This is a genomic window from Thiohalocapsa halophila (assembly GCF_016583825.1).
Taxonomy (GTDB): domain Bacteria; phylum Pseudomonadota; class Gammaproteobacteria; order Chromatiales; family Chromatiaceae; genus Thiohalocapsa; species Thiohalocapsa halophila.
The window spans coordinates 1-46,374 of sequence record NZ_NRRV01000042.1 but is presented as its reverse complement, the minus strand read 5'-3'; the positions used below and the strand labels follow the sequence as shown (position 1 = coordinate 46,374).

39 protein-coding genes are annotated in these 46,374 nt (G+C 68.4%); 20 read left to right on the top strand and 19 right to left on the bottom strand.

Translation table 11 applies throughout. From position 1 onward, the window contains the following. Positions 1-520 precede the first annotated feature (520 nt). From CKO31_RS16385 to CKO31_RS16340, 10 genes are all read left to right on the top strand, one after another. The gene (locus tag CKO31_RS16385; protein WP_200239624.1) at positions 521-718 is read left to right on the top strand and encodes a DUF2283 domain-containing protein; all 198 of its coding nucleotides are present in this window, start codon (positions 521-523) and stop codon (positions 716-718) included. A 166-nt stretch (positions 719-884) separates the two neighbouring features. Next, a complete protein-coding gene (locus CKO31_RS16380) occupies positions 885-1,484 on the top strand; it encodes a plasmid pRiA4b ORF-3 family protein (RefSeq protein ID WP_242475427.1) in 600 nt (199 codons plus the stop codon). A 236-nt stretch (positions 1,485-1,720) separates the two neighbouring features. After that, positions 1,721-2,086 (top strand): hypothetical protein, encoded by a 366-nt coding sequence (locus CKO31_RS16375; protein WP_200239620.1) that lies wholly within the window; start codon positions 1,721-1,723, stop codon positions 2,084-2,086. Between the two features lie 24 nt (positions 2,087-2,110). Next, on the top strand, positions 2,111-2,530 hold the full coding sequence (locus CKO31_RS16370; protein WP_200239618.1) for a hypothetical protein: 420 nt from the start codon (positions 2,111-2,113) through the stop codon (positions 2,528-2,530). A 22-nt stretch (positions 2,531-2,552) separates the two neighbouring features. Beyond that, a complete protein-coding gene (locus CKO31_RS16365) occupies positions 2,553-2,912 on the top strand; it encodes a DUF1622 domain-containing protein (RefSeq protein WP_200239616.1) in 360 nt (119 codons plus the stop codon). 121 nt (positions 2,913-3,033) lie between these two features. Next, on the top strand, positions 3,034-4,062 hold the full coding sequence (locus tag CKO31_RS16360; protein WP_200239614.1) for a DUF3298 domain-containing protein: 1,029 nt from the start codon (positions 3,034-3,036) through the stop codon (positions 4,060-4,062). 170 nt (positions 4,063-4,232) lie between these two features. Further along, positions 4,233-4,922, top strand: a complete 690-nt coding sequence (locus CKO31_RS16355; RefSeq protein ID WP_242475426.1) for a phosphate-starvation-inducible PsiE family protein — start codon at positions 4,233-4,235, stop codon at positions 4,920-4,922. 45 nt (positions 4,923-4,967) lie between these two features. Next, a complete protein-coding gene (locus CKO31_RS16350; RefSeq protein WP_200239612.1) occupies positions 4,968-6,368 on the top strand; it encodes a ribonucleotide-diphosphate reductase subunit beta in 1,401 nt (466 codons plus the stop codon). Between the two features lie 226 nt (positions 6,369-6,594). Next, positions 6,595-9,744, top strand: coding sequence for a DEAD/DEAH box helicase (locus tag CKO31_RS16345; protein ID WP_200239610.1), 3,150 nt, complete (start codon positions 6,595-6,597; stop codon positions 9,742-9,744). 133 nt (positions 9,745-9,877) lie between these two features. After that, complete coding sequence (locus CKO31_RS16340; protein ID WP_200239609.1) at positions 9,878-10,456, top strand: Uma2 family endonuclease; 579 nt, start codon at positions 9,878-9,880, stop codon at positions 10,454-10,456. A gap of 608 nt (positions 10,457-11,064) precedes the next feature. Here CKO31_RS16340 and ubiV read toward each other — a convergent pair. The 3 genes from ubiV to mnmL form a co-directional block, all read right to left on the bottom strand. Then, positions 11,065-11,973 carry a ubiquinone anaerobic biosynthesis protein UbiV gene (gene ubiV, locus CKO31_RS16335; RefSeq protein WP_200239607.1) on the bottom strand — a complete coding sequence of 303 codons (909 nt, stop codon included), beginning with the start codon at positions 11,971-11,973 and terminating at the stop codon, positions 11,065-11,067. 118 nt (positions 11,974-12,091) lie between these two features. Next, positions 12,092-13,087, bottom strand: coding sequence for a ubiquinone anaerobic biosynthesis protein UbiU (gene ubiU, locus CKO31_RS16330; protein ID WP_200239605.1), 996 nt, complete (start codon positions 13,085-13,087; stop codon positions 12,092-12,094). Between the two features lie 157 nt (positions 13,088-13,244). Further along, positions 13,245-14,177, bottom strand: coding sequence for a tRNA modification radical SAM protein MnmL/YtqA (gene mnmL, locus CKO31_RS16325; RefSeq protein ID WP_200239604.1), 933 nt, complete (start codon positions 14,175-14,177; stop codon positions 13,245-13,247). A gap of 438 nt (positions 14,178-14,615) precedes the next feature. On the opposite strand from mnmL, the gene CKO31_RS16320 reads away from it, so the two are divergent. The 3 genes from CKO31_RS16320 to CKO31_RS16310 all read left to right on the top strand — a co-directional run bounded on the left by CKO31_RS16320 (position 14,616) and on the right by CKO31_RS16310 (position 16,681). Then, on the top strand, positions 14,616-14,852 hold the full coding sequence (locus CKO31_RS16320; RefSeq protein ID WP_200239602.1) for a hypothetical protein: 237 nt from the start codon (positions 14,616-14,618) through the stop codon (positions 14,850-14,852). A 104-nt stretch (positions 14,853-14,956) separates the two neighbouring features. Beyond that, complete coding sequence (locus CKO31_RS16315) at positions 14,957-15,385, top strand: secondary thiamine-phosphate synthase enzyme YjbQ (protein WP_200239600.1); 429 nt, start codon at positions 14,957-14,959, stop codon at positions 15,383-15,385. Positions 15,386-15,388: 3 nt separating this feature from the next. Continuing rightward, on the top strand, positions 15,389-16,681 hold the full coding sequence (locus CKO31_RS16310) for a RuBisCO large subunit C-terminal-like domain-containing protein (RefSeq protein WP_200239598.1): 1,293 nt from the start codon (positions 15,389-15,391) through the stop codon (positions 16,679-16,681). Positions 16,682-16,742: 61 nt separating this feature from the next. On the opposite strand, the gene CKO31_RS16305 is transcribed toward CKO31_RS16310, so the two are convergent. The 4 genes from CKO31_RS16305 to CKO31_RS16290 all read right to left on the bottom strand — a co-directional run bounded on the left by CKO31_RS16305 (position 16,743) and on the right by CKO31_RS16290 (position 21,914). Next, complete coding sequence (locus CKO31_RS16305) at positions 16,743-18,899, bottom strand: nitric oxide reductase activation protein NorD (protein WP_200239595.1); 2,157 nt, start codon at positions 18,897-18,899, stop codon at positions 16,743-16,745. Between the two features lie 121 nt (positions 18,900-19,020). Then, the gene (locus CKO31_RS16300; protein WP_438874016.1) at positions 19,021-19,851 is read right to left on the bottom strand and encodes a CbbQ/NirQ/NorQ/GpvN family protein; all 831 of its coding nucleotides are present in this window, start codon (positions 19,849-19,851) and stop codon (positions 19,021-19,023) included. 131 nt (positions 19,852-19,982) lie between these two features. Continuing rightward, positions 19,983-21,383 carry an FAD-dependent oxidoreductase gene (locus CKO31_RS16295; RefSeq protein ID WP_200239593.1) on the bottom strand — a complete coding sequence of 467 codons (1,401 nt, stop codon included), beginning with the start codon at positions 21,381-21,383 and terminating at the stop codon, positions 19,983-19,985. Positions 21,384-21,737: 354 nt separating this feature from the next. Beyond that, positions 21,738-21,914 carry a hypothetical protein gene (locus CKO31_RS16290; protein ID WP_200239590.1) on the bottom strand — a complete coding sequence of 59 codons (177 nt, stop codon included), beginning with the start codon at positions 21,912-21,914 and terminating at the stop codon, positions 21,738-21,740. A 232-nt stretch (positions 21,915-22,146) separates the two neighbouring features. Here CKO31_RS16290 and CKO31_RS16285 point away from each other — a divergent pair, with 232 nt between their 5' ends. Continuing rightward, positions 22,147-23,508: a sigma-54-dependent transcriptional regulator gene (locus CKO31_RS16285; RefSeq protein WP_200239588.1), complete on the top strand. Its 1,362-nt coding sequence runs from the start codon at positions 22,147-22,149 to the stop codon at positions 23,506-23,508. 58 nt (positions 23,509-23,566) lie between these two features. Here the strand turns inward: CKO31_RS16285 and CKO31_RS16280 are convergent, their stop codons facing one another. Both CKO31_RS16280 and CKO31_RS16275 read right to left on the bottom strand, forming a co-directional pair. Continuing rightward, positions 23,567-23,896, bottom strand: coding sequence for a tetratricopeptide repeat protein (locus CKO31_RS16280; protein ID WP_200239585.1), 330 nt, complete (start codon positions 23,894-23,896; stop codon positions 23,567-23,569). Between the two features lie 656 nt (positions 23,897-24,552). Continuing rightward, complete coding sequence (locus CKO31_RS16275; protein ID WP_200239582.1) at positions 24,553-25,002, bottom strand: ligand-binding protein SH3; 450 nt, start codon at positions 25,000-25,002, stop codon at positions 24,553-24,555. 236 nt (positions 25,003-25,238) lie between these two features. Here CKO31_RS16275 and CKO31_RS26900 point away from each other — a divergent pair, with 236 nt between their 5' ends. Continuing rightward, positions 25,239-25,844: an HAD hydrolase-like protein gene (locus tag CKO31_RS26900; protein ID WP_322789160.1), complete on the top strand. Its 606-nt coding sequence runs from the start codon at positions 25,239-25,241 to the stop codon at positions 25,842-25,844. Between the two features lie 629 nt (positions 25,845-26,473). Here CKO31_RS26900 and CKO31_RS16265 read toward each other — a convergent pair. From CKO31_RS16265 to def, 10 genes are all read right to left on the bottom strand, one after another. Then, positions 26,474-27,091: a peptidoglycan-binding domain-containing protein gene (locus tag CKO31_RS16265; RefSeq protein ID WP_200239579.1), complete on the bottom strand. Its 618-nt coding sequence runs from the start codon at positions 27,089-27,091 to the stop codon at positions 26,474-26,476. Positions 27,092-27,427: 336 nt separating this feature from the next. Then, a complete protein-coding gene (locus CKO31_RS16260; RefSeq protein WP_200239577.1) occupies positions 27,428-28,798 on the bottom strand; it encodes a PEP-CTERM sorting domain-containing protein in 1,371 nt (456 codons plus the stop codon). Between the two features lie 674 nt (positions 28,799-29,472). Continuing rightward, complete coding sequence (locus tag CKO31_RS16255; RefSeq protein ID WP_200239574.1) at positions 29,473-30,927, bottom strand: TrkH family potassium uptake protein; 1,455 nt, start codon at positions 30,925-30,927, stop codon at positions 29,473-29,475. A gap of 195 nt (positions 30,928-31,122) precedes the next feature. Continuing rightward, complete coding sequence (gene trkA, locus CKO31_RS16250; protein WP_200239572.1) at positions 31,123-32,496, bottom strand: Trk system potassium transporter TrkA; 1,374 nt, start codon at positions 32,494-32,496, stop codon at positions 31,123-31,125. Between the two features lie 134 nt (positions 32,497-32,630). Next, entirely contained in the window at positions 32,631-33,998 is a 1,368-nt protein-coding gene (locus CKO31_RS16245; protein WP_200239569.1) for a sigma-54-dependent transcriptional regulator, read from the bottom strand. Then, positions 33,995-36,301 (bottom strand): sensor histidine kinase, encoded by a 2,307-nt coding sequence (locus CKO31_RS16240; protein ID WP_200239568.1) that lies wholly within the window; start codon positions 36,299-36,301, stop codon positions 33,995-33,997. The genes CKO31_RS16245 and CKO31_RS16240 overlap by 4 nt, the downstream gene beginning before the upstream one ends. Continuing rightward, entirely contained in the window at positions 36,283-36,852 is a 570-nt protein-coding gene (locus CKO31_RS16235; RefSeq protein ID WP_200239565.1) for a DUF4390 domain-containing protein, read from the bottom strand. The genes CKO31_RS16240 and CKO31_RS16235 overlap by 19 nt, the downstream gene beginning before the upstream one ends. After that, on the bottom strand, positions 36,849-38,246 hold the full coding sequence (gene rsmB / locus CKO31_RS16230; RefSeq protein WP_200239563.1) for a 16S rRNA (cytosine(967)-C(5))-methyltransferase RsmB: 1,398 nt from the start codon (positions 38,244-38,246) through the stop codon (positions 36,849-36,851). Before rsmB ends, CKO31_RS16235 begins: the two co-directional genes overlap by 4 nt. Beyond that, positions 38,239-39,180: a methionyl-tRNA formyltransferase gene (fmt, locus tag CKO31_RS16225; RefSeq protein ID WP_200239560.1), complete on the bottom strand. Its 942-nt coding sequence runs from the start codon at positions 39,178-39,180 to the stop codon at positions 38,239-38,241. Before fmt ends, rsmB begins: the two co-directional genes overlap by 8 nt. Positions 39,181-39,405: 225 nt before the next feature. Continuing rightward, positions 39,406-39,942, bottom strand: coding sequence for a peptide deformylase (def, locus tag CKO31_RS16220; RefSeq protein WP_200239558.1), 537 nt, complete (start codon positions 39,940-39,942; stop codon positions 39,406-39,408). Positions 39,943-40,187: 245 nt separating this feature from the next. Here def and CKO31_RS16215 point away from each other — a divergent pair, with 245 nt between their 5' ends. The 5 genes from CKO31_RS16215 to CKO31_RS16195 form a co-directional block, all read left to right on the top strand. Next, positions 40,188-41,432 (top strand): LysM peptidoglycan-binding domain-containing protein, encoded by a 1,245-nt coding sequence (locus CKO31_RS16215; protein ID WP_200239555.1) that lies wholly within the window; start codon positions 40,188-40,190, stop codon positions 41,430-41,432. Positions 41,433-41,622: 190 nt separating this feature from the next. Beyond that, positions 41,623-42,777, top strand: a complete 1,155-nt coding sequence (gene dprA, locus CKO31_RS16210; RefSeq protein ID WP_200239553.1) for a DNA-processing protein DprA — start codon at positions 41,623-41,625, stop codon at positions 42,775-42,777. Between the two features lie 101 nt (positions 42,778-42,878). Then, positions 42,879-43,355, top strand: a complete 477-nt coding sequence (locus tag CKO31_RS16205; protein ID WP_200239550.1) for a Smg family protein — start codon at positions 42,879-42,881, stop codon at positions 43,353-43,355. 292 nt (positions 43,356-43,647) lie between these two features. Further along, positions 43,648-45,975, top strand: coding sequence for a type I DNA topoisomerase (gene topA / locus CKO31_RS16200; protein ID WP_200239547.1), 2,328 nt, complete (start codon positions 43,648-43,650; stop codon positions 45,973-45,975). 95 nt (positions 45,976-46,070) lie between these two features. Further along, the coding region (locus CKO31_RS16195) for an L-threonylcarbamoyladenylate synthase (RefSeq protein ID WP_200239626.1) at positions 46,071-46,374 on the top strand (304 nt) is incomplete at its 3' end.

Genomic DNA, 46,374 nt, shown 5'->3' with positions numbered 1-46,374 from the left:
GACACTTACGTTGACTACGATACGACGATCCAAGCTCTCCTGCGGCACAAGCGGGCGGTCTTCGCATGTCGGACGGCCTGGAGCTGTTCGGGTTGCAGGCCAAGCGCTTCGCTAAGTGACTGTTTTTGTGAAGACGCCGCTTAAATTAGTGCCATTCGGGTCAGGCTCAATAACCGATCAAGCAGGTTTAGAGGATTCGGATATACCGAAGATCCGTAACCGTTTAGCCCCCTAGAGACCCGCTTATCAATAGGTTACAGGAGAGCCCCCGCAGCACCGATGACAAGATGAAAACGACGCGCTAGTTTGACTCGATGCGGAAGCGCCCGGACCGCGCCTGGATTCGCACGGAGTGGATTGAGTCAACAGCGCTGTCGCCTGACGCGGAGCTCGTTCAGGCAGATGGGAGGATTAGACCGTGGAAGCGTATCATGGAGGCAGAAGGAAGGTATCTTCGCGTCGTGCTGTTGAGCGACGGCCGCACCGTTCATAATGCATTCTTCGACCGCAGGCTCACGCCATGAAGGTCACTTACTTTGACGACACCGACACTCTCTACATCGAGCTTCGCGCGGGAGAAATCGCCGAAAGCCGGGACCTTGACGAGAACACGCTGCTGGACCTGGATGCAGTGGGGAACATCTGCATGATGACATTCGAGCATGCCAGCGAGCGCACGGATGTCGGACGGATCACCCTCGAGGGCATCGCGGCGTAGGAGCGGACAGAAAACAGGCGGCAGGCCATGATTTGCGACCTACCAGGCTCGCTAGCTGATCGGCACCGCCCCCTCAGCGTCGCCGCTGCCGCAATCCACCAGCTCGCTTGAGCGACCACCGAGACCCGTAGCCATGCCCGCAAAACGACCAAATCGGATCTATCAGTTGAAAATCACGCTCAGGGGTGCGAAGCCGCCCATCTGGCGGCGGGTGCTGGTGCCGAGTGACCTGGCGCTGGATGTGCTGCACGAGGTGATCCAGATCGCCATGGGGTGGACGGACTCGCACCTGCATCATTTCCTGGCGAACGGCCGCGTCTATGGCATCCCCGACGACAAATTTGGCTTCGAGTTCGACCTCAAGGACGAAGCCGAGGTCAAGCTGATGGACCTGTTGCGCAAGGAGAAGGACTCGATGCGCTACGACTATGATTTCGGCGACGGCTGGGAGCATCAGATTCTGGTAGAGAAGGTGCTGCCGTTCGATGAGACCCAAACACTGCCGCTTTGTATCAAAGGCAAGCGTGCGTGCCCGCCCGAGGATTGCGGGGGGATCTGGGGTTACGCGCAGCTGCTCAGAACCCTGGCAGACCCGTCCGATCCGGAGCACCAAGACATGCTTGAGTGGGTCGGAGGCCAGATCGATCCGGAGGCGTTCGACCTCGACGATACCAATGAGGCGCTCTCGGCGCTCAGGCCGACTGGCTGGCCAGCCAGCCGAGGCCCCGATCACAACGCCGACCACGAGGGCACGGGCCGGGCGTAGGATGGACAAGCGAAGCGCAGTCCACCAGCTTACGGGTGGCGCCGGCGTGGACTTCGCTGTCGCTCGTCCAGCCTACCAGTCTTTGCTCCCACGCCGGAGCGTGGAAGCCAGCGAGCACCGTGCAGCTGGTTGGACTTACGGTCAACGCCCTGACGCGGCAAGTGTCTACCGATTGCTTTGGCAATCCTAGCCGCGAGCACCAGAACAAATAACGCATCAACAGAGAACCTCCAGCCATGTCCACAGACTTCAACGACGACCCACACCTCGACGTCTGCCAGAATATCGAATTCGGGCTGCGTACCGCCTATGAGCGCTCGCCTTCGCTCACGGACACCCAGTGCATGTTTGCCATCGACAGCGCCAAGGTAGCCGTCAAGCAGGCGTTCGGCTATGCCAAGAACCAGCCGTTGAAGGTCCTGCCCGGCACCGAGGGCGTGGTCGACTGGTGTGTGAAGGTTGGCCGGAAACGCGTGGGGGAGCAGAGCGACCTCACCCTGAAGGAATACATTGCGCGCTTGGAAAAGATCAAGCGCTCGGTCAAGCGCCATTCCACCGCCGGCCCTCGAGGCTACTATGAATTCGTTCGCGACTACGTCTGAACGCTTGGAACCGACGATGCAGCCATGATCCAGATCCCCCAATATCTCGAGGTCTACATCACAACGCTCAATTCCGAGCTGGATCGGTTCTGGTCGCGGTTCAATGTCTTCTCCGCGATCCAAATCTTGGCGATCCTGGCGCTGATGCTGGCGTTCGACAAGGTACAGATCCATCCGGACACCGCCCGCGCCGCGAACATGGTGTTGTTTCTGTTTTCGCTGACCGGAGCCCTGATCATTTGGCAGTCCATTGAGATCCAGCAGCGCTTGGTGACGGCGATCGTGGCCGCCGAGACGAACCTGCCGGACGATGTGGGACTGTTTCGCGAAGCGCTTCAGGCGTCGAGTCCGGCCCAGAATTTCATCATGCGCGCGTGCTTCTCGTTTGCCGTGGTCTGCGCGGTGTTCTGGGGCGGCATGATCTTTTTCGGGCCCTACGGTTGAATGCCATGGGCAGCCGCCGGCCATGAATGAGCTCATCAAGCCTATAGCCGAGGCTGTCGCCATGTCGGTGGAGGCCGTGGGTATCACGGTCATCGGCCTGGTGAGCTTCTATGTCCTCGGGCTGTTTGTCGTCCAGGCGGTGCGCGGGCGAGACCTGTCGGCGGCCTATGGCGAGGTCAGACAAGTGCTGGGCAGGGGAATCCTGCTGGGATTGGAATTTCTGGTGGCCGCAGACATCATTCATACCGTAGCCGTGGAGCTGACCTTCGAGACCGTCGGGGTGCTGGCGATCATCGTCCTGATCCGGACCTTCCTGAGCTTCACGCTGGAGCTGGAGCTGAAGGGACGTTGGCCCTGGCAGCAGACCAGCTCTCGCCCGTAATCGGTAGGGACCCGAGCCATGGGCGGGCACCGGTATCTCAGGTCCTGCCGTGCGCAGAAGCAGCGGCTGACAGCGAAGAACCGATACGCGAGTGAGCGGCGTTGAGAGAACAACCCTACCAATGAGCACCATCGCAACAGCCAGGCGCACGCAAGCATCGATCCTGTGCCGGGGCGCGGCCGCCGCTCTGCTCGCTCTCGCAGCGGCGAGCGTCGGGGCGGCGAGCTTTGATTGCACCCAGGCATCCACCCGCGTCGAGAAGCTCATCTGCGCCGATGCGGAGCTGAGCCGACTCGACTCCAAGCTCGGCGCTGTCTATGAAGACGCGCGGCAGAACACCCGCGACCCGAAGGCTCTGCTGGCTGCGCAGCGCGGCTGGCTCGCGCAGCGCAACCGATGCGACGACAGCGACTGCTTGGCGGAGCGCTACCGCCAGCGCATTGCAGCGCTCGGCGGGGATGCCGGCGAGGACAGCGCCGGGGACGCGATGGGCGAGCCGCGTACGGAGCGCACTGCCAAGGCCGTGCGCATCACCCAGCAGGGCGCCCGGTTCGAGATCGACGTCGCCTATCCGCGCCTCGGCGACGGCGCGGCGGCCGCCGCCGGCGAGCGCGCGCTCGCCGAGCTGGTGGGCACCGAGATCGACGATTTCCGCGAGATGTACCGGCAGCTGCTCGCCGCCGGCGCCGGCCACCAGGGCCCGCCTTGGCAGCTGACCATCGACTATGACCACCTCTATGCCGCGCCGCGCTTCTGGGCCGTGGGCCTGCGCAGCTACTTCTACACCGGCGGCGCCCACGGCGGCATGCAGCACCTGCCGGTGGTGCTTCGCCGCGACACGGGCGCGCGGGTGCCAGTGGCGGGCCTGTTCCGCAGCGAGAAGGACTGGCTGCCGCGCGTGGCCGACTACTCTTACCGCGCCCTCGCCGGGCGCGAGCCCTTCAGCGCCGACGACGACTGGCTGCGGGAGGGCACGGCGCCCACGACGGAGAACTACCGCAAGCTGCTGCCCCTGGCGGACGGCCTGCTGGTGATCTTCGAGCAATACCAGGTGGGCCCCTACGCCATCGGCGTGCACGAGGTGATAGTGCCCTATGCCGAGCTCGACGGCTTGCTCGATCCGGCCCTGTTTCCCGGCGGGCAGCCCTAAGGCATGCGCGGGCCCGGGCACGGCACCGGCTCAGCTGGGGCCGATCTCCTTCGCGGCGGCGTCGGCGGCGATGGTTGTCCATGGTCGGTCACCCATGCGCACGGCCGGCCATTGGCAGCGACAACACCCAGGCCCCTAGGCCACAAAGCACTGCCCAACCGGAGCCCTGTATGCCGTCCATCGACGCCCTACCCTGGTGGGACTGGCCCGACTTCGCCCGCGTCGCGCTGGTGCTCACAGCGGTGGCCGCGGCGGGGCTGCTCGGCACCCTGCTGGTGCGCGCGGCCCGGCGCTCGAGCGGACCGCCGGTGCGCCCGCCCACACGGCGACCGCGGCTTCCGGCCGGCATGCACGCGCCCCAGGAGGGCCAGGCCATGAGCGGCGGCCCGGCCGAGCACGAGGAGTTCCCCACCCGGGCGCCGGATCCGGTGCTGCGCACCATGCACCGGGTGCTGCGCGTGGCCACCTATGTGCTCGCCATCGCCATGGTAGTGGTGATCCTGGAGGGTGTGGCGAGCGTCATCCATACGCTGTACGTCAATATGTCCAGTCCGCCCTACTTCATGGTGCCGGACATCGTGAAGATGTTCGGGGTCTTCCTGGCGGTGCTCATTGCCTATGAGATCTTCGCCAACATCACCCTGTACCTGCGCACGGACGTCTTCCCGGTGAAGCTGGTGGTGGCCACCGCCGTGATGGCCATCGCGCGAAAGGTGATCATCCTGGACATGGAGGAGTACTCGGCGCTCGATCTGGTGGGCATCGCCGCAGTCGTGCTGGCGCTCGGCATTGCCTATTGGCTCATCTCGCAGGCCGACGCCGGCGGCAAGATGCGCTGGCGCAACGACGAAGAGCCGTGATGCCGCCTCTGCTTTCCCGCAACACACAGACCCGGAGGAGATCCGATGCTGAATTGGGACGACCCCCTTGCCAATGTCACTACGCCTGCTCGCACCGAGCCGCGGGCGGCGCCCCCGAGCGACGCGAGCTTCGACGACGCTAGCGTTGACACAGACGGCGGCAACGACTTCCCGCTCGGCTCCGACGCCGCAGCCGCGCCCGAGCCGACACAGGCCCCCCCCCGCCCTGGCAACGGCCTGGTGGGCAACGACGACCTCATGCGCACCGCCGGGGCCGCACCCGTGGTGAGCCCCAACCCGGTGCCCGCCCAGCGCTCGCTGCTGGACGAGGGCGCGCACGCCCCATCGGGCGAGCGGGCGCCGAGCGCCGACGACGACACCGGCGCCCAGGGCGGAGCCACCGGCCTCGAGAATCTGGAAATGGGGGCCGGGCGCCTGCGCGTGGACGACAAGCGCATCATCAACTGCAACGCGGACCTGAACCAACTGGTGCCCTTCAAGTACGACTGGGCCTGGCAGAAGTACCTGGACGGCTGCGCCAACCACTGGATGCCGCAGGAAATCAACATGAACGCGGACATCGCGCTCTGGAAGGACCCCAACGGCCTCACCGAGGACGAGCGCACCATCATCAAGCGCAACATGGGCTTCTTCTCCACCGCCGACTCCCTGGTGGCGAACAACCTGGTGCTGGCCGTCTACCGCCACATCACCAACCCCGAGTGCCGCCAATACCTGCTGCGCCAGGCCTTCGAGGAGGCCCTGCACACCCACGCCTATCAGTACGTCGTCGAGAGCCTGGGGCTGGACGAGGGCGAGATCTTCAACATGTACCGGGAGCTGCCGGCGGTGGCCCGCAAGGCGGAATGGGCCCTGCCCTATACCCAGTACCTGGCAGACCCGAATTTCCACACCGGCACGCCGGAGAACGACCAGCGCCTGCTGCGGGAGCTGGTCGCCTTCTACGTGATCTTCGAAGGCATCTTCTTCTACGTGGGCTTCGTGCAGGTGCTCTCCATGGGCCGGCGCAACAAGATGACCGGCACCGCCGAGCAGTTCCAGTACATCCTGCGCGATGAGTCCATGCACATGAACTTCGGCATCGACGTCATCAACCAGATCAAGATCGAGAACCCGCACGTCTGGACCGAGGCCTTCAAGCAGGAGCTCGTCACCATGATCCGCGAGGCCGTCGAGCTGGAGGCCCGGTACGCCCACGACACCATGCCCCGCGGCGTGCTCGGCCTGAACGCGCCCATGTTCGAGGAATATCTCCAGTTCATCGCCAACCGCCGCTGCGCGCAGATCGGCCTGCCGGAGCAGTATCCGGGCGTCAGCAATCCCTTCCCGTGGATGAGCGAGGTGCTGGACCTCAAGAAGGAGAAGAACTTCTTCGAGACGCGGGTCACCGAGTACCAGACCGGCGGGGCGCTGAGCTGGGACTAGGGCGCGGTGCCCGTGTCGGGCCTCCTTGCGTCGGCACCGACCTACAGCGCCCTCCGTAGGTCGGCGCTGAGCGCCAGCGAAGCCCGACAACCGCGAGCCACCGCATGTCGGGCCTCCTCGCGTCGGCACCGACCTACAGCGCCCTCCGTAGGTCGGCGCTGAGCGCCAGCGAAGCCCGACATGCCCGCGGGCGATCACCCAAGAGCCACGTCCATCGGAGCAGCCCATGCCGCAGTCCGCAACCACCGGCGCCACCGACGCCGACTTCCTGTTCGACAGCGAAGAGCTTCAGGCGCTGGCCGACGACACCCTGCTGCGCCGCGCCTGGCGCCATGCACAGGACAAGCGCGTGGTGCGGGTGGGGCTCTACGAGGGCGAGCTGCATGCCGAGGTGGAAGACGAGGACAGCGAGGAGCACCTGACCCTGTCCGTGGGCTACGACGCCGACGGCAACCTCTGGTCCGCCTGCGACTGCGACGACCTGCACGAAAGCGCACACGCCGCCGACGGTCTCTGCGTCCATGCGCTGGCCGCGCTGCTCGGCTTCGGCACCGCCGAGCCGGCGGACGCCAGCCTGGGCGATGCCGTGGCCGCCGCCATCGACGAGCGGGTCAAGCGCGGCCGCGCCGAGGTGCGGGTGGAACCCGTCGGCGGAGACGACGGCGCCGATGCCCAAGCCCCCTGGTTCGGCACCTGGCGCGCGCGCTCCATCGGCACCGGCGCGAGCCCCATCCAGTCCACCTGGCAGGTGCAGATCCGCTCCCTGACCGAGCGCGCCAACCACTGCACCTGCCCGGACTTCGCCACCAACCAGCTCGGCACCTGCAAGCACATCGAAGCGGCCCTGCACCGCATCGGCAAGCGCAAGGACTTCAAGCAGGTCCGCAGCCAACCGGCGCCCCGCTGCTATGTCTACCTGGACTGGCAGCGCGACGACGCCCCGCGCATCCGCCTGCACCGCGCCGCGGAGATCCCGACCCACCTGGCGCCGGTCCTGGAGCAGTGGTTCGACGCCGACGGCGCCTTCCGCGGCCGGCTGCCGGACGAATTCCAGGCCTTCGCCGAGCAGCACGGCGGCGACGACCTGCTCATCGGCGACGATGCCCTGGGCTTCGCCCGCCGCCTCGCCGACGATGCCGCCCGCGAGCTGCGTGCCCGGGAGATCGGCCAACGCATCCGCGCCAGCGGCGGCCGGCTGCCGGAGATCCGCGCCCGGCTCTATCCCTACCAGATGGACGGCGTGGCGTTTCTGGCCGGGCGCGGCCGCGCGCTGCTGGCGGACGACATGGGCCTCGGCAAGACGCTCCAGGCCATCGCCGCCGCCTACTGGCTGCACCGCAACGAGAACGTCGAGCGCGCGCTCATCGTCTGCCCGGCATCGCTCAAGTTCCAATGGCAGCGCGAGATCGAGCGCTTCACCGGTGCCGAGGCCCACTTGGTGCAGGGGCCGGCGGAGGCGCGCGCGGTGCAGTACCGCAAGGGCAGCGGCTTCTACATCATCAACTACGAGCTGGTGCTGCGGGATTTCAGCGTCATCAACGAGACCCTAGCGCCGGACCTGCTGATCCTGGACGAGGCCCAGCGCATCAAGAACTGGCGCACCAAGATCGCCACCGCCATCAAGCGCATCCCGTCGCGCTACGCCTTCGTGCTCACCGGCACGCCGCTGGAGAACCGCCTCGAGGACCTCTACAGCCTGATGCAGGTGGTGGACCCGCGGGTGCTGGGCCCGTTGTGGCGCTATCTGGCGGACTTCCACATCACCGACGAGCGCGGCAAGGTGCTGGGCTATCGCAACCTCTCGGAGCTGCGCCGCCGGCTCACGCCCGTGATGCTGCGGCGCGACCGCGCCCTGGTGCGCGAGCAGCTGCCGGACCGCATCGAGCAGCGCCGGGACGTGCCCCTGTCGCCGAAGCAGGCGGAGATCCACGACGACGCCCTCAACATGGCCGCTTGGCTCGCCCAGATCGTCAAGCGCCGGCCGCTGACGCCCGCCGAGCAGAACCGCATGATGGCGGCGCTGCAGCGCGCCCGCATGGCCTGCAATGCCGCAGGCCTGGTGGACAAGGAGACCAAGGGCTCGCCGAAGCTCGACGAGCTCGCCGGCATCCTGGAAGACGGCTGCCGGCTTGCGGGGCTGAAGGCCGTGGTCTTCTCCCAATGGGCGCAGATGGGCGAGATGGTGGAGGACCTGGTCCGGCGCATGGGCCTGGGCTGTGTGCGCCTCCACGGCGACGTGCCGAGCGCCAAGCGCGGTGCGCTCATGGACCGCTTCCACAACGACGACGCCTGCCAGGTGTTCATCTCCACCGACGCCGGCGGCACCGGGCTGAACCTCCAGTGCGCCTCCCTGCTGGTGAACCTGGACGTGCCCTGGAACCCGGCGGTGCTGGACCAGCGCGTCGCCCGGGTGCACCGGCTCGGCCAGCGCAGCAAGGTCCAGGTCATCCACCTGGTGGCCGCCGATGCCTACGAGGACCAGGTGCTCGGGCTGGTGCAGGGCAAGCGGGACCTGTTCGATAACGTAGTGGATGCCGATGCCGCCGAGGACGTGGTGGGCATGTCCAAGCGCCTCGCCGAGGTGCTGGCCGAGGACCTGGCCGACAAGGACGCCCACAAGGAGCAGCCCGCCGCGCCCGGCCTGGATGCGGACACCGCCGCCGAGGCGCTTGCCGAGCCCAGCCCCGAGCCTGACGCCGAGCCGGCGGCTGCGGCCGCGGAGACCGCCGGCGCTCTGCCGGCGGAGTCGGAGCTGGCGAAGGCCGGACTCGGTAAGGAAGTCCGCCGCTGCATCGACGTCCTCCAGCGCGACTTCGGCAACCGCATCGCGCGCATTCTCGGCGCGCGCAGCGGGCTGCTGGTGGTGCTCGATCAGGTGGACGACGCCGACGACGCCCGTGCGGCGGGCATCTCGGAGCAGGTGCCCATCGCCCTCATCGACCGCCGCACCCTGCGCGGGCTGGAGCGCCTCGGTGCCGCCTCGCCCGCCGCCGGCGCCGACGAGCTCTACCAGGCCCCGGCCGCTGCGGCACCGGCGGGGCCGCCGCTACTCCACCGCGCCCGCCAGAAGCTCGAGGCCGCCGAGGTCCTGCTGCGCCAGGCCTGCCCCGCCCCCGCCGCCGAGCTGCTCCTCGGCGCCGTGCTCAACGCCGCGGCGCTGCGCTGCGGACTCGACCAGCCGCCGGAGCCCGGCAAGGCCGCCGTCTGGCTCTACGCCGAGGCCCTGCCCGCCGGCTGGCTCCAGCCGGATGATGCGACGCTCGTGATGCGCGCCCAATCCCTCGCCCAGGCCGGCGACGCCGTGCCGCCGGAGCTGCTCGCGACACTGGCCGGCGATGTCGCGGCGTTCGTGGCCGATGTGGGCAATGCGGCATGACGTGAGCTGCCGAGAACGAGGCTATTGACTATGCATGCGCCGAGGTGCCATCACCGGCGCATGCGCAAGGCGCCAACCCTGGCTATGCTCTTGGTCTGCCCAGAATGCTTGTCACGACTGACGGAGCCAGGTGATGCAAACCCTGCCGACGGAGCCGACGCCGACCCTCTACGAACAACTGGAAGCCCTGCCGGACGGGCTCACCGGCGAGATCCTCGACGGCCAGCTCTACACCCAACCGCGCCCGGCCGGGCCGCACGCCCTCGCCGGATCAGCCCTCGGCGCGGAGCTGTTCGGTCCGTTCCAGCGCGGCCGCGGCGGGCCGGGCGGCTGGTGGATCATCGACGAGCCGGAGCTGCACTTCCTGCGCGACACCGAGGTCGCCGCCCCGGACCTTGCCGGCTGGCGCCGCGAGCGCATGCCGCGGATCCCGCGCGACCACCGCTTCCAGGTCGTGCCGGACTGGGTTTGCGAGATCCTCTCCAGCTCCACCGAAAGCAAGGACCGCAACATCAAGATGCCCGTCTACGCCCGCTACGGCGTGAAGCACCTCTGGCTGATCGATCCACGCACCCGGACCTTGGAAGCCTATACCGCCACCGACGGCGCATGGCAGGAGATCGGCCGCTGGAGGGGCGATCAAGCGGTGGCCGCCGCGCCCTTCGCCGAGGTCGCCCTGGACCTGTCGGTGCTGTGGGACGACGGCGGCTGACGGACCGGTGCAGCGCCCGATCAACGCGCATGTCGGGCCTCCTGGCGTCGGCACCGACCTACCGCGGCCGTAGGTTGGCGCTGAGCGACAGCGAAGCCCGACGCCGGCGGGACGCAGCGGCACGTGCACGTCGGGCCTCCTGGCGTCGGCACCGACCTACAGCGGCCGTAGGTCGGCGCTGAGCGACAGCGAAGCCCGACAGGGGCGGGACGCAGCGGCACGCACACGTCGGGCCTCCTGGCGTCGGCACCGACCTACCGCGGCCGTAGGTCGGCGCTGAGCGGCAGCGAAGCCCGACGCCGGCGCGGCGCAGAGGCACCCGCATGTCGGGCCTCCTGGCGTCGGCACCGACCTACCGCGGCCGTAGGTCGGCGCTGAGCGACAGCGAAGCCCGACAGGGGCGGGACGCAGCGGCATGCGCATGTCGGGCCTCCTGGCGTCGGCACCGACCTACCGCGGCCGTAGGTTGGCGCTGAGCGACAGCGAAGCCCGACAGGGGCGGGACGCAGCGGCACGCGCATGTCGGGCCTCCTGGCGTCGGCACCGACCTACAGTGTGCGTCGTAGGTCGGCGCTGAGCGGCAGCGAAGCCCGACGCCGGCGTGCGGCTCAGGCGACGGCCAGGGCGTCCATGCCGGCGGCGCCGCGCCAGTAGCCGTCGCAGGGGCCGGTGGGCATGAGTGCCGCCAGCGCCTCGCCGGCGGCGGCCGGCGCCAGCTCGCCGGCGCGCACCTTGTGGAACAGCGCCAGCACCTCGCCGGTGTACTGTGACTGCGGGCTGACGCGCAGGATGTCCACGTCCAGCGCGCGCAGATCGTCCAGGGCCGGCAGCAGATTCATGGTGCGCGCGGACTGGGTCTGGATGCCGTTCAGCGCCAGGAAGCGGTTGTCGTCCTGGGTGTCGACCACCATGCCGTCCGGGTCCTCGAGGCAGGCGTCGCGGCAGTCGTCCTTCGGCAGATCGCGGGCGCGGGCCGTGAAGCAGCGGGCCGAGTAGGCGAGCGGCAGCCGACCGTAGGCGAAGACCTCCGTCTCCATGCCGGCGGGCCGCTGCCGCTGCATCGCCGCCAGGGTCTCGCGGGTCAGCTCCACCGGCAGCACCCAGCGCCGGCAGCCGTCGGCGGCGAGCAATTCCAGCGTGCGGTGGTTGTAGACATTGACGCTGTGGCCGACGGCAAAGGGCTTGCCGCGCAGCAGCTGCACGGCACCGAGGTCGTTGGCCTCCACCAAGTAGTCCTCCTGGCCACAGATGGCCCGCAGGCGCTTGAGCTCGGATTCCGCCTCCAGCAGCGCCAGCGTGGACAGCACCACCTCCTTGCCGGCGGCGGTGAGGCGTGCGGCGATGTCCAGCCAGTCCTCGAAGCGCACCTGATTGCGCTTGGCACAGATGGTCTCGCCCAGGTAGACGATGTCCGCCGGGCTGTCTGCAACCATGGCGTAGAAGTCGTCCACCTGCTGCTTGGGCCAGTAGTAGGGAATGGCGCCGACGGACAGGCGCGGGGCGGGGGATGCGGTCATGGGCTTGCTCGATGGCTCGTCGATGGCAGGGTCGGTGTCGGTCGGTGCTGAGCGCCAGCGAAGCCCGACAGGCCGCGCCGGCGTCCGCCCGACCAACTGAGCCGGCGGAGGGGCCGACTCATTGCCAAGGCCGGTGATAGGGGCCAAGGGTGGTCTGGGCGCCCTCGGAGACCTTGGCCAGCTCCGCGGTCCACTCCGCCTGCGGGGCGAAGTGCTCGGGGTCGCGGGCGAAGGCGTCCAACGCCTCCCGCCAGACCCGGGTGACCTGCTTGACGTAGACCGGGCTGCGCTGGCGGCCTTCGATCTTCACCGCCGCCACGCCGGCCGCCGCCAACTGCGGCAGCAGCGCCATGGCGTTCAGGCTCACCGGATCCTCGATAGCGTGGTAGGTACGGCCGTCGGTGCGGTAGGTGCCCTTGCACAGCGTCGGATAGCCGACGTTCTCACCCTTGGCATGGCGCTGGATCAGCACGCCCCCCAGGCGGGTATCGAGCCCGGTGTCGGTCTCGATCCATTCCACGTGGCTCGCCGGCGAGCAGGCGCCATAGGTGTTCGGCGAGCGCCCGGTGGCATAAGAGGAGAGGATGCAGCGCCCCTCCACCATCACGCACAGGCTGCCGAAGCCGAAGACCTCGATCTCCACCGGGCTCTGCTCGATGACATGCTCGATCTGGGCCATGGACAGCACCCGCGGCAGCACGGCGCGCCGGATGCCGAAGTGCTCGTGGTAGTAGCGCAGCGCCTCGTAGTTCGTCGCCGAGCCCTGCACGGACAGGTGCAGATTGAGCTTGGGCTGGCGGCGGGCGGCATAGTCCAGCACGCCGATGTCGGCGCAGATGAGCGCATCCACGCCGAGCGCCGCTGCCTGGTCCACGGCCTCCTCGAAGCGCGCGATCCCGTCCGGGCGCGGATAGGTGTTCATGGCGATGAACACCCGCTTGCCCTTGCCCTTGGCGTAGCGAATGCCGTCCGCGAGCTTGCCGGCGGTGAAGTTGAGCCCGGCGAAGTGCCTTGCGTTCGTGTCGTCACGAAAGCCCGTGTAGACGGCATCGGCGCCGTTGTCCACGGCGGCCTTCAGCGACGGGAGGTTGCCGGCGGGGCAGACGAGCTCCATAGCGTGCATTCTCGGGTTGGTTTCTGGATGGATGCGCTGTCGCGGACTTCGGCCCCGGTGGCGGTCGCTGAGGCAGCAGTACGAAGTGCGAAGTACGGAGTACGGGGAGCGCGGTGGCCTGAGCCACGTACTTCGTACTCCGTATTCCGTACTGTCTTCATGCCGCAATCCGCTCCCCAACCCGCATCCCCTGCGCCGAGCCGCGGCGGCGCAGCTCCGCCTCGATGCCGTTCAGCACGGCCCATTTCTTGGCGCACCAGTCGGGGGCCAGCAGGATGTCGCGGGTGGCGGTGCCGGTCACCCGGTGGTAGGTGATATCCGCCGGGGTATGCTCGATGAGGTCGCAGGCGGTGGCGATGTACTGCTCCATGGTCAGCGGCTGGTAGCCGCCGGCGCGCCACTCCTTCGCGAGCAGGGTATGGCGCACCACATGCAGTGGGTGCAGCTTGAGGCCATCGGTGCCCAGCGCCAGCACCCGCTCCAGGCTCGCTCGGGCCTCGCGCTGTCCTTCCCCGGGCAGACCGACGATGAGATGGGTGCACACCGCCAGCCCGCGCCCGCGGGCCGCCAGCACGGCGCGGCGATAGGCCTCGAAGCCGTGACCGCGGTTGACCCGCGCCAGGGTGGCGTCGAAGGCGGATTGCAGCCCAAGCTCCAGCCAGACCTCGTGGCCGGCGTCGCGCAGCTCGCAGAGCAGGTCCAGCACCGCATCCGGCACGCAGTCCGGGCGGGTGCCGACGGAGATGCCGACCACGTCCGGCTCCGCCAGCGCAGCGCGGTACAGGGCGCCGAGCCGCGCCACATCGCCGTAGGTGTTGGTGTAGGCCTGGAAGTAGGCCATATAGATCTCGGCGCGGGTACGCCGGCGTACCACCCGGCGGCCGGCCGCGATCTGCTCGGCGACGTCCGGCAGCGCCTTGGCGTTGGGGCTGAAGGAGACGTTGTTGCAGAAGCTGCAGCCGCCGCGGCCCTTGCTGCCGTCGCGGTTCGGGCAGCTGAAGCCGGCGTGGATGGCGAGCTTATGCACGCGCCGGCCGTGGCGGCGGAGCAGGTCCTGGCCGAAGGTGTTGACGAGGTCGGACAGCGGCATCGGGCGGTAGGAGGCAGCTCAGGAGACAGCGGACGGCCCCGGCCGCCCGAACGTCGCAGGTTCCCATACGAGAGACGCGGGTACATTGATAGTGGTCAAGGATGCCCAGGCGCAGAAGCCCGAGCGCACCGACGAGACGAGGCACGCAATCAAGGAAGCTTGCGATCACGCTGCCGATTTCGATGGTGACCTGTACACCACTGGCGTCGCGCACCCCTTGGCCCCACATCTCCCTGTTGCCGATTCATGCCTATACTGAAAGCCCGGACGCTAGCGCAAGCTAGAGACAAGAAGACAAGGCGGAACAAGCCCAGCCCCCGAAGTGGGCGCCGCTACAGCGCCGGATCTCCAGCGCCGCCGCAGCGCCTGCGCGAGCGACCCACGGCGATGACACCTGATTACCACCGCTGATCACGACACCAGGGGGGAGCTTCATCCATGCCCGAAATCAGCAACCGCGCCCTGATCCTGATCATCCAGGCCGTGGATCGGGAGATCAATCGGCTGACGGACGTGCCGGACGAGGTCATCACCTCGGTCGAAGAGCTGCTGCTGGTCGACTACAAGGCGCTGGCCGCGGAGTTGGAAGCGCTCTATGCAGAAGCGTGTAAGACAGATGCCCATCTCCCTGACTACAGCTCGCTGGTGACCGACCGGCGTCAGGCTTCCGATTAGCCGTGGCGATGCCCCGGGCTCTGTCTCTTGACCCAAGCCGTCGCCGGCGCCCGCGACCTCCAGTAAGCTGAGGCGCAAACCCGAATCGCCACAGCTCCCCGCCCATGGATTCGCGCATCGACCACATCGAGCTTGCCACCACGGCCCCCATACAGCTCATCGACATCACCGCCGAGGTGCGCAAGCGGGTGCAGGCAAGCGGCCTCCGGCATGGCCTGGTGACCCTCATCTCCAACCACACCACGGCGCGCGTGAACCTCAACGAGCATGAGGAGCAGCTGCAACAGGACATGGTCACCTTCCTGAAGCGTCTGGTGCCGCGCGACGGCGACTACGGCCACAACATCGCGCCGGTGGACGACCGCGACAACGCCCATGCCCACCTGCTCGGGCTCTTCGCCAACGCCTCCGAGAGCATTCCGGTGGCGGACGGCGGGCTGCTGCTCGGCGAGTGGCAGTCGATCTTCTTCGTGGAGCTGGACGGGCCGCGGGCGAAGCGGCGGGTGACGGTGCAGCTATTGGGAGAGCGCTGAGCCATGCGCAGTGACGACATCGACGGCTTCTACGCCGATCTCTCGGCGCTCGAAGCCGACGCCCACCTGTTGCTCGACTACCGCATCGAGTGCACCGGCGACCCGCGCGCGGCGGCGGCCCACCTGGCCAGCGAGCAGTCCACCGCCCAGTGGCAGCGGGTGGGCGTCGACGAGGACTACCGCCCGCGCTTCGCGGCCAAGGTGGTGGACCTGGAAGTCGAGACGGTCCTCTCCGGCACCAGCTACCCCCTTGATCCGCCGGTCAACGAGCCCGTCAGCGTCTGCCGGGTGCGCATCGCCCATCCCTACGCCAACTTCGGGCCGCGCATCCCGAACCTGCTCTCCGCCGTGCTCGGGGAGGGCGCCTTCTTCGCCCCCGGCATCCCGGTGGTGAAGCTGCTGGACCTCGAGTGTCCAGACGCCTTTCTGGCCCATTTCGACGGGCCGCAGTACGGGCTTCAGGGCCTGCGCGATCTCTGGCGGATCCATGATCGCCCCTTTTTCTTCGGCGTCATCAAGCCGAACATCGGCCTGGCGCCTGCGCCCTTCGCGGAGCTCGGCCTCGCCGCCTGGCGCGGCGGCCTCGACATCGCCAAGGACGACGAAATGCTCGCCGACCCGGACTGGTCACCCATCGCCGAGCGCTCCCGGCTGCTCGGCGCCGCCCGTCAGCAGGCGGAGCAGGAAACGGGCGTGCCCAAGGTCTATCTCGCCAACATCACCGACGAAGTCGACCGGCTCGTCGAGCTGCACGACATCGTGGTGGCCAATGGCGCCAACGCCGCCATGGTCAATGCCCTGCCGGTTGGCCTGAGCGGTGTGCGCGGGCTTCGCAAGCACGCCAAAGTCCCGCTGGTGGCCCACTTCCCGGTCATCGCCGCCATGAGCCGCCTGCCCTGCTTCGGCGTGCACACTCGCGTGCTCACCAAGCTCCAGCGCCTCGCGGGCTTCGACGTCATCATCATGCCCGGCTTCGGCCCGCGCATGATGACCGCCGAGGACGAGGTGCTGGAGTGCATCGCCGCCTGCACCGAGCCGATGGGGCCGATCAAGCCCGCGCTGCCCGTGCCCGGCGGCAGCGACTCGGCCGCGACGCTGACCAGCGTGCACGACAAGATCGCCAGCCCCGACTTCGGCTTCGTGCCCGGACGCGGGGTGTTCAGCCACCCGCATGGGCCCACCGGCGGAGCGGCGAGCTTGCGCCAGGCCTGGGACGCCATCGCCGCCGGGGTGGCGGTTCGCGAGCATGCCGCGCAGCATCCGGAGCTGGCGGCTGCGCTGGAGGCCTTCGGCTGACGGGCGCCCGCCGCGGAGGGGCTTAGCGGCCTTCGGCAGCGGCCAGTCACAGCGGCTCGACTCAAAACGCCATCCGCCGGTAGATCTCCGAGACCTTCGCCGGCAGCCGCGCGACGTCGGCGACGACCACATAGTTGGCGGCACCGAACATGTGCGGCAGGTAGTCGGCGCCTGCTTCATCGATGGTGATACAGAAGGGGTGGATGCCGGCCTGGCGCGCTTCGAACAGCGCCGCGCGGGTGTCCTCGATGCCGTAGTCGCCGCGGTAGTGCAAGTCGTAATCGTCCGGCTTGCCGTCGGAGAGGGTGATGAGCAGCTTGGTGCGGGCTTGCTGTTGCCCGAGCAGGCCGCAGAGGTGGCGGATAGCCGGGCCCATGCGGGTGTAGTCCTGCGGGGCGATGGCGCCGATGCGGGCCTTGACGGCGTCGTCATGGGTCTCGCCGAAGCCCTTCACCGGGAAGACCTCGCAGCGCTTGCGGGTCCAGCCGGAGAAGCCGTAGATGGCGAAGCGGTCGCCGAGGACGTTCAGCGCCTCGGAGAGCAGCACCAGGGCTTCGCGCTCGGCCTGATTGATCCAGCCCTTGGTGGAGCCGGACATGTCCACCATCAGCATGACGGCCACGGAGCGCTCGCTCTTGTGCTGGCGTAGGAACAGCCGCTGCGTCATCTCGCGCCCGGCGTGGGCGTCGGCATGGGCCTCCACCAGGGCGTCGATGTCGATGTCCTCGCCGTGGGGCTGGCGGCGCAGGGTCTTGTCCTCGCCGCGCAGCAGCTCGAACGTTCGCCGGATGGACTTGATCAGCCCGCCGTGCTTGTCGAGCGTCGTGCGATAGAACACGAGATCCCCCACGGGCAGCGCGCGCTCGCGCAGCGCACACCAGGCCTTGCGGTAGTGCCGGCGGCCGCAGTCCCATTCGTCGTAGAGCAAGGCGCCTTCGGCGTGATCGGCCCCATTGCGCGCAGCGTCCGGGTTGTCTGCGACACGGCCGGAGTCATGCTTGCGCGGGCCGGCTCCCTGGGCGGAGGCGAGCAGATAATCCGGCGGGATCTCGCCCAGGTCCTGGATGATGCTCGCCATGGTGCTGCGCACATCCGCGGGTGGCGCCACCGGGCTGCCGTCCAGCAAGAGCTCGAAGCCGATGCCGTCGGGCGCATCCAAATCCTGCTGGCGGCGGACTTGCAGACGGCCGCGCACGGTCGTCTCCCGTCGCCCGGGCTCGTCCGTCTCGGCCCCAGCCTGCTCGCTGTCGTCAGCTTCGTCCATCAGCGGCGCCAGCGCGACGCGCAGCCGCTCGCGCTCCCGGGCCTTGCGGGTGTCGAGCCGCTCGCGCACGGCCGCCGGGTCCAGCTCGCCGCGGTAGCAGCAGGTGCCCGCGGGCGTTCCTCGCAGCTCGGCGGCCAGCCGCAAAGCATCGTCCACGCTCGCCGTCGGCTCGGCGAGCGCCGGGGCCCGCCGGCGCAGCTCGGCATCGTCGTCTTCCAGGGTCCGGCGCAGGGATGCCATGTCCCGGTGCAGGCCGGGGTAGTCCCGGGCGAGCCGAGCGTCGAGCCGGATGGTCTCCAGTGCATGGAACAGCGACAGGTCGTCAGGGCCGAGCGCCCCGCCCTCAACTGCCGCGAGCAGCGCCCCACCGCGCCAGGTGCCATACCAGCTCTGCGCCCACTGGTGCACGGCCATGGCCTTGTAGAGGCTGACATTGGCGGCCTTCTCCGGCAGCCGGGCCAGTCGCGGCGGCAGAAAAATCGTCTCGGTGTCGGTGCAGCAGCGCTCGGCCGCAGCGACGGCGAGCGGGCGCCCGTTCAGCCCGCGGACGAAGCGCTCCAGCGCCGTGGCATGGTCTTCCAGCACGGCGCCGGCCTGCAACTGCTGCCGGTTGGCCGCGAAGGCCGCCGGCTGCTGGAAGGCGTGGATGGCCGCTCGCTGACCGGACCTGTCGTAGCGGTCCATGGCGTGGAGCAGCCAGGCCTCGACGCCGTCCAGATCCATGAGCCGTATGGCATCACAGACATGCGCCGTGAACTGGTAGGCCAGCTCCGCGTTGTCGCGCGCGATGACCGCGCCCCAGTGCAGCACGAAATCCTGCTGCGCCCGCGTGCACGCCGCCAGGCCTCGCGCGGGCTGGGCCGCCGTGCGGCGGGAGGACAGCGCCGGGTCCAGGCAGACGGCCAAGCGCTGCTCCAGGGCGCGAGCGCTGAGCGCTCGGCTTGAGCTGGTCATGGCGCGCCGACAGTCACAAGGGCATCCTGCCCGCCAAGATCAGGACTCGCCTGGTGGGCGTGCCTGACGCTGCCCCTGGCACGGGATGACCAATCACGAGCCTGATGCGCCGCAAACCCGGTCAAAACAGGGACGAAGACAGCTCGTTGACCGCCGCGAGCATCTCCGGATCATCCGTCAGCGCCTCGGCAATGGCACTGCGGCAGGCCGTGACAGGCGCAATGCCGGCGGCGATGAGCTTGCCCGCGTGCACCAGCAGCCGCGTGGAGGCGCCCTCGTCGAGTCCCTGGCCCTTCAGGTTGCGGGTCATGTGCGCAAACCTGACTAGCTGCCGGGCCTGCTCGGCGTCGATGCGGGCCTCCTGCGCGACGATCTTCTGCTCCAGCGCGGCGTCCGGGTAGGTGAGCTCCAGGGCCACGAAGCGCTGGCGGGTGGACAGCTTCAGGTCCTTGAGCACCGACTGGTAGCCGGGGTTGTAGCTGATGGCCAGGCAGAAGGTGTCCGGCGCCGCCAGCAGCTCGCCGAGCTTCTCCATCGGCAGCACGCGGCGGTCGTCGGCGAGGGGGTGGATGACGACCGTGGTGTCCTTGCGCGCCTCGACGATCTCGTCCAGATAGCAGATGCCGCCGGCGCGCACGGCGCGCGCCAGCGGACCATCCACCCAGACAGTCTCGCCGCCCTTCACCAGAAAACGCCCGACCAGATCGGAGCTGGTGAGGTCGTCGTGGCAGGAGACAGTGATGAGCGCGCGCTTCAGACGCCACGCCATGTACTCCATGAAGCGGGTCTTGCCGCAGCCGGTGGGGCCCTTCAGCAGGATGGGCAGACCCTTGGCATAGGCCGCCTCGAAGACGGCGATCTCATCGCCGACGGGCTCGTAGTAGGGCTCCTCGGCGATGACATGGTCTTCCGGCTTCAGGACCTTGAGCCCGCGCTGCGCGGGTTGCGGCACTGTGGCGCTCCTCGGGGCTGGGCTCGGAGTTCCCCGAGTTTGGCGCTTGGCGACAGTGGTGACAAGGCCGGGGTGCCGACCGCGCGTCGGCGCTCTGGCGCCCGTCCGGGCGGAGACCGGCGGTCCCCGGATCAGCTGGCCTCGGCCAGCGCCGGGGCGGGCACGTCGCGGGTGTCCTCGTGGCCCGTGAGCAGCTCGCGCTCGAAGGCGGCCCAGTCGACGCGGGCGCCCAAGTGCTCGGCCACCAGGCGCATGTCCTGCTCGGCGTTGCCGAGGCAGCTGGTGCCGCCGGGCGACGGCGTCATGTTGAAGACGATGCCGTGGCCGTCGATGATCTTCACCTCGCCCATCTTCAGCTCGCGGCTGCGGCGGTCGATGAGCTGCGGGCGCACGCCGCCGAAGCCGTGGGCGTATTCGATGTCCCGCACCGACAGCTGCGGGACGATCTTGCGGATCTCCTTCAAGAACAGGCGGCGGTTCAGCCAGGGCACCTCGTAGAGGAAGTTGCGCAGCACATAGTTGCGCACGTCGGGGACCTTGAGCAGGCTCCAGAGCGTGGCCACCACGTCCCGGTCCAGGTTCAGCACCCGGAAGAAGTCGCGGATGGTGGCCGGGTTGTAGCGCTCCAGCATGGGCAGCATCAGCGCGGTGGGGCCGAACCGGGTCTTGCCCTCGGTGGCAATGTCGCGGTCGCCGTGCACGGCGGCGAAGGGCAGCGCCGGGTTCTGCACCGTGTAGACCTTGCCCTGCAGCGCTTCCGGGGCAAAGTAGAAGGACCCCACCATGGGCAGGCAGGAATACTCCAGGCCAAAGCCCATCTGCTGCGCCATCAGCAGCGAATGCCCGCCGGCGCACACCACCACGGAGCGCGCCAGCATGGGCCCGCGGCTGGTCTGGAGCACATAGTCCTCGCCGTCCTTGGCGATGTCCGAGACCTCGGTGCCGTAGAGCTGGCTCACGTGGCGGTCCGGTGCCCGGTCCAGGCGCTCGCACTGGGCGGCGAAAGACTCAGACAAGGCCTGGAAGTCCACGGCGCAGTAGTCATCCGGCGTGCCGGTAGCGACGATCTCCTCGTCCCGGCGGGCGCCGTTCACCAGGGCGACATTGGGCTCCAGGTCCGCGATGTCGTCGCGCTCCAGCAGCTGCATCCGCGGGTACAGGACGCGGAAGGCCTGATAGCGCCCGCGCAGGTAGCCGCATTCGCGTGCGCCGACGCCGAGCACCATCTTCGGCATGCGATGGATGATGCGCTCACGCTCCGCCGCCGGCAGCTTGGTGGCATAGTTGACGATCATCGACGCCGTGCGCTTCACCGCCGCCGCCTTCTCCAGGCTGTAGTTGGTCTCGATGTCGCCGCAGTGGATGGTCTGGCTGTTGTTGTGGGCGTGCGAGTTCACCTGCGCCGGGCGCTCGCGGCGCTCCACCAGCAGCAGCCGCTTCAGGTCCGTGAATCGCGCCAGCTCGTAGAGCAATGCGGTGCCGGTGACGCCGCCGCCGACGATGATGCAGTCGTAGTGGGTGGAGGCTGTCATACTCTTGGGTTCCTCGACATGCCGGCCGATGCGCGGGCGCAGCACGCGCTGCACCCCGGTGAGGCGCTAGGGTATGGAAACGAAAGACCCAAAACCAGCCAATGGGTCCGTTTCAAAGTATTGGCTTTTTGCATGATGGACCGGCTCGTGCGCCCCGCGCGGGAAACCGGCCAACGGACGCCGTGAGTACTACCGGCGTCGGTCCAGGACATCCTGGACCCTTGCTGCCGGAACGCCGCGTGCGGCGGGGGTCGGCCCTGATCAGCTGGTCCAGACAGCAAAAAGCCCCGGACCCAAAAGCCCGGGGCTCGATCACGCGGCTCGCCCGCTACGGGGCGAGCTTGGCTCATGGCATCAGTCGCGGAACGGATTCTCCGAGTCCGTGGTCTTGCCCTGCTTGGGCTGCTCCTGCTGCATCTCGACGGTGCCCTGCTGGCGGTCCGCCTCTTCGACTGCCTGATCATCGGTCACGACGGTGGCGGTGGAGACGCCGCCCACGACTAGAGCCGCAATGGCAAGTGCTTCGAGCATGGTGTTACTCCTGCTGAATCTGCTTCAAGTTGCGTAGAAGTATATAAGCGGATTCTAATTCTTCAAGTAACAAATCGTAACAACGCCTGACAAATTCCCCGGTCCCCAGCGCCCGGCCATCACGCGCCGCCGCCGTGCGCGCGACACCTGCCCGCTCGGTGCTAACCTGATCCGCAAGTCGCGCCGCAGGGGCACCCGCGCCGCATCGCGTATCCAAGACCCAACGCAATCCATGCAAAAGACGCACCTACTGATCATCGAAGACGACGCGGCGCTCGCCGAGATGCTCGCCCTGCACTTCGAAGACCAGGGCGCAACCGTGGAAACGGCGGGCGACTGCACCGCCGGCCTTGCGGCCGTTTCTGCCGGGCATTTCGACGTCGCACTGCTGGACCAGCACCTCCCCGACGGCGACGGTATCGAGCTGCTGCCAAAGCTGCTGGAGACCGCCCCGGCGCTGATCGTCGTGATGATGACGGGGCAGCACGACCTGGAGCTCGCCATCGACGCCATGCATCAGGGGGCGGCGGATTTCGTGCACAAGCCGGTGCAAACCGACCAGCTGGAGGCGACCATCGGCCGGCTGCTGTCCCAGCGCCGTGAGGCGGCAACGGCCCCAAGCCCGACGCCGCCGGCACCACAGCGCGACCTCATCGGCCGCAGCGCCGCAATGCTGGAGGTGAGCAAGGCCATCGCCACCGCCGCCCGCGGTGCCGCGACCGTGCTGATCACCGGAGAGTCGGGCACCGGCAAGGAGGTGGTGGCACGCCTCATCCACGAGCACAGCGGCGCGCCCGGGCCTTTCGTCGCCGTCAACTGTGCGGCCCTGGTGGATACGCTGCTGGAGAGCGAGCTGTTCGGCCACGAGCGCGGCGCCTTCACCGGCGCCAACGCACGCAAGCCGGGCCGCTTCGAGCAGGCCAGCGACGGCACGCTGTTTCTGGACGAGGTGGGCGAGCTCGCCGCACCGCTCCAGGCCAAGCTGCTGCGGGCCATCCAAGAGAAGGCCTTCGAGCGCGTCGGCGGCACCGAGACGCTGACCAGCAATGCGCGCATCGTCGCCGCCACCAACCGCGACCTGATGGCGGAGGCCGCGGCCGGGCGCTTTCGCGAAGACCTCGCCTACCGGTTGCGGGTGCTGGAGGTCCGCGTGCCGCCGCTGCGCGAGCGTCGGGAGGACATCCCGCTGCTCGCGGACGGGCTGCTGACGCGCATCGCCGAGCGCTTGCAGGTCCAACGCCCACGGCTCACCGAGGACGCCCTGGCCAGACTCGGCACCTATGACTGGCCGGGCAATGTGCGGGAGCTTGAGAACCTGTTGACGCGCGTGACGCTCGGCGCCCGCGCCGGTGTGGCGACACCGGATCTGCTGGATTTACCGGATGCCGGGGCAAGCACGCCAGGCGCCGACAGCGACGACCACGCCCAAGTGCTGCGCACCCTGGACGAGGTGGAGGCGGATCATATTCAGCGGGTCCTGCTGCACACGGGCGGACACAAAGCGCACAGCTGCGAGATCCTCGGTATCTCGCGGCCGGCGCTGGACCGTAAGATCGCCAAGTACGGACTCAAGAGCGGTAAAGCCGAGCACTGAGCGGCAGGCGCTGCAAGCTGCGGCCTGTTCTACGCGGCTCAGCCGTTGGCGCGCACAGTCAAGACTCGGCCTCGAGCGCGCGCTGAGAGCGGGTGCGAAAGACGCGCATCTCTTTCGCGGCCTGCACGTCGCCCTTGGACTCGGCGGTGGCGATGCCATGATCGAAGGCCTTCATGGCTTCATCATGGCGCCCGGCGGCGGCGAGCGTCTTGCCGTAGAGCTTCCATGCGGCCGAGTAGCCGGCGTCCATGCGGACCGCCTCGGCGAGATGCGCTAGGGCGTCGTCGAGGCGCTCCACTTTCAGGTACTCGTTGCCCAGGCTATAGCGCAGCAGCGCGGAGTCCTGCCCGCGGGCGCGCATGGTTTCGAGATTGTCGATGATGCTCATGCTGGCTTCACCCCTTTGGTCTCCTTCTTCGTGGCGGGCCCAGGGCGCTATCCTGTCGCGAGCGGGCAGGTGCGGGCAAGGGCGACGCGCCGGCGCAATCTCCCTCGCCGCCGTCGTCGCAGGCACATCGCATGCCGCTCTGAAGCCCGGATACCGCCCCGGTACCGCCGGCTGACCGCGTATGATCAGCCAAATGGCCGGTCGAATGCCACGCGGACTGTAAGCCGCGGCGGCAATTCGCCTGTGCAGGGCCGCACACGAGGTGCACCTGCTCGCCATTGGATAATTGGGGATGCGCCCTCGCGAGTAGAAGCCTCGGCGCCTCGATCTGCGTCCAGCCAGAACACTCAGGGGCGAGGCGATACGGCTTCGAGCGCGCAGCCTGCGCGGCAGCAGCATGGCCATTTGGCCGCAGAGTAAGGGATGCCGCAGGGCAGGGAAATGCGGGGAGATGCGGGTGGTTGACCGTCCCTGGCCAAGGGGCTCGGTGAGCGACCGCGGTTGGCTTGCCAGGCCCAGGTTGGCGAGACCACCCTGGCGAGACCCACCTGGTCGGCGCGCTCATCACGCTCCGGCGAAGCTCCGATCTATCGGCGTTGCCAGTGAAGGGCAGGACGCCGCACCATTTTCAGCGACCCTAGTCGCTGAAACAGCCGTCACGCAGCATGCCTGGCCTTGGCCTCCTGCGCGGCCCGTGCCTGCTCGGCCTCATAGGCGCGGCCCGACCAGAGCATCTCGTAGGCGATCTCCTCGTTGCCGTTCTCGCACAGCTCCAGCACCTGCTGGAACAGCGGCTGGAAGCTGTCGCTGCGATGCGACGCCTCGTGCTGCTCGAAGCTGTCCCAGAAGGTGACGATCAACGCCTCGCGGTCCTTGAGCTCGCTGGCCACGGCCTGCCCGGTGGTGGAGCCCTCGTTGGAGATGGCCCCGCTGTTCATGGCGACGAAGCCGCCGACGAAGCCGGTCTCCGAGTGGTAGGTCTTGACGTTCTCACAGAGCATGGCGACGCGCTCCTGCAAGTCATCCACGTCATACTCCGGCTTCAGGATGACGCGGTTCACAGTGATGACGCCGTCGCTCGGGAAGTTGGGGATGAAATTGTTCATCTGCGGTTACCTCCATAAGCATATTGCTATATGCCGATACCATGATTCCTAGGTGGCGGCGGAGTCGCCTGCTTCAACGGCGTAGGCGGAACAGGCTCTCACGCCGCGCGGGCCGCGAATGCAGCGCGACACAGCAGGTGCCGACGCCCAGACTCGGCCTATTGCCATAGACTTTCAATGGATATAGCGCTGTAAACGCCCGGATTGCCGAGCGGCTGGCTGCACTCGGCATTCAGGTGTCGGAGTCGCAGATCCTGGCGCCGCCGGCCGCCGCCTGCGCCTGGCTTCAGGCGGAGGGGATCACCGACATCGCACTGTTCGCCCCCGAGGCAACCGCGGCGGACTTCGCCGGCATGACGCTGCTGCCCGCGGACGCCGAGCAGGGCGCGGGTGCCGTGGTGGTGGGGGATCTCGCGCAGCGCTGGAACTTCCAGACCCTAAACCGCGCCTTTCGGCTGCTGGTGTCCAGGCCGGCACCAAGGCTGTTGGCCCTCGGCATGACCCGCTACTGGCACGCCCCGGCGGGCCTGCAGCTGGACACCGGCCCCTTCGTAGCCGCGCTGCAATACGCCGCCGGCATCGAGCCCGTGGTGCTCGGCAAGCCGGCCCCAGCCTTTTTCGACGCGGCCGTTGCCGCGGTGGGCAGCTCACCGGGTCAGACCCTAATGATGGGCGACGACATCCGCGGCGACGTCGCCGGCGCCCAACGTGCCGGCCTCAAGGCCGCCCTGGTGCGCACCGGCAAGTTCCGGCCGACGGACCTGCACGGCGACATCCGCCCGGACGCGGTGCTGGACTCGGTGGGCGACCTGCCGGCGTGGTGGCAAAAGCATGAGCGCTGAGCCGGCACTCCCCGCAGCGACTCCTCAGGGCGCCCGGCCGCTATTGCGGTTCTCCCGCGAGAGCTTGGGCGTGACCGCTAGTCTGGGTACAGGAACGCGGGCCCTGAGGTTTCCCGACAACATCCGGTTGGGCGTCACGGCGACACGCAGTGGGAGTGCCGCCTTTCAGCCGACTTCGCGCACCGGGGACTCGAAGGCCCCAGCGCGTGACCTTCAACGGCACGGCAAAGCCGGACGATCCCCCCGCGCCGCTGGACGGCCGCGAGCGCATGCGCCCTCGTACCAGCAAGGACCACGCCGACGCGGCATCGGCCCGCGACGGCGACGTGGCCGGGATTCCGAGGCTCGCTTCCCGTCGGAAAGCCGCATCAAGCCGCTGCGTTTTGGCTGCTAGATCTGGGGATGCCTCAGGGACTGGGCCAGTTCCCGTTCCAAAGCTGACACACGCGTTTCCACACCCGCCCCGCCGCTTACGGGCAACAGCGGCGCTTTACGATTTGCTGATATCCTGGGACGGAAAGCGAGTACTGACACGCGAAGACGTCTTCCGCCCTGCTGCCGAGCCAAGCGCTAGCCTGCCTGATCTCCGAGCAATCGGAAGCGCATTTTGGAGAGTGGACGCGCGATGTCTAGTCTGCTGCCGACGCCGCTCGTCCATCGAACAGCATCGCCAGGGTCCGCTGATCCGGCAGGCCCGTCGCGGCGAGGTCCCGCTCCGCTTGGAACCGCCTCAGGGCGTCTTTGGTCGCCGCGTCGAGCGCGCCGTTGATCGGGCCCGCATAGAGTCCGGCGTCGGCGAGGCGTTGCTGTGCGCGACGCAGCACCTCGGCGTAGACGTAGTCGGTGCCTGCGTCCGTCTCATACTCGACCACCGCCGAGCGGGCACGCAAGCGCTCTTCCCCCAAGGCGTTCACCAGCAGGGCGACGACCCGCACGAATTGGGCGTCTCGATTCTCCTCGCACACGCTCGCCAGCCAGGCGGCCAGCATGCCGGTGGATTGCCAGGGCACCAGGTCGAAGGTGTCGTCCTCGTAGCGGTTGCTGGCACTCAGGTAGCCGTTCATCCAGCCGCCGAACTGGTGGTACTGCGGGGACTGGGCCTCGCGGGCGGCCAGATAGTCGGCACAGCTCTGCAGGCCGAGGCCCTTGATGGCGAAGTGGCCATCGGCATCGGCCGCATGGGCGGGTGGAACAAGCAACAGGCTGGAAGCCAGGGCGACCGCCATGGCGGAAATCGGTGAAGGCATCGAGGACTCCAGGGTGGCCGGCCGGCGCCGCACCCGTCGGCGGGCGTCGACCTAGACGCTGCGCACGCGAAGGGCAGTGCGAGCCTCGGCCCGACCTGCGCCCGGTCGCGGCGGGGACGCCGCTCCCACCGGAGCTGGCTCGCGGTTCAGTCATGATGAGGCCGGTCGGCGGACGCAGCGAAGCGGTACGGTAGCCGTGGCAGCGGGCCAAGCGTCTCTGTGTGCAGGCAACGGGCGAGAGCCCGCAAAAAACCGGGCGACGACCTCTGCCGAGGACCGTCGCCCGTCGTCTGGGCACCGGCATTGACTGCCGGTGCCGATGGGTTGCTAGGTCGATCAGGCCGAGCGGCGGCGGCGCCGGATCGCGGCGAAGCCGCCGAGACCCAGCCCGAGCAGGGCCAGGGTGCCGGGCAGGGGCACCTTTTGGTCCAGGGCGTCGAGGTCATCGGCCCAAACATCTCGCCCGTACTTCGGGTTGGTCACGCCATACACGTTTTCGGTAGCCGTGCCGCTCCGCACCGTCGCCAAGCCCAGCCACTCCGCGGCGGTAAAGATGCCAGGGGCGCCACCACCGAAGCAGGCGGTGCCATCAGGCAGGCTGCCCGAGCACGGCGTGGTCAGAACGTCGCCCTCCTCGATGGGGACACCAAAGATGCTGTCGTTGGTGCCGATGATGGCCGAGCCGCGGCGCACCGAGAACAGCAGCATGTCCGTCAGGCCGTTCATCCAGTCGAAGGGCACCTCCGACTTCTGATAGCCGTCGACACCGTTCTCCCAGAGCTTGAGGGCATCGAGATCGTCGGTATCGGCGCCGTCCGGGTCCAGGCCCAATGCGGTTGCCGCTGCATACAGCTGCAGCGCGCCGCCGGGATCACCGGCCGGGATGCCGCGCAGCACGTCACCACCGACGAAGCCGTTGGCCGCAGCGGTGCCGTAGTTCGGCGGCGCAGCAGCTGCTTCGAGCGGGTCCGCAAAGGCCGAGTCGAGGGAGAGATAGACCCAGCTGCTGCGGTCTGCCAGCGTCGTGTCGAAGTCCACGGCGTCCAAGTTGTCGCCAAGATCCGGGAGTTGTTGCCGTACGGTGGGTGCGTTCGGCTCGATCAGACCCACCCCGGGTGCGCCGCTCGGAGGCTCGCCGTCACCGTCGGTGAAGGCGTAATTGGTGCCTACCGTCGGGGGGCCCATCGGCAGCAGGGGCTTGGGCTGTGACATGAACGTATCGGCGGACGCCTGCTGATTGCCGAGGGCGCCCTCGGTCCGCACCGCAGTGCCGGGCTGGCCGATGGCGAACTCGTCGACCGAGAAGACGTAGTGGGGACGATGCTTCTGCTGGTCCGGGAAGGGCGTGTCCATCGGATCGCGGCCATAGGAGAGCGCGTCGAGCTCCCCCCAGCCGTTGGCCGAGTCGAGCCCGGGAGCGTTATCGATATTGAGACCCGGAACAGAGCCAGCCGGTGGGTTGGCAATAAACATCCCCGGCGGAGCAGAAAGAGCGGGAGGATAGCCAGGCGGGTGTGGCCCTGGGGCGACAGACGGGTTCTCGGGTGTGAGGATATCGGTACCCCGAATCGGGATGTCGTAGAAGCTGTCATCCTCACCGATGGTCGGTCCTTGGACATCGATGGAGAAGGTCATTGGCTGCTCTGGCGACGGATAGCCAGCCGGCAGCAGCGACGCCTGGGCGGCACCGCCGGCGAGCGCCAACATGATCATGGCGGGGAGCGGTGCCAGCCGGGCTGGCGTGGTGCCGGCGGCTTGTGGAGAAAATCGGATCATCATCAAGCTCCGTAGTGCGATGGATCGGACTCGTTCCTACGACCACCCGCCGGTCAATCACGCAGCCTGCATTGGCGGTGGTCCTGGTTCATGACAAGCTTCAGGGCAGGGCTTGCAACACGCCCCTTTGCAAGCAAATCCCGCGCCATACGTGGCTGTTTTTGTAAAAAGTCTTTCCCAATCAGGGCTTAAGGTTACATCCCAAAAATGGTGCTCGCCGCTCAGAACGGGGAGGCGCGCCGATTTGTAAAAGAAGCTTTACACCGCCGCGAAGAAGCCGGCTACCCAAGCGCATGCATGGTGACGGCAACCACCACATGCTCGGCCGAACGCGTCGCGCTGACAGTGGCATGAGCCCAACAGAGCCATTCACCGCGGCGATCACGCACACCGATTCGCGGCTGCCTTGCGCTTTCGGCGCGCCGCAGAATCATCTCTATTCCTCTGAAAAAACAAATTTTCTTTTGGCATTCTCGTCGCTACAGTGCCGCAGAATGGGTAGACCAAAGTCGTCGCCCCGCATGGTGCCTGATACTGTAAAAAACTTGGACATCCGATCGCGCATTTCTGCGGATGACCGGCCGCGATCACGCTGCCGCCGCCCCTCAACGCCGCCAGAACGCCGGCGTCAGCAGCACTAGGACGGTGAAGATCTCAAGCCGACCCAGCAGCATTGCAAAGCACAGAATCCAGATGCCGGGGTCGTGCATGTCGAAATAATGCGCGCCGACGGTGGCGAGACCGGGCCCCAGGTTGTTCATGCAGGCGGCTACCGCTGAGAACGAGGTCAGGAGGTCCAGCCCAGTGGCTGCCAGCGCCAGATACATGATCACGAATGTGGCGACATAGAGCGAGAAAAAGCCCCAAACGGCATCGATGACGCGGTGGTTGACGACCTTGTCGCCGACGCGCACGGGCAGCTGGGCATTGGGGTGGATGAGCCGGCCGATCTCGCGCACGCCCTGTTTGATCAGCAGCAGGAGGCGGATCACCTTGATGCCGCCGCCGGTGGAGCCGGCGCAGCCGCCGACGAAGGCCAGGAACAGCAGCGTGATCTCGATGAACGGCGGCCAGGTGTAGAACTGCGCCGTCGTGAAGCCGGTGGTGGTGCCGATGGACACCACTTGGAAGAGTCCCTGGATGAACGCCTCGTCCCAGAAGATATAGGTGTTGGTGTAGAAGAGCGCGACGGTGACGATGCCCGTGGTGGCCGCAAGCAGCAAGATGTAAAAGCGGAATTCGCTGTCCTTGGCATAAGCGCGGATATCGAGCCGGCGCAGCGCGACGAAGTGCAGCGCGAAGCTCGCGCCCGAGAGCAGCATGAACACCACCGCCACCATCTCGATGAGGGTGCTGTCGTAATAGCCGATGCTCGCGTCATGGGTGGAGAAGCCGCCGATGGCGACGGTGCTGAAGGCGTGGCCGATGGCGTTGAATGGCGACATGCCGGCGGCCCAGTAGGCGAGCCCGCAGGCCACGGTAAGCCAGATATAGATGAGCCAGAGCGACTTGGCCGTCTCCGTGATGCGCGGCGTCAGCTTGGCGTCCTTCATGGGCCCCGGCATCTCGGCACGGTAGAGCTGCATGCCGCCGACGCCGAGCATCGGCAGCACGGCCACCGCCAGCACGATGATGCCCATGCCGCCGAGCCATTGCAGCTGCTGGCGGTACCAGAGCACCGAGTGCGGCAGCTCGTCGATACCGAGAATGACCGTGGCCCCCGTCGTGGTAAGGCCAGACAGGGACTCGAACACCGCGTCCGTCGCCGACAGGTCCGGCTCCGGCGACAACAAGAAGGGCACGGCCCCGGCGAAGCCCAGGGCCACCCAAAACAGCACCACCACGAGAAAGCCGTCCCGCAGCCGCAGGTCCTCGCGGACCCGCGCCACCGGCAGCCAGATGAGGAGCCCCGCGCCGAGCAGCACCAGAAAGGCGTAGACGAAGGGCATGCCGCCGCCGTCGCCGTAGAACAGTGCCACGACCACCGGCGGCAGCATGGTCACGCTGAACACCATCAGCAGCAGGCCGAGCACCTTCTGGACCGTTGCGAAGTGTTTCATGGAAGAAGGGCCGAGGTGCGAGGGGCGAGCAGCGAGGGACGCGGCAGCGCGGCGACGCCCGGCGCACTGCTCTGCCGGGGTGCGCGAGCTGGGCGGACTGGTGTCGGGCTTGCCTCGTGACTCCTTACTCGATACGCGATACTCGATACCGAGCGGGTCGGTGGTCGGAGCCCGGGTGTCACAGCAGCCCTGCTCCTAGAAAAACGTGACACCGACTTGGAACAGCTTTTCCACCTCCGGCACCCGCAGCTTGTCCTGAAGGAACAGGATCACGTGGTCCTCGGATTCGATGACGGTGTCGTGGTGGGCGATGATGACCTCGTCGCCGCGGACGACGGCACCGATAGTAGCGCCCTTGGGCAGCTTGATGGCCTCGATGGGCCGGCCGACTACCTTGCTGGAGCCCTCGTCGCCGTGGGCGATGGCCTCGATGGCCTCGGCGGCCCCCCGGCGCAGTGAGTGCACCATCACCACATCGCCGCGGCGCACGTGCTTCAAGAGGCTGCCGATGGTGGCCTGCTGCGGCGAGATGGCGATGTCGATGGGGCCCGCCTGCACCAGGTCCACATAGGCCGTCCGGTTGATGAGCGCCATAACCTTGCGGGCACCCAGGCGCTTGGCAAGCATGGCCGAGAGGATGTTCGCCTCGTCGTCGTTGGTGACGGCGCAGAAGACATCGGTGTCTTCGACGTTCTCCTCCAACAGCAATTCTTCGTCCGCGGCGTCGCCGTGCAGCACGATGGTGCGCTCCAAGGCCTCGGCGATGTGCTTGCAGCGGTCGAGATCCTGCTCGATGACCTTGACCCGGTAGCGCTTCTCGGTGGCGCGGGCCAGGCGCGTGCCAATATTGCCGCCGCCGGCGAAAATGAGCCGCTTGTAGGGCTTGTCCAGCCGCCGGAGCTCACTCATGACCGAGCGGATGTGCTTCGGCGCGGCGACGAAGAAAACCTCGTCGTCGGCGTCGATAACGGTGTCGCCCTCGGGCTGGATAGCCCGGTCGTGGCGGTAGATGGCCGCCACACGGGTGTCCACGTGCGGCATATGGTCATAGAGGGTGCGCAGCTCATGGCCCACCAGCGGCCCACCGTAGTAGGCCCGCACGGCCACCAGGCGCACCCGCCCGCCGGCGAAGTCCGTCACCTGCAGCGCGCCCGGGTTCTCGATGAGCCGCAGGATGTAGTCCGTCACCAACTGCTCGGGACTGATGCGCACGTCGATGGGCAGCGCGCCGGGCCCGAAGAGCTTGTCCTGCTCCATGAAGCCTGGGGCGCGCACCCGGGCGATCTTGGTGGGGGTATGAAACAGGGTGTAGGCCACCTGGCAGGCGACCATATTGGTCTCGTCACTGTTGGTGACGGCGATGATCATCTCCGCGTCCTCGGCCCCGGCGCGGGCGAGCACGTCCGGGTGGGCACCGTGCCCCTGGAGCGTGCGCAGATCGAAGCGGTCCGCGAGCTCGCGCAGGCGCCCGGTATCGGTGTCCACGACGGTGATGTCGTTGGCCTCGCTCACCAGGTTGGCAGCCACCGAGGTGCCCACCTGGCCGGCGCCAAGAATCAGTATTTTCATGGATCAGGGCTGAGGGCTGAGGGCTGAGGGCTGAGGGGGGGCGGACAGGCAGCGCACAGGCAAGCGCCCTGCCCTCAGCCCTTGGCCCTCAGCCCTTGGCCCTTGGCCCTTGGCCGATCGGGCGCAGCGCCAAGTCATCTGCGCTCCTTAATCTCGATGCCTAAGGAGCGCAGCTTGCGATACAAGTGCGTACGCTCCATCCCCGCCTCCTTCGCCATTTTGGAGACGTTGCCGGCGTGCTTCTCCAGCTGGTACTCGAGGTACGCCTTCTCGAACTGCTCCCGGGCGGAGCGCAGCGGCTGGTCGAAGGAGACCATGCCCTCCAGCGGTTGTGTCGGCACCGGGGGCGCGGAGCCGAGCGCTGCCTCCACCTCGGTCTGGGTGATCTCGTCGCCGGCGCCGAGGATCAGCACCCGCTGCACCAGGTTCTTCAGCTCACGCACATTGCCGGGCCAGCTGTAGTTGCGCAGGAAGTTCTGCGCGCCGACGCTGAAGCGCCGATACGGCAGCTTCTCGTGGGTGGCGAAATAGTCCACGTAGAAGCTCAGCAGGTCCGGAATGTCCTCGGCGTGCTCGCGCAGCGGTGGCACCTGCAACGGCACCACGTTCAGGTGATAGAACAGGTCTTCGCGGAAGGTGCCGGCGCGGACCTCTTCTTTCAGGTCCCGGGATGTCGCCGCGATGATGCGCACATCGATGGTGACGGGGTCGCTGCCGCCGACGCGCAGGAAGGAGCCCGTGTCCAGCGCGCCCAATAGCTGGCCTTGGACCTCCAGGTCCATGTCCGCCACTTCGTCCAGCAGCAGGGTGCCGCCGGCGGCCTGCTCCAGGCTGCCGTAGTGCAGGTGGCCGTCGCCCTCGCTGCCGAAGAGCTCGCGGGCGGCATTGCCGCGGGTAATGGCGGACACGCCGAGGTCCACGAAGGGCCGCTCGCGCCGGGCGCTCTGGGAGTGCAGGAAGCGCGCGAAGGTCTCGCGCCCGCTGCCGGGCTCGCCGGTGATGAGCACCCAGGTGTCGTGCTGAGCGATGCGCTTGACCTGCTCGCGCAGACGCTGCATGGCCGCGGAGCGCCCGGCCGGCTCCTGCACCAAAGGTGCGCGCCGGCGCAGCCCGACGTTCTCGCGCTCGAGCTTGTCCGCCTCCAGCGCCCGCTCCACGGTCAGCAGGAGCTTGGCCATCGACAGCGGCTTTTCGAGAAAATCATAGGCGCCGAGGCGGGTCGCCTCCACGGCCGTCTCGACGTTGCCGTGGCCGGACATCATGATCACCGGGCAGGGCAGGCCCTCGTCTTCGTCCCACTCCTTGAGCAGGCTGATGCCGTCCAGGTCCGGCATCCAGATGTCGAGCAGCATCAGGTCCGGGCGGCGATCACGCAGGGCGTGCCGCGCCGCCTCGCCGTTCTCGGCGCTGGTGACGGCATAGCCCTCGTCTTCGAGGATGTCCTGCACCGTCTCGCGGATGTCCGGCTCGTCGTCCACGACGAGGATGTGGGTGGCACTCATGTCTCTCCTATCCGCCGCAGCGGCCTCGACGACGCAGCGCTGGTATCGCGCCAAACGGGAAGTCTAGCCGTGAAGCGCGCGCCATGTGCCGCATTCTCCGCCGTGATGATACCGCCGTGCTCTTCAATTATCTTCTTGACGATGGCGAGCCCCAGCCCGGTGCCCTTGGCCTTGGAGGTCACATAGGGCTCGAACAGCCGGTCGAGGAGCTCCGCGTCGACGCCGCCGCCGTTGTCCTCGATGGCAACCTCGATGGACGGCGTCTCGTCGTTGAAGGCGTATTGCGTGGAGACCCGGATACGCCCGTCATCACGGCCCTCCAGCGCCTCGATGGCATTCTTCAGTAGATTGTGCACGACCTGGCGCAGGCGCTTGGAGTCGCCGCGGACCTTGGCCTCCGGCGCACCGAGATCGGCGTCGATCCGCACTTTGGCCCCATGGTAGAGCTCCAGCACCTCGGTGATCAGGGCATCGACGGCAAAGGGCTCGTCCTGGATCTCCGGCGCGCGTGCATAGTTGGCGAAGTCGTTCACCATGGCCTTCATGGCCTCCACCTGCTGGCCAATGGTGTGGGTGGCGCGGTCCACCACACGGGCTTCGGCCTCCGGCAGCTTGGCCAGCAGTTTGTGGCGCAGGCGCTCCGCCGACAGCTGGATGGGCGTCAACGGGTTCTTGATCTCGTGGGCCAGGCGGCGCGCTACCTCGCCCCAGGCGGCATCGCGCTGGGCGCGTATGAGCGTGGTGATGTCGTCGAAGACCACGACATGCCCGCTGCCGGTGCCGTCGTCGGTGACCGCCGGCAGCGGACTGCCGCGGCACATGAGCACCTGGCGGCCGTCGCCGCCGAGCAGGGTCACCTCCTCGCGCCACTCGGTGGCGACCATCACGTGCCGGCGCACGGACTCCGCCCAGGGTCCGAGCCTGCCGTAGGTCCGCTCCAGCTCGCCGAGCGCCAGACCCTTGTCCTGATAATCCGGCAGTCGCAGGATATGGCGGGCGGCGGGGTTCATGGTCATGAGCCGCAGCTCGCCGTCGAGGGCGACGACGCCGCTGGAGAGCCGCCCGAGCACCGTCTCCAGATAGGCGCGCTGCTCCTCCACGGCGCGCTGGCTGCGCGCGGCCTGATCCCGTGCCTGGGCGATGCGCCGGGTCATGGCGTTGAATGACGCCACCAGGAAGGCCAGCTCGTCGTCCTGGGACGGCAGCGGCAGGCGCTGCTCGTAGTCGCCGTCGGCCACGGCGCGGGTGCCGCGGGCGATGTCGGCCACCGGGCGCACGAGCCGCTGCGCCGTGCCGAAGGCCGCGAGTAGCGCCGTCAACAAGCCGAATACCAGGACCAGCGACAGGGTCAGCGAGAAGCTCAGCTTCAGCGAGCGGCGCAGGTAGGCGAGCTCCGTGTAGCGGTTGTAGGCGTTCTCCAGCTTCGAGGCCAGCTCGTCGATGCGCGCCGAGGTCGGGAAGATGGCCTGCATCAGCATGCGCCGTGCACGCGGGTCGGTGACCACCACCCGCACCACCAGCTGGCCGTCCTCGGCGGGCTCCAGACCGACGTAGTCCACACCCATGCGCACGCCCTGCATCACCTCGCGCCCGGGATGATTCGGCACCAGCTGGGTGGGGTCGTCCATGGCCGTGCCCATGACCTGCCCGCTGGGCTCGAACACCGTGAGCTCCAGCGCCCCGGCCTGGCGGCGCAGCTCGTCCAGGGTCAGGGTCAGCGCCGTCGCCGAGCGGTCCTCGATGCCGGCAAGGATCTGCTGGCTGTACTTGAGCAGCACGCGCTGATTCAGGTCCAGCGAGGCCTGGTTCAGCGCCAGGGCATCCTCCATGGCACTGTCGATCTCCACGTCGAACCAGCTGTCGATGCCGCGCAGCAGGAAGCCCAGGGAGTAGTAATAGACCACGCCCACCGGCAGCAGCGAGATCAGCGCGAACAGCAGCACGATGCGGGCCGTGAGCCGCGAGCCGGGGGCACCGCCGCGGCGCTGGCTCACCAGCCGCAACACATTGACGCCCACCATCACCACCAGGGCGAACAGCCCCAGCAAAACCACCAGCAGCAGAGGCACGAAGGCACGGCTCAGGGCGTCGGAGTTCTGCACGGCGCTGCTCATCAAGTGCAGCGCCACCAGCAGCGCCAGCAGCAGCACGCCGACAAAGAAGGTGCCCGGGTGCTGCCAGACCTTGCGTGGTGCCGGTTTCTGCGGGTGGGGCTTGGACGGCGGCGCGTCCTGCCGGTGCTCGTGCTGAGGCCCCTGGCGCTGCGACCCCTGGCGCTGCGGCTTCAGGGGGTCAGCGGCCATTTGGTCCACTTGCTGGACTGCTTCCAGGACGGATACAGATAGGCAATGGGCCGCAGCGGCAGCGGCAGCTCTTCGATGTCCAGGGACACCCGGAGCTGTACCTCGTAAGCCGTGTCGGGCTCCAGCCGCTCCGAGCGCAGCAGCGCCAGGTCGCGAATCTCGCCGAGGGCGGCGAGCGCGGCATCGCGGGTGACATAAGTGCGCCCGCGCTCACCGGGCAGCTGCGAGACCAGATACCGCTCCGAGAGCGGCTTGTAGCGGATGCGGTAGCGCAGACGCAGGTCCACCAGGCTCTCCTGCCAGATCCAGGCATCCGCCGGCCGCACCCGAATATGCACCTCCACGGTGAGCGGGACGCCGTTCTCCAGGGCTTCCAGGGCGCGCTCGCTGAAGGCGTAGCGGATATTCGCATCCATCAGGAAGGTGCCTTCCTCCAGCCGGGTCTCCACGCGCTCCACGTCGAAATCGCGCGCGCTCGCCTCGGCCGCGCCCACCAGCAGCATGAGCGCGGGCAGCAGGACTGCGATGCGCCAATGCCTGTGGCGCCTCATGGCAGGCGCTCCAGCAGTGCGAAATAGAAGCCGTCGCCGCCCTCGGCGGTGGGCAGCAGCTGCACGCCGGGCGCACAGGGCAGCGCCTCGCCGATACCCGTCGGCAGGGTGAGCGCCAGCTCCTGGGCGTCGGCCCGGGCCGCGAGAAAGGCCCCCACCCGCTGCTGGTTCTCCTCCGGCAGCACCGAGCAGGTGGCATAGAGCAGTCGCCCACCGGGGCGCAACAACGGCCAGAGCGCTGCGAGCAAGGCATCCTGCGTGGCCGCCAGGGCCGGGATATCGGCCTCCCGCCGCAGGTATTTGATGTCCGGATGGCGGCGGATCACGCCCGTCGCCGAGCAAGGGGCATCCAGCAAAATGGCGTCGTAGGGCGCGCCCGGCCAGTCGGCGGCGGCGTCGCGGGCGTCCGCCGCCAGTACCCGCGCGCTGAGCCCGAGGCGGGCCAGATTCTCCCGCAGCGGCGCCAAGCGCTCGGCGTCCACGTCTACGGCAGTGAGCGAAAGCTCGCCGCCGGCGTGCTCGAGCAGGTGCGCAGTCTTGTTGCCCGGTGCCGCGCAGGCGTCCAGCACGCGCTCCCCGGGTTGCGGGTCCAAGAGTACGGCGGCGCACTGAGCGGCGGCGTCCTGCACCGAGACCCCTCCCTCGGCGAACCCCGGCAGGCGCTGCACGGGCACCGGCGTGTCCAGCAGCAGCGCCGTGTCGAGTCCGGCGAGGGGCCGGGCAGCGATGTCGGCGGCGGCGAGGGCCTCTGCATAGGCGGCGCGCGGCTGGCGCAGACGGTTTACGCGCAGGGCCATGGGCGGGTGCTGATTGCTAACGGCGACGATGCGCCGCCAGTGCTCGGGCCAGGCGGCCTGGAGTCTTTGCACCAGCCAATCGGGCAGCAGGGCGGGGTCGTCCAGGGCTGTGCCGACCCGGCCGAGCAGCTGCTCGCGCTCGCGTTGGAAGCGTCGCAGCGCGGCGTTTACCAGACCGGCCGCCCGCGCACGACCGAGGGCGCGGGTCGCATCCACCGTGGCCGCCACAGCGGCGTGGGCAGGGATGCGGGTGGAGACGAGCTGGTACAGGCCCACCGCCATGAGCGCATTCAGGATCCGGTCGGCGCGGCGAAGGGGCCGCGCCAGCAGTATAGCGATCAGGGCCTCCAGCCGCGGCAGCAGGCGCAGGGTGCCGTAGCAGAGCTCCGCGAGCAGCGGCTGATCGCGCGCGGGCACGGTGGCCGCCGCCTGGGCGAGCGCCGCGGTCAGGGAGCGGCCCTCTACGCGCACGGCATGCACCACGCCAGCGGCGGCAGCGCGCAGCTCGGCGCCCGGGGCATCCCCCTGCCGCGTCTGCGCGCCCTGCCCGCGGCGACCGCGACGCCCCGGCGCACCGCGGCGTGTCGGCTCAGCCAAGCAGGACGCCGTCCACGCGGCGGGCGTTCAGGAAGTCGCGGGCGGCCATTCGCCGTTTGCCGGGCGCCTGCAGCTCGGTGATACGCAGCACACCGGCGCCGGTGCCGACGTCGATGCCGGCGGCACTGGTCGCCAGCACCCGCCCAGGCTCGGCCGGTGCTGCGTCCGCCGCCGGCAGCGCCTGCGCGGCCCAGATACGCAGCACCTCTTCACTTAGACGGGCTTGGGCGACGGGCCAGGGATTGAGCGCGCGTACGGCGCGCTCGATGGCAGCCGCGGGTCGGGTCCAGTCGATGGCCGCCTCGTCTTTGATGATCTTGCGGGCATAGGTGGCGGCGGCATCATCCTGGGGCCTGGGCACGGCGCTGCCGTCGAGGACCCCCGGCAGCGCGGCCATCAGTGTCTGCGCTCCCAGCGCCGCGAGCCGCTCCGTCAGGCTGGCGGCGGTATCGTCGGCGGTGATGGGCAGCGGCGCCGAGCGGTACACCGGGCCTGTGTCGAGCCCCGCCTCCATGCGCATGATGCTGATGCCCGTCTCGGCGTCGCCCGCGAGCAGCGCGCGCTGAATCGGCGCGGCCCCGCGCCAGCGCGGCAGCAGCGAGGCGTGGATGTTGACACAGCCGCAGCGCGGCGCGTCCAGCACTGCTTGGGGCAGGATCAGTCCGTAGGCGGCCACCACCAGCAGATCCGCATCCCTGGCCGCCAGCTCGGCCTGGGCCTGCGGGTCCTTGAGGGAGGCGGGCTGCACCACCGCGAGATCCGCCTCCAGCGCGCGGCGCTTGACCGGTGACGGCTCGAGGCGGCGGCCGCGACCGGCAGGCCGGTCCGGCTGGGTGTAGACAGCGGACACCTCGTAGGGACTCGTGATCAGCGCGGACAGCGCCGGCACGGCGAACTCGGGCGTGCCGGCGTAGAGGATGCGGGCCGGTGTCATGGCGATGTGGGTGGGGCGGTCTCAGTGGCTGGGTCGTCCATGGGTGAGCGGCGCGGCGCTGTCTGTGGCGCTTCTTGTAGGGACGCGACGAGCGCAGACGCTCCGCGCTTCGGGAAGGCGGCTGCGCAGGGCCCGGGGCCAGCGGACGGGCCCGGATCTGGCCGGGTGCGGGCCGTGGCAATCGACCGGACTGTCGCCCGCAGCCGGCGGCCTCGGCCGCTGCCCTCAGATGGCCTGCCGGCGGTTCGCGGCGGGAGCCGGCGTGGCCTGGCGGCGCTCCTTTTCCAGTCGCTTGCGGATGCGCTGGCGCTTCAGCGACGAGATGTGATCGACGAACAGCTTGCCGTCGAGGTGGTCGATCTCGTGCTGGATGCACACCGCCAGGAGCCCGTCGGTCTCGAGCTCGAAGGGCTCGCCGTCACGGCCGAGGGCGCGCACCGTCACGCGCTCCGCCCGGGTGACGGGCTCGAAAAAACCGGGGACCGACAGGCAGCCCTCATCCATCTGCTCTTCGCCGCTGCGCTCCAGGATCTCCGGATTGATCAGGCACAGCGGTTGATCCTTCTCGTCGGAGGTGTCGATGACGATGACGCGCCTTGGCACGTTCACCTGGATGGCCGCGAGGCCGATGCCGGGTGCCTCGTACATGGTCTCGAGCATGTCGTCCACGAGCTGGCGGATGCTGTCATCCACCTGCTCGACGGGCTCGGCCCGCCGCCGCAGGCGCTCATCCGGGAAGGTTAGGATTTCCAGTTTGGCCATGACGTTACAGAACTGTGGTGATTCGCAAATACAACCGTTGCGGATTGGGCTAATATGCGCATGATACACCATCCGGCAGCGAGCCCGGCACTGGGACCGCGTCGGAAAAAGCCGCGGCACCAAACGCTTGCAGCCCGAGCGTGGGTGTGCTCGGTACATGCCCGCATGGCCCCGCCCGCTCGCGCTCCAGCCGCTGGCCCACAGCCACTGGGCCAACCGCGGGAGGGCCGCCCACAGGAGGCGCAATGCCCAGCCAGCCCAACGCCCACCGAGCGTCCGCAGTGCCGGCGCGAAGCTTCCAACGCCGGCGCTCGGCCATCGCCTGCGCGCTGGCCTGTCTCCTGCTGCTCGCCGCGACCGCAGCCATGGCGCAGGGCCCGCTGCGCACGGACGCACCGGATCGCTACGTGGTGCAGCCCGGAGACACCCTCTGGGGTATCGCTGAGCGCTTCCTGAGCGAGCCCTGGCGCTGGCGCCAGATTTGGCAGGCCAACCCGGGCATCGCCAACCCGAGCCGAATCTACCCCGGCGACGTGCTGGTGGTAGACCGCAGCAGCGGCAGCCCGCGTATCCGCAAGGCTCATGGTGGCGGCGGCCTGCGCACGGTCAAGCTCTCGCCCCGGGTACGGGTGGAGGAGCTGGACCGGGAGATTCCGACCATCCCCGTCAACGCCGTCGCGCCCTTCCTGTCACGACCCCTGATCACGACGGCGGAAGAGATCGACAGCGCCCCCTATGTCGTGGGCTTTCCGGAGGAGAAGATCATCGCCGGCCTCGGCGATACCCTGTTCGTGCGCAGCATCACCACCACCCGCAACGACCGCTGGGACGTGCTGCGCCCGGGCCGCGCGTATCGGGACCCGGACACGAACGAGCTGCTGGGCTACGTCGCCACCTCGGTGGCCAGCGCGCAGCTGGAGCGCCTCGGAGACCCGGCGACGCTGGTGGTCACGCGCTCGCACAAAGAGGTCGAGGTGGGCGACCGGGTGCGCCCGGCACAGGACGAAGAGCCCATCCGCAGCTTTTTACCGCGTCCGGCCACGGCCGGCATGCGCGGCAGAATCATCGCCGTGCTCAATGGTGTCTCCCAGATCGGCCAGTTCGACGTGGTGGCCCTGAACCGCGGCCGCCGCGAGGGCGTCGAGGTAGGCACCGTCTTCGCGGCCTACCAGGGCGGCGAGCTGCGCCGCGACCGCGTCCAGGCGCGACGCTCCGGCTGGAACTGGCGCAGCGAGACGCCGGCCGACACATCTTTCTGGTTCGGCGACTGGGAGCTCGACGGCTGGAACCGCGGCCGGCCCGATCCAAACGCGCCGCTGCCGCTGCACCGACGCGCATCACGCGCCGACGGCCAATTCATCGTGCCGGACTCCCGCACCGGCGTGGTCATGGTGTTCCGAACCTTCGAGAAGGTGAGCTTCGCGCTGGTCATGCGCGCCAATCAGGCCATACACGTCGGCGAGGTAGTCGCGCCGCCCCGTTCCCTCTGAGGCCTGCGTCGCTTTCGGGAGCCGCAATCACCGCGAGGCAAACGATGGCAAGCACTGGCACCCATGCCCGGACTCTGGGCGACGCCGCAGCCCGCCGGAGGCGGCGCCGACGCGGCTGGAGCCGCATCCCGGCGCCCCGCCGAGCCGGGCGCAGGGCCCGCGCGCCGGTGTCGCAGCAGATGGCGTGGCCATGACCCCCGCCTCGCGCGAGCACCTCACGGACTGGCTGGCGCTGACCCTGGCACCCGGACTCGGCCCCAGACGCATCGGCCAGCTGGTGGAGCGCTTCGGCAGTGCCGCCGGGGTGCGCGCGGCGGGCCGCGGCGCACTGGCGGAGGCGGGCGTATCCAACGCCGCGATTGCCGCCCTCGACAGCCCAGACCAGAGCCGCATGCACGACGCCCTGGCCTGGGCCGATCACGCCGGCGCGGACTTGCTGACCCCGGAGCTGGATGCCTACCCGCCGCGGCTGCGCGAGCTGCCGGCGGCCCCGCCGCTGCTCTTCGTGCGCGGCGACAAGGGGCTGCTGAGCGAGCCGCAGATCGCCGTCGTCGGCAGCCGCAACCCCACCGCCGGCGGCGCCGAGACGGCGCGCGACTTCGCCGGCTACCTGGCCGGTCTGGGGCTGGTGATCACCAGCGGCCTCGCCCTCGGCGTGGACGCCGCAGCGCACAGGGGCGCACTCGACACCGGCCGCACCGTCGCAGTGCTCGGCACGGGACCAGACCGAGTCTACCCCGCCGCCCACCGCGACCTGGCTCGACGCATCGCCGCCGACGGGGCCTTGGTGAGCGAATTCCTACCCGGCACCGGCCCGCATGCCAGCCATTTTCCGCAGCGCAACCGCATCATCTCCGGGCTCAGCCTCGGCACCCTGGTGGTCGAGGCCGCAGTCGGCTCAGGCTCGCTGATCACCGCCCGGCTCGCCAGCGAGCAGGGCCGGGAGGTCTTCGCCATCCCCGGCTCCATCCACAACCCGCTCGCCCGGGGCTGCCACGCCCTGATCCGTCAGGGGGCCAAGCTGGTGGACAGTGCCGATCAAATCCTCGAAGAGCTCGGCGCCCAGCTCGCAGCCTACCTGGACGACAGCACCGCCAAGAAAGGGCCCACGCCCGCCACGCAGCCACATGCCGAGCGTGGACTGGACGACGATCACCGCCGGCTGCTGTCCTGCATGGGGTATGATCCCATAGCGCCGGATGATCTGATTGCCCGCACCGGCCTTCCGGCCTTCGAGATCGCGTCCATGCTGCTGTTGCTGGAGCTGCAGGGGCATGTGGTCTCCCATCCCGGCGGTCGCTATAGCCGCAGCGGGCCGCCGCGGCACTCATCGGCCGACGCTTGAGCAAGCCCCTGGCGCACAGCCATCACCACCGACTCGCCGGCGCCTTGCACCGCGCCGGCGCCGCAGATCCACAAGCAAGTGCCAACACTCAAGGAGTCAGCATGAACGAGAGCATGGTCGACGTCCTGATCTACCTCTATGAGAACTATTTGGACGGCCAATCGCGCCCGCCCGTCGACCAGGACGAGCTAGAGACCGAGCTCTCGCGTGCGGGCTTCTCCAACAGCGAGATCGTCCAGGCCCTGACCTGGCTGGACGAGCTCGCGAGCCGCATGGACACCACGGAGTATCCGCCGCGCACCGCCGGCGCCATGCGCGTGTACTCCACCGCCGAGTGTGCCAAGCTCGACATCGAGGCGCGTGGGCTGCTGCTGTTTCTGGAGCAGAGCGCGATCTTGGACCCTCTGAGCCGCGAGCTGGTCATCGACCGCGCCATGGCCATTCAACAGACCGCGGTGACCGTCGACGAGCTGAAATGGGTGGTATTGCTGGTGTTGATGAACCGCCCGGGCCGGGAATCCGCACACAGCCAGATGGAAGAGCTGATCTACAGCGACGCCCCGGCACAGCTGCATTAGGCAAGCGCTGAGCAATGCAGCGCTCGTCCTCTGGGGCAGACCGGCGGGGCAGACCCGTGGGGCAGACCGGGAAAGCGCCGGTGCGACCTTCCCGCGCAGGCGCCACGCCGGACCCGAGTCTCCCTGCCGGCGCCAGCCACCAGGCAGCACAGAGGCGATGCCGCGGCCCTCACACCGCAGCGCCCGCCGCTTTGGGCACGGCTTGATACCGCCTTGCAGCCAGCCCCACCTTGACGCGAGCGCAGCGTTTCGTATTTCCTAGGCCGCCCGTCGATCGCGCTCCGGAACCATCATGCACCTCGTCGTCGTCGAATCCCCCGCCAAGGCCAAGACCATCAAGAAGTACCTCGGCCCCGAGTTTGAGGTGGTGGCCTCCTATGGGCACGTCCGCGACCTGGTGCCGAAGGAGGGCGCGGTGGACCCCGAGTCCAACTTCGAGATGAAGTACCAGGTCATCGACCGCAACGAGAAGCACGTCTCGGCCATCGCCAAGCTGCTGAAGAAGGCGGACGCGCTGTATCTCGCGACGGACCCGGACCGCGAGGGCGAGGCCATCTCCTGGCACCTCTACGAGCTGCTGCACGACCGCAAGCTCATCGGCGAGCGCCCGGTGTACCGGGTCGTCTTCAACGAGATCACCCAGCGCGCCGTCAACGACGCCGTCGCCCATCCACGGGAGCTTTCCACGGACCTGGTCAACGCCCAGCAGGCGCGCCGGGCGCTGGACTACCTGGTGGGCTTCAATCTCTCGCCGCTGTTGTGGAAGAAGGTGCGCCGCGGGCTCTCGGCCGGGCGGGTGCAGAGCCCGGCGCTGCGGCTCATCGTCGAGCGCGAGCAGGAGATCGAAGCCTTCCAGAGCCAGGAATACTGGACCGTGGAGGCGGACGCCAGCGCCCCGGACGAGAAGCTCGGCACCAAGCCCTTCAGCGCCAAGCTGACACAGTTCGGCGGCGAGAAGGTGGAGCAGTTCACCATCACCGACGAGAAGCGCGCCCGGGAGGTCGAAGCCGCGCTGGTGCAGGCCGCCGGCGGCGCCCCGGGCGGGCAGCTCAAGGTGGAGAAGGTCGAGCGCAAGCAGCGCAAGCGCAATCCGGCGCCGCCGTTCATCACCTCCACGCTCCAGCAGGAGGCTGCGCGCAAGCTCGGCTTCACGGCGCAGCGCACCATGCGCACCGCCCAGCAGCTCTATGAAGGCGTGGACATCGGCAACGGCGCCGTCGGCCTGATCACCTACATGCGCACGGACTCCGTCAACCTGGCGCAGGAGGCCTTGGCGGAGCTGCGGGACTTCATCGCCGCGCGCTACGGCGCCGAGAACGTGCCGGAGAAGCCGCGGGCGTTCAAGACCAAGTCCAAGAACGCCCAGGAGGCGCACGAGGCCATCCGCCCCACCTCCGTACACAACGACCCGAAGGCCATCAAGCAGCACCTCACCGCCGACCAGGCGAAGCTCTACGAGCTGATCTGGAAGCGCACCGTCGCCTGCCAGATGGCCCATGCACTGATCAACCAGGTGGCCGTGGACCTCTCCGCCGGCGCGGGCAACGGCTTCCGCGCCACCGGCTCCACCGTCGCCGAGCCCGGCTTCATGCGCGTCTATCTGGAAGGCCGCGACGACGCCACCACCGCGGACGACGACGAGGAGCGCATGCTCCCGGACATGACCGAAGGCCAGCTGGTGGACCTCCAGGCCATCCGCCCGGAGCAGCACTTCACCGAGCCGCCGCCGCGCTACAGCGAGGCGTCGCTGGTGAAGGCGCTGGAGGAGCTGGGCATCGGCCGCCCGTCCACCTATGCCTCCATCATTTCGACGCTCCAGGAGCGCGAGTACGTGGTGCTGGAGAAAAAGCGCTTCCTGCCGACGGACGTGGGCCGCATCGTCAACAAGTTCCTCACCGAGTACTTCACGTCCTACGTGGACTACGACTTCACGGCCAAGCTCGAAGACGAGCTAGACGCCGTCTCCCGCGGCGAGGAGGACTGGATCCCGCTGCTGGAGCAGTTCTGGAAGCCCTTCAAGGACCGCCTGGAGCACACCCAGGAAAACGTCGACCGCAGCCAGGTCACCCAGGAGGCCCTCGACGAGCAGTGCCCCGAGTGCGGCGGCCAGCTGTCCAAGCGCCTGGGCCGCAACGGGCTGTTCATCGGCTGCACCAACTATCCCGAGTGCAAGTACACCCGCAACCTGGACGAGGGCAAGGGCGAGAAGGAGGAGCCGCAGATCGTCGAGGACCGCAGCTGCCCCGAGTGCGGCTCGGAGCTCGCCGTCAAGCGCGGGCGCTACGGCAAGTTCATCGGCTGCACGGCCTATCCCAAGTGCCGCCACATCGAGCCGCTGGAGAAGCCCGTGGACACGGGCATCCAATGCCCGAAGTGCGAGGCCGGCACCCTGCAGAAGAAAAAGTCTCGCCGCGGCAAGGTCTTCTTCTCCTGCTCGACCTACCCGAAGTGCGACTACGCCGTCTGGAATCAGCCGCTCGCCGAGCCCTGCCCGCAGTGCAACTGGCCCATCCTGACGCTCAAGGTTACCAAGAGCAAGGGCGCCCAGAAGGTCTGCCCGCAGAAGGAATGCGGCTACACGGCACCGGCCGAAGAGACCGAAGTGGAAACCGCCTCCTGAGCCCGCGGCCCATGGCGGCCGGCGTGGGGTGCGCAAAGCACAGCCTGCACACCAACAACCCGGACACCCGAGCCACAGCGCCCGAGCGCCACACCATGCGCAGCGTCGGCACCACCCCCTTCGCCCTCCGCGAGGCCGCTCGGGTCGTGAGCCGCGGCGGCGTCATCGCCTACCCCACCGAGGCCGTCTTCGGCCTGGGCTGCGACCCGCTGGACCCCGACGCCGTGCTGCGCATCCTCAAGATCAAGGGCCGGGCCATGGACAAGGGCCTGATCCTCATCGCCGCCGACCTCAATGCCCTGCTGCCGTACGTGCAAACGCTGGACGCCGAGCGCATGGCCGAGATCCGCGCCAGCTGGCCCGGCCCCAACACCTGGCTCCTGCCCGCCCGCCCCGAGA

Coding starts and splice junctions, on each gene's coding strand:
- CKO31_RS16385 (WP_200239624.1), top strand. CDS start 521: ATGAAGGTCACTTACTTTGACGACACCGACACTCTCTACATCGAGCTT.
- CKO31_RS16375 (WP_200239620.1), top strand. CDS start 1,721: ATGTCCACAGACTTCAACGACGACCCACACCTCGACGTCTGCCAGAAT.
- CKO31_RS16370 (WP_200239618.1), top strand. CDS start 2,111: ATGATCCAGATCCCCCAATATCTCGAGGTCTACATCACAACGCTCAAT.
- CKO31_RS16365 (WP_200239616.1), top strand. CDS start 2,553: ATGAATGAGCTCATCAAGCCTATAGCCGAGGCTGTCGCCATGTCGGTG.
- CKO31_RS16360 (WP_200239614.1), top strand. CDS start 3,034: ATGAGCACCATCGCAACAGCCAGGCGCACGCAAGCATCGATCCTGTGC.
- CKO31_RS16355 (WP_242475426.1), top strand. CDS start 4,233: ATGCCGTCCATCGACGCCCTACCCTGGTGGGACTGGCCCGACTTCGCC.
- CKO31_RS16350 (WP_200239612.1), top strand. CDS start 4,968: ATGCTGAATTGGGACGACCCCCTTGCCAATGTCACTACGCCTGCTCGC.
- CKO31_RS16345 (WP_200239610.1), top strand. CDS start 6,595: ATGCCGCAGTCCGCAACCACCGGCGCCACCGACGCCGACTTCCTGTTC.
- CKO31_RS16340 (WP_200239609.1), top strand. CDS start 9,878: ATGCAAACCCTGCCGACGGAGCCGACGCCGACCCTCTACGAACAACTG.
- ubiV (WP_200239607.1), bottom strand. CDS start 11,973: ATGACCGCATCCCCCGCCCCGCGCCTGTCCGTCGGCGCCATTCCCTAC.
- ubiU (WP_200239605.1), bottom strand. CDS start 13,087: ATGGAGCTCGTCTGCCCCGCCGGCAACCTCCCGTCGCTGAAGGCCGCC.
- mnmL (WP_200239604.1), bottom strand. CDS start 14,177: ATGCCGCTGTCCGACCTCGTCAACACCTTCGGCCAGGACCTGCTCCGC.
- CKO31_RS16320 (WP_200239602.1), top strand. CDS start 14,616: ATGCCCGAAATCAGCAACCGCGCCCTGATCCTGATCATCCAGGCCGTG.
- CKO31_RS16315 (WP_200239600.1), top strand. CDS start 14,957: ATGGATTCGCGCATCGACCACATCGAGCTTGCCACCACGGCCCCCATA.
- CKO31_RS16310 (WP_200239598.1), top strand. CDS start 15,389: ATGCGCAGTGACGACATCGACGGCTTCTACGCCGATCTCTCGGCGCTC.
- CKO31_RS16305 (WP_200239595.1), bottom strand. CDS start 18,899: ATGACCAGCTCAAGCCGAGCGCTCAGCGCTCGCGCCCTGGAGCAGCGC.
- CKO31_RS16295 (WP_200239593.1), bottom strand. CDS start 21,383: ATGACAGCCTCCACCCACTACGACTGCATCATCGTCGGCGGCGGCGTC.
- CKO31_RS16290 (WP_200239590.1), bottom strand. CDS start 21,914: ATGCTCGAAGCACTTGCCATTGCGGCTCTAGTCGTGGGCGGCGTCTCC.
- CKO31_RS16285 (WP_200239588.1), top strand. CDS start 22,147: ATGCAAAAGACGCACCTACTGATCATCGAAGACGACGCGGCGCTCGCC.
- CKO31_RS16280 (WP_200239585.1), bottom strand. CDS start 23,896: ATGAGCATCATCGACAATCTCGAAACCATGCGCGCCCGCGGGCAGGAC.
- CKO31_RS16275 (WP_200239582.1), bottom strand. CDS start 25,002: ATGAACAATTTCATCCCCAACTTCCCGAGCGACGGCGTCATCACTGTG.
- CKO31_RS16265 (WP_200239579.1), bottom strand. CDS start 27,091: ATGCCTTCACCGATTTCCGCCATGGCGGTCGCCCTGGCTTCCAGCCTG.
- CKO31_RS16260 (WP_200239577.1), bottom strand. CDS start 28,798: ATGTTGGCGCTCGCCGGCGGTGCCGCCCAGGCGTCGCTGCTGCCGGCT.
- CKO31_RS16255 (WP_200239574.1), bottom strand. CDS start 30,927: ATGAAACACTTCGCAACGGTCCAGAAGGTGCTCGGCCTGCTGCTGATG.
- trkA (WP_200239572.1), bottom strand. CDS start 32,496: ATGAAAATACTGATTCTTGGCGCCGGCCAGGTGGGCACCTCGGTGGCT.
- CKO31_RS16245 (WP_200239569.1), bottom strand. CDS start 33,998: ATGAGTGCCACCCACATCCTCGTCGTGGACGACGAGCCGGACATCCGC.
- CKO31_RS16240 (WP_200239568.1), bottom strand. CDS start 36,301: ATGGCCGCTGACCCCCTGAAGCCGCAGCGCCAGGGGTCGCAGCGCCAG.
- CKO31_RS16235 (WP_200239565.1), bottom strand. CDS start 36,852: ATGAGGCGCCACAGGCATTGGCGCATCGCAGTCCTGCTGCCCGCGCTC.
- fmt (WP_200239560.1), bottom strand. CDS start 39,180: ATGACACCGGCCCGCATCCTCTACGCCGGCACGCCCGAGTTCGCCGTG.
- def (WP_200239558.1), bottom strand. CDS start 39,942: ATGGCCAAACTGGAAATCCTAACCTTCCCGGATGAGCGCCTGCGGCGG.
- CKO31_RS16215 (WP_200239555.1), top strand. CDS start 40,188: ATGCCCAGCCAGCCCAACGCCCACCGAGCGTCCGCAGTGCCGGCGCGA.
- dprA (WP_200239553.1), top strand. CDS start 41,623: ATGACCCCCGCCTCGCGCGAGCACCTCACGGACTGGCTGGCGCTGACC.
- CKO31_RS16205 (WP_200239550.1), top strand. CDS start 42,879: ATGAACGAGAGCATGGTCGACGTCCTGATCTACCTCTATGAGAACTAT.
- topA (WP_200239547.1), top strand. CDS start 43,648: ATGCACCTCGTCGTCGTCGAATCCCCCGCCAAGGCCAAGACCATCAAG.